General features: G+C 69.9%; 54 protein-coding genes and 1 pseudogene (1 of these 55 cut by a window edge). 35 read left to right on the forward strand and 20 right to left on the reverse strand.

Annotation, left to right across the window (positions count from 1 at the left end):
- Positions 1–438 carry the 5' portion of a phosphotransferase enzyme family protein gene (locus AC6CCG_RS24565; protein WP_496657382.1) on the reverse strand. The gene continues 483 nt to the left of window position 1, outside the view, so only the first 438 of its 921 coding nucleotides appear in the window; it begins with the start codon at positions 436–438; its stop codon lies off the left edge, out of view.
- Between the two features lie 59 nt (positions 439–497).
- Complete coding sequence (msrA, locus tag AC6CCG_RS24570; protein WP_496657384.1) at positions 498–1,130, reverse strand: peptide-methionine (S)-S-oxide reductase MsrA; 633 nt, start codon at positions 1,128–1,130, stop codon at positions 498–500.
- 92 nt (positions 1,131–1,222) lie between these two features.
- Between msrA and AC6CCG_RS24575 the strand changes: the two genes are divergently transcribed.
- Positions 1,223–2,404, forward strand: coding sequence for a cystathionine gamma-synthase (locus AC6CCG_RS24575; RefSeq protein WP_496657385.1), 1,182 nt, complete (start codon positions 1,223–1,225; stop codon positions 2,402–2,404).
- Between the two features lie 138 nt (positions 2,405–2,542).
- On the opposite strand, the gene AC6CCG_RS24580 is transcribed toward AC6CCG_RS24575, so the two are convergent.
- Complete coding sequence (locus AC6CCG_RS24580) at positions 2,543–3,232, reverse strand: uracil-DNA glycosylase (RefSeq protein ID WP_496657386.1); 690 nt, start codon at positions 3,230–3,232, stop codon at positions 2,543–2,545.
- Positions 3,233–3,406: 174 nt separating this feature from the next.
- Between AC6CCG_RS24580 and AC6CCG_RS24585 the strand changes: the two genes are divergently transcribed.
- Positions 3,407–4,708, forward strand: coding sequence for an AI-2E family transporter (locus tag AC6CCG_RS24585; RefSeq protein ID WP_496657387.1), 1,302 nt, complete (start codon positions 3,407–3,409; stop codon positions 4,706–4,708).
- Between the two features lies 1 nt (position 4,709).
- Here AC6CCG_RS24585 and AC6CCG_RS24590 read toward each other — a convergent pair whose 3' ends face one another.
- Positions 4,710–5,993, reverse strand: coding sequence for a L,D-transpeptidase (locus AC6CCG_RS24590; RefSeq protein ID WP_496657388.1), 1,284 nt, complete (start codon positions 5,991–5,993; stop codon positions 4,710–4,712).
- A 200-nt stretch (positions 5,994–6,193) separates the two neighbouring features.
- Between AC6CCG_RS24590 and AC6CCG_RS24595 the strand changes: the two genes are divergently transcribed.
- Together AC6CCG_RS24595 and AC6CCG_RS24600 are read left to right on the forward strand one after the other, a co-directional pair.
- Positions 6,194–7,162 carry a hypothetical protein gene (locus tag AC6CCG_RS24595; protein ID WP_496657389.1) on the forward strand — a complete coding sequence of 323 codons (969 nt, stop codon included), beginning with the start codon at positions 6,194–6,196 and terminating at the stop codon, positions 7,160–7,162.
- Complete coding sequence (locus AC6CCG_RS24600) at positions 7,162–7,584, forward strand: DUF2089 domain-containing protein (protein WP_496657390.1); 423 nt, start codon at positions 7,162–7,164, stop codon at positions 7,582–7,584. Before AC6CCG_RS24595 ends, AC6CCG_RS24600 begins: the two co-directional genes overlap by 1 nt.
- Before the next feature lie 57 nt (positions 7,585–7,641).
- Here AC6CCG_RS24600 and greA read toward each other — a convergent pair whose 3' ends face one another.
- Both greA and AC6CCG_RS24610 read right to left on the reverse strand, forming a co-directional pair.
- Positions 7,642–8,151, reverse strand: coding sequence for a transcription elongation factor GreA (gene greA, locus AC6CCG_RS24605; RefSeq protein ID WP_496657391.1), 510 nt, complete (start codon positions 8,149–8,151; stop codon positions 7,642–7,644).
- Positions 8,152–8,179: 28 nt separating this feature from the next.
- Entirely contained in the window at positions 8,180–8,602 is a 423-nt protein-coding gene (locus AC6CCG_RS24610) for a DUF4307 domain-containing protein (RefSeq protein WP_496657392.1), read from the reverse strand.
- Positions 8,603–8,698: 96 nt separating this feature from the next.
- On the opposite strand from AC6CCG_RS24610, the gene mca reads away from it, so the two are divergent.
- The 5 genes from mca to araA are packed head-to-tail and all read left to right on the forward strand — an operon-like array spanning position 8,699 to position 13,797.
- The gene (gene mca / locus AC6CCG_RS24615; RefSeq protein ID WP_496657393.1) at positions 8,699–9,670 is read left to right on the forward strand and encodes a mycothiol conjugate amidase Mca; all 972 of its coding nucleotides are present in this window, start codon (positions 8,699–8,701) and stop codon (positions 9,668–9,670) included.
- Positions 9,667–9,885 carry a hypothetical protein gene (locus tag AC6CCG_RS24620; RefSeq protein ID WP_496657394.1) on the forward strand — a complete coding sequence of 73 codons (219 nt, stop codon included), beginning with the start codon at positions 9,667–9,669 and terminating at the stop codon, positions 9,883–9,885. The genes mca and AC6CCG_RS24620 overlap by 4 nt, the downstream gene beginning before the upstream one ends.
- Before the next feature lie 41 nt (positions 9,886–9,926).
- A complete protein-coding gene (gene araB / locus AC6CCG_RS24625) occupies positions 9,927–11,609 on the forward strand; it encodes a ribulokinase (RefSeq protein WP_496657395.1) in 1,683 nt (560 codons plus the stop codon).
- Positions 11,610–11,611: 2 nt separating this feature from the next.
- Entirely contained in the window at positions 11,612–12,292 is a 681-nt protein-coding gene (locus tag AC6CCG_RS24630) for an L-ribulose-5-phosphate 4-epimerase (RefSeq protein ID WP_496657396.1), read from the forward strand.
- Between the two features lie 2 nt (positions 12,293–12,294).
- On the forward strand, positions 12,295–13,797 hold the full coding sequence (gene araA / locus AC6CCG_RS24635) for an L-arabinose isomerase (RefSeq protein ID WP_496657397.1): 1,503 nt from the start codon (positions 12,295–12,297) through the stop codon (positions 13,795–13,797).
- A gap of 128 nt (positions 13,798–13,925) precedes the next feature.
- Here araA and AC6CCG_RS24640 read toward each other — a convergent pair whose 3' ends face one another.
- Together AC6CCG_RS24640 and AC6CCG_RS24645 are read right to left on the reverse strand one after the other, a co-directional pair.
- Positions 13,926–14,300 carry a DUF5615 family PIN-like protein gene (locus AC6CCG_RS24640; protein ID WP_496657398.1) on the reverse strand — a complete coding sequence of 125 codons (375 nt, stop codon included), beginning with the start codon at positions 14,298–14,300 and terminating at the stop codon, positions 13,926–13,928.
- Complete coding sequence (locus tag AC6CCG_RS24645) at positions 14,297–14,524, reverse strand: DUF433 domain-containing protein (protein ID WP_496657399.1); 228 nt, start codon at positions 14,522–14,524, stop codon at positions 14,297–14,299. The genes AC6CCG_RS24640 and AC6CCG_RS24645 overlap by 4 nt, the downstream gene beginning before the upstream one ends.
- Before the next feature lie 97 nt (positions 14,525–14,621).
- Here AC6CCG_RS24645 and AC6CCG_RS24650 point away from each other — a divergent pair, with 97 nt between their 5' ends.
- Complete coding sequence (locus AC6CCG_RS24650; RefSeq protein ID WP_496657400.1) at positions 14,622–15,602, forward strand: TIGR03557 family F420-dependent LLM class oxidoreductase; 981 nt, start codon at positions 14,622–14,624, stop codon at positions 15,600–15,602.
- Positions 15,603–15,608: 6 nt separating this feature from the next.
- Here the strand turns inward: AC6CCG_RS24650 and AC6CCG_RS24655 are convergent, their stop codons facing one another.
- Positions 15,609–16,628, reverse strand: coding sequence for a LacI family DNA-binding transcriptional regulator (locus AC6CCG_RS24655; protein WP_496657401.1), 1,020 nt, complete (start codon positions 16,626–16,628; stop codon positions 15,609–15,611).
- 201 nt (positions 16,629–16,829) lie between these two features.
- On the opposite strand from AC6CCG_RS24655, the gene AC6CCG_RS24660 reads away from it, so the two are divergent.
- From AC6CCG_RS24660 to AC6CCG_RS24685, 6 genes are all read left to right on the forward strand, one after another.
- Positions 16,830–17,804 carry an asparaginase gene (locus AC6CCG_RS24660; RefSeq protein ID WP_496657402.1) on the forward strand — a complete coding sequence of 325 codons (975 nt, stop codon included), beginning with the start codon at positions 16,830–16,832 and terminating at the stop codon, positions 17,802–17,804.
- Between the two features lie 26 nt (positions 17,805–17,830).
- The gene (locus AC6CCG_RS24665; RefSeq protein ID WP_496657403.1) at positions 17,831–18,712 is read left to right on the forward strand and encodes a polysaccharide deacetylase family protein; all 882 of its coding nucleotides are present in this window, start codon (positions 17,831–17,833) and stop codon (positions 18,710–18,712) included.
- A 27-nt stretch (positions 18,713–18,739) separates the two neighbouring features.
- Positions 18,740–20,110 carry an MFS transporter gene (locus tag AC6CCG_RS24670; protein WP_496657404.1) on the forward strand — a complete coding sequence of 457 codons (1,371 nt, stop codon included), beginning with the start codon at positions 18,740–18,742 and terminating at the stop codon, positions 20,108–20,110.
- Positions 20,110–20,874 carry an SDR family NAD(P)-dependent oxidoreductase gene (locus AC6CCG_RS24675; RefSeq protein ID WP_496657405.1) on the forward strand — a complete coding sequence of 255 codons (765 nt, stop codon included), beginning with the start codon at positions 20,110–20,112 and terminating at the stop codon, positions 20,872–20,874. The genes AC6CCG_RS24670 and AC6CCG_RS24675 overlap by 1 nt, the downstream gene beginning before the upstream one ends.
- Before the next feature lie 2 nt (positions 20,875–20,876).
- Positions 20,877–21,626 (forward strand): SDR family NAD(P)-dependent oxidoreductase, encoded by a 750-nt coding sequence (locus tag AC6CCG_RS24680; RefSeq protein WP_496657406.1) that lies wholly within the window; start codon positions 20,877–20,879, stop codon positions 21,624–21,626.
- A 130-nt stretch (positions 21,627–21,756) separates the two neighbouring features.
- A complete protein-coding gene (locus tag AC6CCG_RS24685) occupies positions 21,757–22,284 on the forward strand; it encodes a hypothetical protein (RefSeq protein ID WP_496657407.1) in 528 nt (175 codons plus the stop codon).
- Here the strand turns inward: AC6CCG_RS24685 and AC6CCG_RS24690 are convergent.
- The 3 genes from AC6CCG_RS24690 to AC6CCG_RS24700 are packed head-to-tail and all read right to left on the reverse strand — an operon-like array spanning position 22,173 to position 25,029.
- Positions 22,173–23,006: an ABC transporter ATP-binding protein gene (locus AC6CCG_RS24690; protein WP_496657408.1), complete on the reverse strand. Its 834-nt coding sequence runs from the start codon at positions 23,004–23,006 to the stop codon at positions 22,173–22,175. The two genes, AC6CCG_RS24685 and AC6CCG_RS24690, sit on opposite strands and share 112 nt — an antisense overlap.
- The gene (locus tag AC6CCG_RS24695; RefSeq protein WP_496657409.1) at positions 23,003–24,076 is read right to left on the reverse strand and encodes an iron chelate uptake ABC transporter family permease subunit; all 1,074 of its coding nucleotides are present in this window, start codon (positions 24,074–24,076) and stop codon (positions 23,003–23,005) included. Before AC6CCG_RS24695 ends, AC6CCG_RS24690 begins: the two co-directional genes overlap by 4 nt.
- Entirely contained in the window at positions 24,073–25,029 is a 957-nt protein-coding gene (locus AC6CCG_RS24700) for a putative F420-0 ABC transporter substrate-binding protein (protein WP_496657410.1), read from the reverse strand. The genes AC6CCG_RS24695 and AC6CCG_RS24700 overlap by 4 nt, the downstream gene beginning before the upstream one ends.
- Before the next feature lie 229 nt (positions 25,030–25,258).
- Between AC6CCG_RS24700 and AC6CCG_RS24705 the strand changes: the two genes are divergently transcribed.
- From AC6CCG_RS24705 to AC6CCG_RS24750, 10 genes are all read left to right on the forward strand, one after another.
- A complete protein-coding gene (locus tag AC6CCG_RS24705; protein WP_496657411.1) occupies positions 25,259–26,212 on the forward strand; it encodes a nucleoside hydrolase in 954 nt (317 codons plus the stop codon).
- Complete coding sequence (locus AC6CCG_RS24710) at positions 26,212–27,540, forward strand: sugar ABC transporter substrate-binding protein (protein ID WP_496657412.1); 1,329 nt, start codon at positions 26,212–26,214, stop codon at positions 27,538–27,540. The genes AC6CCG_RS24705 and AC6CCG_RS24710 overlap by 1 nt, the downstream gene beginning before the upstream one ends.
- A gap of 4 nt (positions 27,541–27,544) precedes the next feature.
- On the forward strand, positions 27,545–28,417 hold the full coding sequence (locus tag AC6CCG_RS24715) for a carbohydrate ABC transporter permease (protein ID WP_496657413.1): 873 nt from the start codon (positions 27,545–27,547) through the stop codon (positions 28,415–28,417).
- Positions 28,414–29,319, forward strand: coding sequence for a carbohydrate ABC transporter permease (locus AC6CCG_RS24720; RefSeq protein ID WP_496657414.1), 906 nt, complete (start codon positions 28,414–28,416; stop codon positions 29,317–29,319). The genes AC6CCG_RS24715 and AC6CCG_RS24720 overlap by 4 nt, the downstream gene beginning before the upstream one ends.
- Before the next feature lie 42 nt (positions 29,320–29,361).
- Positions 29,362–30,363 (forward strand): LacI family DNA-binding transcriptional regulator, encoded by a 1,002-nt coding sequence (locus AC6CCG_RS24725; protein WP_496657415.1) that lies wholly within the window; start codon positions 29,362–29,364, stop codon positions 30,361–30,363.
- A 9-nt stretch (positions 30,364–30,372) separates the two neighbouring features.
- Complete coding sequence (locus tag AC6CCG_RS24730; RefSeq protein ID WP_496657416.1) at positions 30,373–30,810, forward strand: YybH family protein; 438 nt, start codon at positions 30,373–30,375, stop codon at positions 30,808–30,810.
- Between the two features lie 9 nt (positions 30,811–30,819).
- Positions 30,820–31,800: a prolyl aminopeptidase gene (pip, locus tag AC6CCG_RS24735; protein WP_496657417.1), complete on the forward strand. Its 981-nt coding sequence runs from the start codon at positions 30,820–30,822 to the stop codon at positions 31,798–31,800.
- Between the two features lie 244 nt (positions 31,801–32,044).
- On the forward strand, positions 32,045–33,133 hold the full coding sequence (locus tag AC6CCG_RS24740) for a glycosyltransferase family 2 protein (protein WP_496657418.1): 1,089 nt from the start codon (positions 32,045–32,047) through the stop codon (positions 33,131–33,133).
- A gap of 45 nt (positions 33,134–33,178) precedes the next feature.
- Entirely contained in the window at positions 33,179–33,442 is a 264-nt protein-coding gene (locus AC6CCG_RS24745) for a hypothetical protein (RefSeq protein WP_496657419.1), read from the forward strand.
- 75 nt (positions 33,443–33,517) lie between these two features.
- On the forward strand, positions 33,518–34,273 hold the full coding sequence (locus AC6CCG_RS24750) for a hypothetical protein (protein ID WP_496657420.1): 756 nt from the start codon (positions 33,518–33,520) through the stop codon (positions 34,271–34,273).
- On the opposite strand, the gene AC6CCG_RS24755 is transcribed toward AC6CCG_RS24750, so the two are convergent.
- The 3 genes from AC6CCG_RS24755 to AC6CCG_RS24765 form a co-directional block, all read right to left on the reverse strand.
- Positions 34,249–35,364 carry a hypothetical protein gene (locus AC6CCG_RS24755; RefSeq protein WP_496657421.1) on the reverse strand — a complete coding sequence of 372 codons (1,116 nt, stop codon included), beginning with the start codon at positions 35,362–35,364 and terminating at the stop codon, positions 34,249–34,251. The genes AC6CCG_RS24750 and AC6CCG_RS24755 overlap by 25 nt on opposite strands.
- Positions 35,365–35,366: 2 nt before the next feature.
- The gene (locus AC6CCG_RS24760; protein WP_496657422.1) at positions 35,367–35,867 is read right to left on the reverse strand and encodes a SigE family RNA polymerase sigma factor; all 501 of its coding nucleotides are present in this window, start codon (positions 35,865–35,867) and stop codon (positions 35,367–35,369) included.
- Between the two features lie 87 nt (positions 35,868–35,954).
- Positions 35,955–36,683, reverse strand: a complete 729-nt coding sequence (locus AC6CCG_RS24765; RefSeq protein ID WP_496657423.1) for a GbsR/MarR family transcriptional regulator — start codon at positions 36,681–36,683, stop codon at positions 35,955–35,957.
- Positions 36,684–37,456: 773 nt separating this feature from the next.
- Between AC6CCG_RS24765 and AC6CCG_RS24770 the strand changes: the two are divergent.
- Both AC6CCG_RS24770 and AC6CCG_RS24775 read left to right on the forward strand, forming a co-directional pair.
- A pseudogene (locus tag AC6CCG_RS24770) lies at positions 37,457–37,924 on the forward strand (DUF418 domain-containing protein); the annotation flags it as partial.
- Positions 37,925–38,060: 136 nt separating this feature from the next.
- Positions 38,061–40,064, forward strand: a complete 2,004-nt coding sequence (locus AC6CCG_RS24775; protein ID WP_496657424.1) for a thioredoxin domain-containing protein — start codon at positions 38,061–38,063, stop codon at positions 40,062–40,064.
- Between the two features lie 123 nt (positions 40,065–40,187).
- Here AC6CCG_RS24775 and trhA read toward each other — a convergent pair whose 3' ends face one another.
- The gene (trhA, locus tag AC6CCG_RS24780) at positions 40,188–40,904 is read right to left on the reverse strand and encodes a PAQR family membrane homeostasis protein TrhA (RefSeq protein WP_496657425.1); all 717 of its coding nucleotides are present in this window, start codon (positions 40,902–40,904) and stop codon (positions 40,188–40,190) included.
- 159 nt (positions 40,905–41,063) lie between these two features.
- On the opposite strand from trhA, the gene AC6CCG_RS24785 reads away from it, so the two are divergent.
- The 6 genes from AC6CCG_RS24785 (at position 41,064) to AC6CCG_RS24810 (ending at position 49,581) form a co-directional block, all read left to right on the forward strand.
- The gene (locus tag AC6CCG_RS24785; RefSeq protein WP_496657426.1) at positions 41,064–41,873 is read left to right on the forward strand and encodes an isoprenyl transferase; all 810 of its coding nucleotides are present in this window, start codon (positions 41,064–41,066) and stop codon (positions 41,871–41,873) included.
- A 326-nt stretch (positions 41,874–42,199) separates the two neighbouring features.
- Positions 42,200–43,519 (forward strand): RNA 5'-3' helicase PhoH2, encoded by a 1,320-nt coding sequence (phoH2, locus tag AC6CCG_RS24790; protein WP_496657442.1) that lies wholly within the window; start codon positions 42,200–42,202, stop codon positions 43,517–43,519.
- A 508-nt stretch (positions 43,520–44,027) separates the two neighbouring features.
- The gene (locus tag AC6CCG_RS24795) at positions 44,028–46,043 is read left to right on the forward strand and encodes a choice-of-anchor G family protein (RefSeq protein ID WP_496657427.1); all 2,016 of its coding nucleotides are present in this window, start codon (positions 44,028–44,030) and stop codon (positions 46,041–46,043) included.
- Positions 46,044–46,178: 135 nt separating this feature from the next.
- Positions 46,179–46,946: a DUF5819 family protein gene (locus tag AC6CCG_RS24800; RefSeq protein ID WP_496657428.1), complete on the forward strand. Its 768-nt coding sequence runs from the start codon at positions 46,179–46,181 to the stop codon at positions 46,944–46,946.
- A complete protein-coding gene (locus AC6CCG_RS24805; protein ID WP_496657429.1) occupies positions 46,943–48,124 on the forward strand; it encodes an HTTM domain-containing protein in 1,182 nt (393 codons plus the stop codon). The genes AC6CCG_RS24800 and AC6CCG_RS24805 overlap by 4 nt, the downstream gene beginning before the upstream one ends.
- On the forward strand, positions 48,121–49,581 hold the full coding sequence (locus AC6CCG_RS24810) for a phytoene desaturase family protein (protein ID WP_496657430.1): 1,461 nt from the start codon (positions 48,121–48,123) through the stop codon (positions 49,579–49,581). The genes AC6CCG_RS24805 and AC6CCG_RS24810 overlap by 4 nt, the downstream gene beginning before the upstream one ends.
- Before the next feature lie 42 nt (positions 49,582–49,623).
- Here the strand turns inward: AC6CCG_RS24810 and AC6CCG_RS24815 are convergent, their stop codons facing one another.
- The 3 genes from AC6CCG_RS24815 to AC6CCG_RS24825 form a co-directional block, all read right to left on the reverse strand.
- Entirely contained in the window at positions 49,624–50,508 is an 885-nt protein-coding gene (locus AC6CCG_RS24815) for a phytanoyl-CoA dioxygenase family protein (RefSeq protein WP_496657431.1), read from the reverse strand.
- A gap of 572 nt (positions 50,509–51,080) precedes the next feature.
- Positions 51,081–52,346, reverse strand: coding sequence for an aspartate kinase (locus tag AC6CCG_RS24820; RefSeq protein ID WP_496657432.1), 1,266 nt, complete (start codon positions 52,344–52,346; stop codon positions 51,081–51,083).
- Positions 52,347–52,424: 78 nt separating this feature from the next.
- Complete coding sequence (locus tag AC6CCG_RS24825) at positions 52,425–53,627, reverse strand: ROK family protein (protein ID WP_496657433.1); 1,203 nt, start codon at positions 53,625–53,627, stop codon at positions 52,425–52,427.
- Between the two features lie 64 nt (positions 53,628–53,691).
- Between AC6CCG_RS24825 and AC6CCG_RS24830 the strand changes: the two genes are divergently transcribed.
- Positions 53,692–55,347, forward strand: coding sequence for a glycoside hydrolase family 13 protein (locus AC6CCG_RS24830; RefSeq protein ID WP_496657443.1), 1,656 nt, complete (start codon positions 53,692–53,694; stop codon positions 55,345–55,347).
- A 454-nt stretch (positions 55,348–55,801) separates the two neighbouring features.
- Here the strand turns inward: AC6CCG_RS24830 and AC6CCG_RS24835 are convergent.
- The coding region (locus AC6CCG_RS24835; protein ID WP_496657444.1) for an integrase core domain-containing protein at positions 55,802–55,976 on the reverse strand (175 nt) is incomplete at its 5' end.

The following is a 55,976-nucleotide window of genomic DNA, read 5'->3' on the forward strand; positions in this document are numbered from 1 at the left end:
GTCCGGGCCGACGCGCTCCTCGAGGACCACTTCGTACGAGCCGCTGGGGTAGGGGCACTCGGCGAGCGCCAGCAGCATCCGGGCGATGGCTTCGCCGACTCGGCGATAGATCTCCCGGGCGTCCGGCCGCTGTTCCAGAACGTCGGTGTCGAAGGGAATCCGGGGCAGCAGCAGGTAGAACTCGCCGTCGCGTTCGGTGCAGATGCAGCCGTCGTCGGTGATCACCGGTAGTACGACAGGGACCCGTGCTCCCTGCAGCACGGACAGGATCCGGAACTCGCGGGCCAGCCGCAGCCGGGGCGCCTCGGGATCCCACACCATGGGCCGCTTGAGGACGTACTCGCGGCCGTCCTCGGTCGTGACCTGCCGGACCCGGCCGTCCGGCTCGGCCACGATGGGGTCGGATCCGAGCACACTGGCCCATGCTTCGAGCGGCATGCGGGCACTTTACGGTGGCGAGGCCTTTGCGGATCAGATCCCGCCGGATCAGGCTGCAGTCAGGGGTTGCAGGTGACCCCGGTGGCGTGCACGGGGCAGTAGCCGTTCGGGTTCTTGTCCAGGTACTGCTGGTGGTAGTCCTCGGCGAAGTAGAACTCGCGTGCGGGGACGACGGCGGTGGTGATCTTGCCGTACCCGGCGGCGGTGAAGGCGCCCTGGAACTCGGCCAGCACCCGCTCGGCCACGTCCGCCTGCTCCGGGGTCGCGGTGTAGATCGCGGAGCGGTACTGGGTGCCGATGTCGTTGCCCTGCCGCATGCCCTGGGTCGGGTCGTGGTTCTCGAAGAAGATCTTGAGCAGGTCGGCGTAGCTGATCTTGTTCGGGTCGTACGCGACGCGGACCACCTCGGCGTGGCCGGTGCCGCCGCTGCAGACCTCTTCGTACGTCGGGTTGGGGGTGTAGCCGCCCTGGTAGCCGGCGGCGGTGTTGGTCACGCCGGTGGTCTGCCAGAACAGCTTCTCCGCGCCCCAGAAACAACCCAGCGCCAGGTAGGCCACGTCGGAGCCGGCCGGCGTGCTCTGCACCGGGATACCGAAGATCTCGTGAAAGGTCGGATTCTCCAGCACGGTCCGGTCCCGGCCGGGGAGGGCCGAGGCCTGGTCGATCAGGGCGGTCTTCTGGCGCAGGATCATGGTGACAGTCTGCCTCTCACGGCGCGGGACGAGGAATACGCCGGGGCCAACGCCTCCGCAGGGGGCGCTATTCCGGGCGATAGCCTGCCCGGGTGACCACGGACCGAGCCGCCGGAACACCCGGCTTCGCCACTCGCGCGATCCACGCCGGGCAGGAACCCGACCCGACCACCGGAGCGGTGGTGCCGCCGATCTATGCGACGTCCACCTATGCCCAGGACGGCGTCGGCGGGCTGCGCAACGGCTACGAGTACTCGCGCTCGGCCAACCCGACCCGGACCGCGCTGGAGGAGTGTCTGGCGGCGCTGGAGGGCGGCCGGTACGGGTTCGCGTTCGCCAGCGGGCTGGCCGCGGAGGACACGCTGATCCGGTCGGTCTGCCGGCCGGGGGACCACCTGGTCATCCCGCACGACGCGTACGGCGGCACGTTCCGCCTGTTCGACAAGGTGCACAGCCAGTGGGGCCTCACCGCGACCCCGGTCGACCTGACCGACCTGGCCGCGGTCGAGCGGGCGATCCAGCCGGGCCGGACCAGGCTGCTCTGGATCGAGACCCCGACCAACCCGCTGCTGGCCGTCGCCGACATCGCCGCGCTGGCCGATCTGGCCAGGAGCCACGGGGCGGTGACGGCGGTCGACAACACCTTCGCCTCGCCGTACCTGCAGCAGCCGCTCGCTCTGGGGGCCGACGTCGCGCTGCATTCGACGACCAAGTACTGCGGCGGCCACTCCGATGTCGTCGGCGGGGCGATCGTCGTGGCCGACGAGGTCCTGGCGGACAAGGTGCGGTTCCACCAGAACGCGATGGGTGCGGTCGCCGGGCCGTTCGACTCCTGGCTGGTCCTGCGCGGGCTGAAGACCCTCGCCCTGCGGATGGAGAAGCACAGCGACAACGCACAGGCCGTCGCCGAGTTCCTGAACGGGCATCCGGCCGTGGCCGAGACCATCTACCCGGGGCTGTCCCAGCACCCGGGGCACGAACTGGCGGCTCGTCAGATGCGCCGGTTCGGCGGCATGGTGAGCTTCCGGGTGGCGGCGGGGGAGCAGGCCGCGGTCGACCTGTGCGCCCGGACCAGGGTGTTCACGCTCGGCGAGTCGCTCGGCGGCGTCGAGTCGCTGATCGAGCATCCGGGGCGGATGACGCACGCCTCGGTGGCCGGTACGGCGCTCGAGGTCCCGGCCGACCTGGTCCGGCTGAGCGTAGGCATCGAGGATGTTAACGATTTGCTCGAAGATCTGGATCAGGCGGTGCGCGAAGCGGGGTCCGGACGGTAGCGTTCCGCAGGACGGTTGCGGGCGGGTGACGTCCGATCGGTGGACAGAGTGGTCCGCCGGTCGGCGCTGCGGACTTCTTCGACGGCAGGGCGGATGATCATCCGCCCTGCCGACGCCCCACTGATTCAGTACGAGAGCTCAGGCCGGGACCCGGGCCACGGTCCAGTCGACCGGGCTGCCGCCGGCCGCCACCAGTAGTTCGTTCGCCCGGCTGAACGGCCGCGAACCGAAGAACCCGCTCCGCGCCGACAGCGGCGACGGGTGCGCGCTCGCGACGTACGGCACCGGGCCCAGCATCGGGATCAGCGACTGCGCGTCGCGGCCCCACAGGATCGCGACCAGCGGACCGCCGCGGGCGACCAGCGCCTCGATGGCGACCTGCGTGACCCGTTCCCAGCCCTTGCCGCGGTGCGAGGCGGACCGGCCCGGCTGCACGGTGAGCACGCGGTTCAGCAACAGCACGCCCTGCTCGAACCACGGCGTCAGGTCGCCGGTCTGAGCCGGTTCGATGCCGAGGTCGTCGCGCAGTTCGGTGTAGATGTTGATCAAGCTCTTCGGCAGCGGCCGGACGTCCGGTGCGACCGAGAAGCACAGCCCCACCGGATGTCCCGGCGTCGGGTACGGATCCTGGCCGACGATCAGCACCCGGACGTCGGCGAGCGGCCGGGTGAACGCCCGCAGTACGTGCTCGCCGGCCGGAAGATAACCGCGGCCGGCCGCCAGCTCCTCCCGCAGGAACGTGCCCATCGCCGTGATGTCGGGTTCCACCGGGGCCAGGGCCTCGGCCCAGTCGGCGGCGATCAGGTCGGACAGCGGACGTGCCGGCACGGCGCCTCCTTCTCGGTCGTGATCAGGTCGGTCATGATCAACGGGCGCGGTGCGCTCTGGGAGATGCCTCGTCGCCCAGCGGCTACCGTACTAGGCCCGAAACGCCTGCTCCGCTACGGTTGGACTACCCCTGGGGCGGGGGTACGACTGCGGGGGCCGGCGGTGGAGGGTGGCATGGCAATAGGGAAACGGGTCCGGTCAGGTGCAGAGCCGATCGATCCTCCGGGCAAGCGCGCGGCCGGCGACGAGCCGGGTCCGGACTTCGTCGAAGATCATCCGCGCCGGGCGGACCCGGTCTCGGCGGAGCCCGACCAAGATCAGGAACCGGCCGATGATCAGGCCGCGGACCCCGAACTCGTGATGGAGCAGGCCGAGCTCGAGGAGGCCCAGGTCGAGCCGCTGCCGGCCGACGGCGTGCCGCACGGACTGAAGATCGCCGCCGGCTGGGCCTGGCGCGTGCTGCTGGTCGCAGCCCTGGTGCTCGGCCTCGCCTTCCTGTTCCGATTTCTCTCCGAGGTGACGATTCCGCTGGCGATCGCCACCCTGCTGACCGCGTTGCTGTCGCCGGTCGCCTCACGGCTGCGGAAGTGGCGCGTCCCGCGCGCCCTGGCCGCCGCGATCTCCGTGGTCGGCGGCCTGGCCCTGCTGGCCGGGGTGCTCACCTTCATCGTGCAGCAGATCGTCCGGCAGTCCGGCGAGCTGGCGACGAGCGCGATCCAGGGCTACCAGCAGTTGCTGGCCTGGATCGCCGGGCCGCCGCTGAACCTCGACAGCGGGCAGCTGGCCGAGTACGGCAACCAGGTGCTGGCCTGGATCCAGACGATCGACCTGGCCGCCATCCTGCCCGGCTATGCGGCCGGCGTCGGCTCCGGCGTCGGGCACTTCCTGGCCGGCTTCGCGATCTGCCTGTTCGCCCTCTTCTACTTCCTGTACGACGGCCGCGGGGTGTTCACCGCGCTGCTGAAGTTCGTCCCGCGGGCCGCCCGGCCGAGGGCGGACGCGGCCGCGCGGAACGGCTGGAACTCGCTCGTCGCCTACGTGCGGGCGACCATCGCGGTCGCCTTCGTGGACGCGATCGGGGTGCTGATCATCGCGCTGATCCTGCGGGTCCCGTTGGCCATCCCGCTGGCCGCGCTGGTCTTCCTCGCGGCGTTCATCCCGCTCGTCGGCGCGCTGGTCTCCGGGTTCGTCGCGGTGGCCGTCGCGCTGGTCGCGGTCGGGCCGATCCAGGCGTTGATCATGCTGATCGGGATCATCGTCGTGATGCAGGTCGAGAGCCACGTGCTGCAGCCGTTCCTGCTCGGTCGGGCCGTCGCGCTGCACCCGCTGGCGGTGCTGCTCGCGATCGCGATCGGCGTCATCCTCGGCGGGATCGTCGGCGCCCTGCTCGCCGTACCGCTGCTGGCGTTCGCGAAGACGTACATCGCCTCGCTGGCCGCCGGCAGCGAGTCCGCGCCGCCGGTGGTCAAGCGCTAGCTCAGAGCGCGGAGCCCTGCTGGTACTTCGCCCAGGAGACGTCCCAGTCGGTCCAGCCGTTGCCCCACTCGGTCTCGCGGTTGCTGCCGGTGGTGATCACCGGCGAGCCGACCTCGGCACGCTGGAACAGCCAGTAGGCGTCGTCGGTCTTCATCCCGGTGCAGCCGTGGCTGGCGTTCACCTTGCCCATGTTGCCGGCGTTCCACGGGGCGGCATGGACGAACTCGCCGGACTGGGTGATCCGCATGGCGAACTCGACCATCATGTTGTAACCCTCGCTGGAGTTCTCGTTGATGCCGACGGTCTCCGACGCCATCCGGGTCTTGTCCAGCTTCTCCATGATCAACTTGGCCCCGCTGCGGGTGGTGAAGCCCTTCTTGCCGGCGCTGATCGGAATGGTCTTGGCCTTCTTGCCGTCGATCTCGACGACCGCCTTCTTCGCCTTCAGGTCGACCTTGGTGATCACCGACCGGCCCACCGAGTAGCTCTTGGTCGAGGTGTTCTGGCCGTAGATCCCGTTGCCGGCGTTGATCCCGTTCAGGTTGGCGGTGACGGTGATCTTGGTCCCGGACTTCCAGTACGTCTTCGGCCGGAAGTGGACCTCCTTGTCGGAGAACCAGTTCCAGCTGCCCTCCTGGGCCGGCACCGAGGTCACCTTGAGATGCTTCTCGAACTCAGCCTTGTCCTTCACCGGCACGTCGAAGGTGAGCACCGCCGGCATCCCGACGCCGACCTTCTGGCCGTCCTTGGGGTAGATGTTGACGAACGTCTGCTTCGACCGGTCCACCGCCTTGGTGGTGAAGGTGATCTTCTCGGTCTTCTCCTCGCCGGCGGCGTTGGCGCCGGTGATCTTCAGCGTGTACGTCGCCGCGGGATCCAGCCCCGAGCCAGCGGTCCAGGTGGTCTTCTCGTCGTTCAGGGTGCCGGTCACCTTCGGCACGTCCATCTTCGGCGACCCGGTGCCGCCGTGCTCCAGCGTGACCTCCGACAGCTTGCCGTACTTCGCCGTCGCCTTGATCACCGTGTCGACCTTGACGCCGTCGGCATCGTCCTCGACGTTGGCGCTCAGTTCGACCGGTCCACCGGGCGCCTCGGGCTCCGGCTGCTTCGGCGTCTCCGAGTCGGACGGCTTCGCCCCGGGCGATGTCGGCGCCTCCGAGGCGGGCGGCTGACTGGACTGGGCCGGCCCGGTCGACGACGGCGGTACGGTCCCGCAGGCCGCGACGAGACCGGCCAGCAGGACGAGCGCCAACCAGCGGACTCCGGAAACTGCACGCGTGAACATCGAAAACTTCCCCCTTGACAACGCGCGGACCCGCCCGCGCCCGTCCAGCCTCTCATTCGGTTCAACCACTATGCATGGTGACGCGGGCCAGCAACCAAACCGTGACGTGCCGGGAACCGCTGGGTGGGGAACCCCGAAGCAACCCTGATTCCCCAAGGCTCAACCTTCCATTCTGGTAAGTCCCGCTTTAGATTTTTGGCATGACTTCACCCGAGATCACCGAGATCCTGGAGGAACTGGCCGCCGGGCGGATCGACGCCGCCGAGGCCGCCCGCCGGATCGATGCGCTGAAGACCACGCCGGCCGCCCCCGCCGCCGAGCCGACCAACGAGGAGCTGGCCGCCCGGTCGGGCACCTCGCCGAGCGAGGAAGGTGCCTGGGCCGCTGCGACCGACCGCCCGCAGTACGCCTCGTACACCAAGGAAAGGGTCGGGTCCGCCGGATCCGAGACCGAGGCCGAGCAGCCGGCGGAGGAGCCGGAGCCGCCGAAGCGGTCCAAGCCGGTCAACACCCAGGGCGTCGAGCGGCTCTCCGTGCGCGCGATCGGGCGCCGGGTCCGGATCATCGGCGAGACCTCGGTGGCCACCGTGTCGGCCGACGGCCCGCACGTCCTGCGCCGCAACGGCTCCGTCCTCGAGGTGTCCAGCGACGGCGAGATGGGTTCGTCCCTGGACGGGTTCTCGATCCTGCGGGCCCCGCGCAACCTGGACGACATCCGGTCGCTCGGCCTCGGCAAGGAGCTCTTCCTGCGGGTCAACCCGAACCTGATCGTCGACGTCGAGGTGACCGCGGGCAGCCTGAACACCGAACGGGTGCCGCACCTGGGCAAGATCCGGGTCACCGCCGGCGGCGCCAAGCTGCTCGACGTCGCCGAGATCAACGACGCGCTGATCCAGGCCGGCCAGGCGACCATCAAGGGCGCCATCACGACCGGCCGCTCCCGGGTCCGGGCCGAGTCCGGGTCGCTGTCGCTGCACCTGTCCGACGAGTCGAACGTGACCGTCAAGGGCGATGCTCAGCTCGGCAAGGTGAGCTGGACCGGCGGGCACTCCGGGCCGGGCGACGAGGTCGTCATGGGCAACGGCAGCGCCAAGCTGGACATCGAGGTCGTGATGGGCCACGCGATGGTCCGGGTCGGCTCCGACGGCGACACCTGGACGAAGGACTGATGGCGGAGCGGACGCGGTCGCAGGCCCGGATCCCGGGGAGCCGGGCCCACGATCACCGTGCGCCGGACGCCTGTCCGGTCTGCGGTGTGCACCTCGCGGTGACCCGGCTGGGCTGCGGCTCCTGCGGGACCGAGCTGGCCGGCATCTTCCAGCAGTGCGAGTTCTGTGCGCTGAGCGACTCCGAGATCGAGCTGCTCCGAGTCTTCCTCTCCTCCCGGGGCAACCTGCGCGAGGTGGAGCGGTTCCTCGGCGTCTCGTACCCGACCGCCCGGCTGCGCTACGCCGACCTGCTCCGCAAACTCGGCCTGACCGGCGAGCCGGAGTCGACGGAGACCCTCACCCGGGACCAGGTGCTCGCCGAGGTGGCCAGCGGTGCCCTCACCCCCGACGAGGCCGCGCGGCTGATCGCCGATCTCCCCTGACAAACCACAACGTTCCCTGAGCCACGAGGGCGCAGGGAACGTTGTGCTGTACCGGGATCAGCCGACGTACGGCTCGATCGCGACGATGGTGACGTTGACCGACTTCCCGTTCGGGGTCTGGTAGCTCGCCTCGTCGCCCTTCTGCTTGCCGAGGATCGCCGATCCGAGTGGCGACTGCGGACTGTAGACGTTGAGGTCCGCGCTGTCGTCGAGGCCGAGCAACTCGCGGGAGCCGAGCAGGAACGTGTCGGTGTCCGACTCGTCGCCGTCGAAGGCGATCGTCACCTTGCTGCCGGGCCCGACGGTCCCGTCGCCGGCCGGCGCCTCGCCGACCTCGGCCTTCCGCAGCATGTCCTCCAACTGGCGGATCCGGAGCTCCTGCTGGCCCTGCTCCTCGCGGGCGGCGTGATATCCGCCGTTCTCCTTGAGATCGCCCTCCTCGCGCGCGGCGGCGATCCGCGCCGAGACCTCCTGGCGACCTTCGCCCTTCAGGTACTCCAGCTCCTGGGCCAGCTTGTCGCGGGCCTCCGGGGTCAGCCAGATCACCTGTTCCGTGTTCTCAGACATCGGACAAGCCTAGCAAGCTGTGCGGCGTTCAGCCCTGCAAACGGCATCCGTCCACGGATGCGGAACTGGCCCGGCGCAGCGTCTTGATCCGTACGGTGAGGTCGACCAGCTGGTGCTCGCTCGGCGGCACCGCGACCTGCATCTCGCCGACCCGCTCGAAGTCGATCGCCTGGGCGATGGCCAGGCAGGTCACCGGGACCGACGGGTCCTCCCGCTGCACCGTCAGCGTCACCTCGGTCTCGGTGTCGCTGACCACGCGATAGCCGGCCAGCTGTCCGCTGACCGCCGGCTGGGCGTGGATCGTGGCGACCCAGATCAGCCAGCCGAGCCCGACCAGGGCGACGGCACCGACCAGGGCGACGACCAGCTGCCGGGGAACCCGGGATCGCGGGTAGCGGTTCCGGATCCGCTCGGCGGCAGCGGCGTCGAGGCTCGGTTCCGGCTCGGGCACACGGCCAGTATCCAGCACCCGGTCCGGGCCGCGGATCCGGCCCGGCAGGCGGGCCCGATCCGCGCCCACCCGGCTCCAGGTGGCAGCATGTGCGCCATGACTGATCTCGCTTCTGGAGCCGCGGCGGGCCGGCCGGTCCGAGTGGACGCGGCCGGCGAGCCTCTGCGGCTGTTGCATGTCCACGCCCACCCCGATGACGAGTCGAGCAAGGGTGCCGCGAGCACGGCCCGCTACGTCGCCGAAGGCGTCGAGGTGGTGGTCGCCACCTGTACCGGCGGCGAGCGCGGTTCGATCCTCAACCCGGCCATGGACCGGCCGGACGTGCTGGACAACCTGGCCGAGATCCGCCGCCAGGAGATGGACCGGGCCCGGGAGATCCTCGGCATCCGGCAGGTCTGGCTCGGCTTCGTCGACTCCGGGTTGCCGGAGGGCGACCCGCTGCCGCCACTGCCCGAGGGCTGCTTCGCCCTGGTGCCGCCGGCCGAGGCCGCCGAGCCGCTGGTCCGGCTGATCCGCGAGTTCCGGCCGCACGTGATCACCACGTACGACGAGAACGGCGGCTATCCGCACCCGGACCACATCAAGTGCCACGAGATCAGCGTCGCCGCGTACGAGGCGGCGGGCGATCCGGAGGCGTACCCGGACGCGGGCGAGCCGTGGACCCCGCTCAAGCTCTACTACCAGTTCACCTTCCACCGGGACCGGATCGTCGCGCTGGACCAGGCGATGCGCGACCGCGGCCTGGAGTCGCCGTACGCGGAACGGCTCGCCGAGTGGAAGCCGGACCCGGAGCACCAGGCACGGGTGACCACCCGGGTGCCGTGCGCCGACTACTTCGCGGTACGGGACCAGGCGCTGCTCGCCCACGCGACGCAGATCGACCCGCTCGGCCACTGGTTCAGCGTGCCGCTGGAACTGCATCAGTCGGCCTGGCCGACCGAGGACTTCGAACTGGCCCGCAGCCGGGTGACGTCGACGGTGCCCGAGGACGACCTGTTCGCCGGCATCGCGGTGGAACCGGCGGCCGGCCACGGCAGTGGCAAGCAGGAAACGAGGGTCTCGGCATGATCGCGCTCGAACTGGACCCGAACCTGGTCAAGCCGGGCTGGACGGCGTTGATCATCGTGATCGTGCTGGCGGCGATCATGGTCTTCCTGTTCATCAGCATGATGCGCCAGATGCGCAAGATCAAAGTCCCGCGCCCGGGCGACGACGATCAGCCGGCCGACGGCGAGGCCAAGGCCGATGATCACGAGAACCAAGGGCAGCACAACGGCACCTGACGGTCGCCTAGCAAGATCAACTCGGTGAGGAGCGATTTCAGATGACGGTTGACCCCGCGCAGACGTACACGATCGGCATCGATTTCGGGACGCTGTCCGGCCGGGCCCTGGTGGTCCGCGTCTCGGACGGGGCCGAACTCGGCTCGGCGGTCCACGAGTACCCGCACGGGGTCGTCGACGACACCCTGCCGACGACGGGGGAGAAGCTGCCGCCGGAGTGGGCCCTGCAGGTGCCGGAGGACTACCGCGAGGTGCTCCGGAAGGCGGTGCCCGCAGCGATCGAGGCGGCCGGGATCGACCCGTCCCAGGTGATCGGCATCGGCACCGACTTCACCGCCTGCACGATGGTGCCGACCACCGACGACGGCACGCCGCTGAACGAACTGCCGCAGTTCGCCGACCGTAAGCACGCGTACGTGAAGCTGTGGCGGCACCACGCGGCGCAGGGTCAGGCGGACCGGATCAACCAGGTCGCGGCCGAGCGCGGCGAGCCGTGGCTGGCCCGTTACGGCGGCCTGATCTCCTCGGAGTGGGAGTTCGCCAAGGGCCTGCAGGTGCTGGAGGAGGATCCCGAGGTCTACGCCGCGATCGAGCACTGGGTCGAGGGCGCCGACTGGATCGTCTGGCAGCTGACCGGCCGGTACACCCGGAACGCCTGCACCGCCGGCTACAAGGGGATCCGGCAGGACGGCGCGTACCCCTCGAAGGAGTACCTGGCCGCGCTCAACCCGGACTTCGCCGACTTCGTGGAGACCAAGGTCGACTGGCCGATCATCCAGCTCGGCGAGAACGCGGGTGGGCTGTCGGCGCAGGCCGCGGAGTGGACCGGGCTGCCGGAGGGCATCGCGGTGTCGGCCGGCAACGTCGACGCGCACGTGACGAACCCGGCCGGCCAGGCGATCGCGCCCGGCCAGATGGTCGCGATCATGGGCACCTCGACATGCCACATCATGAACTCCGACGAGCTGCGCGAGGTGCCCGGCATGTGCGGCGTCGTCGAGGGCGGCGTCACCAAGGGACTGTACGGCTACGAGGCCGGCCAGTCCGGCGTCGGCGACATCTTCGGCTGGTACGTCCGCAACGGTGTGCCCGCCTCGTACACGGAGGAGGCCGAGAAGCAGGGCGTCAGCGTGCACGAGATCCTCACGGCGAAGGCGGCCGAGCAGGGTGTCGGCGAGCACGGCCTGATCGCGCTGGACTGGCACAGCGGCAACCGCTCGGTGCTCGTCGATCATGATCTTTCCGGTGTGATCGTCGGGCAGACGCTGGCCACGAAGCCGGAGGAGATCTACCGCGCCCTGATCGAGGCGACCGCGTTCGGTGCCCGGACCATCGTCGACGCGTTCAACAACGCCGGCGTGCCGGTCAAGGAGTTCGTGGCGGCCGGCGGGCTGGTCAAGAACCCGCTGCTGATGCAGATCTACGCCGACATCCTGGACCTGCCGATCACCGTGGTGACGTCCGACCAGGCGCCGGCGCTCGGCTCGGCGATCCACGCCGCGGTGGCCGCCGGTGCGTATCCGGACGTCGCCGCCGCGGCCGAGAAGATGGGCCGGTCGGAGAAGGCGAAGTTCAAGCCGATCGCCGAGAACGTCGAGATCTACGCCAAGCTCTACCAGGAGTACACGCTGCTGCACGACTACTTCGGCCGCGGCGAGAACGAGGTCATGCACCGACTGCGCGAGCTGCGCCGGGACGCGGCCGCGCGGCGGAACGGCAACTGATCATGGCCGAGATCGAACCGGACGAGGCACTGTTCCTGATCCGGCAGGAGGTCTCCGACCTGCACGCCGAGCTGCCGAAGAATGATCTTGTGGTGTGGACGGCCGGCAACGTGTCGGCCCGGGTGCCCGGCCGGGACCTGTTGGTGATCAAGCCCTCCGGCGTCCGGTACGAGGATCTCAGCCCGGCCGCCATGGTGGTCTGCGACCTGGACGGCAACCTGGTCGAGGGTGATCATGCTCCGTCGTCGGACACGGCGGCGCATGCGTACGTCTACAAGCACTGGCCCGAGATCAACGGCGTCGTGCACACCCACTCGACGTACGCGACGGCCTGGGCGGCCCGCGGCGAGCCGATCCCTTGTGTGCTGACGATGATGGGCGACGAGTTCGGCGGCGAGGTGCCGGTCGGCCCGTTCGCGCTGATCGGCGACGACTCGATCGGCCGCGGCATCGTCGAGACGCTGCGTGATCATCGTTCGAAGGCCGTACTGATGCAGAACCACGGCGTCTTCACGGTCGGGGCGTCGGCGAAGGCCGCGGTCAAGGCCGCCGTGCTCTGCGAGGAGGTGGCGCGCACCGTGCACGTCGCGCGGCAGCTCGGCGAGCCGATCCCGATCCCGCAGAGCGACATCGACAGCCTCTACGAGCGTTACCAGAACGTGTACGGACAACGACAAGGGTGATCATGACCGAACGAGTTCAGCAGGTGTGGTTCCTCACCGGAAGCCAGGGCCTGTACGGTCCGGAGACTCTTGATCAGGTCGCGGACCAGTCGCGCGCGATCGTTGATCAACTCAACGCCGCCACCGAGCTGCCGCTGGACGTGGTCTGGCAGCCGGTGCTGACCGATTCCGAGGCGATCCACCGGCAGATCCTGGCCGCGAACTCGGATCCGGACTGTGTCGGCGTGATCGCCTGGATGCACACGTTCTCGCCGGCGAAGATGTGGATCACCGGGCTGGACGCGCTGCAGGTGCCGCTGCTGCACCTGCACACCCAGGCCAATGTCGACCTGCCCTGGGCCGAGATCGACATGGACTTCATGAACCTCAACCAGGCCGCGCACGGCGACCGGGAGTTCGGCTACATCCAGACCAGGCTCGCGGTGCCGCGCAAGACCGTGGCCGGACATGTCTCCGATCCCCGGGTCCGGCAGCGGATCGGTGCCTGGCAGCGCGCCGCCCGGGGTGCTGCGGCGCTGCGCACGCTGCGGCTGGTCCGGTTCGGCGACAACATGCGCGACGTCGCGGTGACCGAGGGCGACAAGGTCGAGGCGCAGCTGCGGTTCGGGGTCTCCGTGAACACGTACGGCGTGAATGATCTGGTCGCCGTCGTCGACCAGATCGCCGACACCGAGATCGATTCCTTGATCACCGAGTACGTCGACACGTACGACCTCGCACCCGAACTGGTGCCGGGCGGCGACCGTCACGACGCGCTGCGGTACGGCGCGCGGATCGAGGCCGGGCTGCGGGCCTTCCTGACCGACGGCGGCTACGGCGCGTTCACCACGAACTTCGAGGACCTCGGCGGACTGCAACAACTGCCCGGGCTGGCCGTACAGCGGCTGATGGCTGCCGGGTACGGGTTCGGCGGCGAGGGCGACTGGAAGACCTCGATGATGCTGCACACGGTGAAGGCGATCGGTGCCGGGCAGCCGGGCGGCACCTCGTTCATGGAGGACTACACGTACCACCTGGCGCCCGGCTCGGAGAAGATCCTCGGCGCGCACATGCTCGAGGTCTGCCCGACCATCGCCGGGGCCCGGCCGAGGATCGAGATCCATCCGCTCGGCATCGGCAACCGGTCCGACCCGGTCCGGCTGGTCTTCGACGCGGCCCAGGGGCCGGCCACCGTGCTCGGCATCTGCGACCTCGGCGACCGGTTCCGCCTCGTGCTCAACGAGGTCGACGTGGTGCCGCCGGACCAGCCGCTGCCGAACCTGCCGGTGGCCCGCGCGGTCTGGCAGCCGAAGCCGGACTTCCAGACCTCGACCGAGTCCTGGCTCGCCGCCGGCGGCCCGCACCACACCGTGCTGTCCACCGCCGTCGGCACCGAGGAACTCGAGGACTTCGCCCGGATCGCCGCCGTCGAACTGGCGATCATCGACGCGGACACCACCCGCCGCGGCTTCGCCAACGAGCTCCGCTGGAACCAGGCCGCCCACCGCCTCGGCGTCGCCCTCTGAGCCCAGCGCATCGCGAGTGGATTTTCGCCGGTCAGTAGCGGCGAAAATCCACTCAAGACTCCGGTTTGAGCAAGGTCCGGGTCCGTCAGCTCGAGGGGGAACCGCTCCTATCTCAGGGCGCGGGAGGATCAGCTGGCGCCGTCGACGGGCAGTCGTCGGATCCGCAGTCGATCGGACAGGATGACGACGACGGCACCAGCCGCGAGGTCGTCGGCGACGGCAGGCAGGTTGGCGATGAGCACCGGAGCCTGCGCCTCCGGTGACTTGGCGACCCGGCGCAGGAGAACGAGGCTGGGCTTGGCAGCGCCGGAATTCGCCAGCAGCTCCCCGAAGTCGGTGTCGGCCGAGAGGAGCACCCGGTCTTGCTCGGCGGCCGCTGCCATGACGTCTGCGTCGGGTGCACCGAGCAGTCCAAGATCACGCGCATGGACGACGTCGTACCCGGCTGGCTCGAGGAGTTCGCAGAGTCGGGCGCTGAGACACTCGTCGACGAGCAGCCTCACGAGGCAAGCAGCGGCATCTCCCGCTGGTCGAGGGTCGCAGCGGCGAAGCGGAGTGCGGCGTCGATGTCCTCAGCAGACAGCTGAGGGTAGTCGTCCAGGACGTCCTCGCGGGCGGCACCCTCAGCGAGCCGTCCGATGATCATCGATACCGGGATGCGGGTGCCGCGGACGCAGGGCACGCCTCCCATGATCCGATGATCGACGGCGATTCGATCGAAAGCCATGCTTCAGCGTACCCCCGCGCGGTCGGTCGCGCTCCGCGCCCGAGCCAGACAGAACGCGTGGTGTCCGGCCTGGACGACCGATGGTTAGGCTTCCGGAGTGGCGATCATCGGGAACGCGATCATGCTGGAGTCGGTTGCGCCGGGGCGCGCCGTGGAGCTGGCCGAGTCGGCGGAGCGGCACGGGTTCGGGGCGGTGATGTTCTCGGACCGGTTCGCGCCGTGGACAGCGGGTCAGGGTGAGGCGTCGTTCGTCTGGAATGTGGCCGCGGCCGCCTCGGCGCGGACGACGATCCCGATCAATCCGGGCGTGATCAGCCCGTCCTACCGGATGCATCCGGCGGTGGTGGCGCAGGCGTCGGCGACCTTGGCGGCGCTGTTCCCGGACCGGCACTGGCTCGGCATCGGCGCCGGCGAGTTGATCAACGAGCATGTCACGGGGCAGTACTGGCCCGAGCCGCCGCGGCGGATCAACCGGATGTTCTCGGCGATCGACATCATCCGGAAGCTGTTCACCGGTCGCGAGGCCCGGCACGCCGATCCGGAGTTGATCATGGAACAGGCCCGGCTCTGGACGCTGCCGGAGCGGCTGCCGAAGATCCTCGTCGCGACCGCCGGGCCGGTCACGGCGCGGCGGGCCGGCGGGATGGCCGACGGCATGATCACCGAGGGCGGCAGGCCGGATCAGGTGGCGGGGTTGTTCGAGCAGTTGCGGACCGGCGCGCTGCGGGCCGGCACCGACCCCCGGCGGCTCTACCGGGTGGTCCGGCTGCACCACGCCTGGGCCGAGACCGAGCCCGAGGCGCTGGCGGCGGCCGTCGATCACTGGCCGGTCCCGGCGGTCCGCTACCCGGTCTCCGAGGTCCGCAACACCCGCGACTTCGAGCAGCTGGCCCGGCGCCTCCGCAAGGAGGACTTCGCCGACCGCATGATCATCTCCAGCGACCTGGACGCGCACCGGCAGCGGATCCAGCAGTTCCTCGATCTCGGTGTCGACGAGGTCCAGCTGCACCTGGCCGGGCCGGATCCGGAGCGGACCCAGAAGATCTTCGGCGCCGAGGTGCTGCCCAAGCTGCGCTGATCCGGCTCAGCCGGAGCCGGTGGAGGCCCGGATGATCAACTCCGGCGCCAGCCGCCGCGACTCCACCTCGGCGCCGCCGAGCTTGCGCAGCAGTGTCTGCAAGGCCAGCCGTCCCATCTCGTGCATGGGGGAGCGGATCGTGGTCAGCGGGATCGGCAGCGACGCGGCGAGCGGGGTGTCGTTGTAGCCGACCAGCGCGACGTCGTCCGGGATCTGCAATCCCTTGTCCCGCAGGGCACCCATGGCCCCGATCGCGGCGAAGTCGTTGGTGGCGAAGATCGCGTCCGGGTACGGGCGCCGGGCCAGGATCTGGTCGGCGGCCTCCCGGCCGGCGGCCGCGTCGAAGCCGTTGAACACGATCCGGTGCTCCGGGATCTCCAGCCCGGCCTCGGCGAACCGGTCGATCAGGCCCTGCGAGCGCTCGCGGGCCGTCGAGGCGAACGGCAGCCCGGCCAGGATCGCCACCTCGCGCCGGTCGGTGGCCAGCAGATGCTCGGCGACCAGCCGGCCCCCGGCCGGGTCGTCGCAGGTGACCGAGACATGATCACCGTGACGGCGCGAGGTCAGCACGAACGAGACCTCCTGCGCGGCCAGGTCGTCCAGGAAGTCGTCGTCGAGGTGCGCGTCGCCGAAGATCAGGCCGTCCACCCGGCGGTCCAGCATCTGCTGGGTCCGGACCCGCTGCAGGTCCGGCTTGTCCAGCGAGTTGGTGACGAAGGTGGACACCCCGGCCTCGGTGGCCGCCTCGTCGATGCCCTCGTAGATCGTGGCCAGCACGAAGTCCTGCAGTCGGGGAACGAGCACCCCGACCACGTTGGAGCGCGCCGTCCGCAGGCTGGTCGCGTGCGGGTTGGGCCGGTAGCCGTTGCGTTCGGCGGACCGGAGGATCGCGGCGACGGTCTCGGCCGAGGCCCACCGCTCCGGATGCGGCTCGGTCGGGTTGAGCACCCGCGACACCGTGGTCACGCTGACGCCGACGTCGCTGGCGATCATCCGTTGGGTGAACGGTCGCCGAGTGCCCGCCATTGCTGCTCCTGTCGTCGGTGCCGCCATTATCGCGGTGCCCGGCCTCGGGTCCGTACGGCCCGCAGCAGTGCCCCGCAGAATCCCAGCGTAATTCCACAATCGGTTGACCCAAACGATTGACTCAATCGATTGTGTAGCTCAGACTGAGCCGAACGGCACCGCCACGACCGGCGAGCCGGCGCTCGGCAGGAAGGGAACAGCGTGGCCCACATCGTCGTCCTCGGCACCGGTGGAACGATCTCGTCCCGCACCGGCTCGGACGGTGCGGCCGTGGCCAGTGACTCGGCGGAACTCCTGGTCGGCGCGGTCGGGGCGGAGCCTGGCCTCACGGTCGAGCCGGTCGACCTGCTCCGGGCCAACTCGTTCAACCTCGACCTGGCGGACCTGCGCACGATCTCGGACGCCGTCCGGGACCAGCTGGCCCGCGCGGCCGTGGACGGGGTCGTGATCACCCACGGCACCGACACGATCGAGGAGACCGCCGCGCTGCTCGACCTGGTCCACGAGGACGACCGCCCGGTGGTGCTCACCGGGGCCCAGATCGCACCGGATCAGGACGGCGCGGACGGCGGCCGCAACCTGCGCCAGGCGATCGCGGTCGCCGCGGCCCCGGCGTCCCGTGGCCTCGGCGTCCTGGTCTCGTTCGCCGGCGAGGTCTTCGCCGCCCGAGGCGTACGGAAGCTGCACACGCTGCGCCCGCAGCCGTACGTCGCCCAGGACGCCGGCCCGATCGGCCGGCTGGTCCAGGGCGAACTCCGCTACGCCGCCCGGCCGGTGCGGGGTGAGCCGCTGCCGAGGCCGACGGCCCGGTTCGACGAGACCCGGGTGGAGACCCTGGTGCTCTACCCGGGCGCCCGGCCCGACCTGCTGGACGAGCTGGTCCGGCAGGGCGTTCCCGGCGTGGTGCTGGCCGGCACCGGCGTCGGGAACCTCAACCGGCCCTACGTCGAGGCGGTCCGTGCGGCCGTCGCGGCCGGGACCGTGGTGGCGCTCACCACCCGGGTGCCGCACGGTCCGATCGCTCCGCTGTACGGCTCCGGCGGGGGCGCCGATGCGCTCCGTGCCGGCGCCGTCGCCGTCCGGGGCCTGCCGTACACCCAGGCCCGCATGCTGCTGGCCCTGCTGCTCAGCCACTACCCGCCCGACGAGGCGGCGGCCCGGTTGCAGTGCTTCTGAATCCGTTCCCAGGAAGGAAAACTTTCATGGCCAAGGACATCTACGTCGCGTTCGGAATCGACGTCGACGCCGTCGGTGGCTGGCTCGGGTCGTACGGCGGGGAGGACTCGCCGGGCGACATCTCGCGGGGCATCTTCGCCGGCGAGGTCGGCGTACCCCGGATCAAGAACCTGCTCGCGAAGTACCAGCTTCCGTCCACCTGGTTCTGGCCGGGGCACTCGATCGAGACGTTCCCGGAGCAGTTCGAGGAGGTCGTCGCGACCGGGGCCGAGATCGGCGTGCACGGCTACAGCCACGAGAACCCGATCGCGATGACCCGCGACCAGGAGTCGGAGATCCTCGACTACTGCATCGAGTTGATCAACCGGAAGACCGGCACCAGGCCGACCGGCTATGTCGCTCCCTGGTGGGAGTTCTCGCCGGTCACCAACGAACTGCTGATCGAGCGGAAGATCAGGTACGACCACTCGCTGATGCACCGCGACTTCACGCCCTACTACGTCCGGGTCGGCGACAACTGGAGCAAGATCGACTACGACCAGCCCGCGGCGACCTGGATGAAGCCCCTGGAGCGCGGCCGGGAGACCGACCTGATCGAGATCCCGGCCAGTTGGTACCTCGACGACCTGCCGCCGATGATGTTCATCAAGTCCAGCCCGAACAGCCACGGCTTCGTCAATCCGCGCCACCTCGAGGAGATGTGGCGGGACCAGTTCGACTGGGTGTACCGGGAGCTGGACTACGCCGTGTTCACCTTCACGATCCACCCGGACGTGTCCGGCCGGCCGCAGGTGCTGCTGATGCTGGAGCGCCTGATCGAGCACATCAACGCCCACGAGGGCGTCCACTGGGCGACGTTCGACCAGATCGCCCAGGACTTCCAAGCCCGCTCGCCGCGGGTCGACTGAGCTGCGGTACGGAAAGGAACAGCGCCCATGAGTACCGCCCCAACGGAAGGCCTGCGGACCGTCGGCAAGAAGGAGACCCGGCGCGCGACCAAGATCGCGTTCTTCGCCTGGACGATCGCCGTCTACGACTTCATCCTGTTCGGCACCCTGCTGCCCCGGATCGAGGACAGCTTCGGCTGGGACACCAGCTTCGCCCTGCTCGTCTCGACCCTGGTCAGCGTCGGCACCTTCGTCGTGGTGCTGTTCGTGGGGCCGCTGGTGGACCGGCTCGGTCGCCGCAAGGGCATGATCATCTCCGTCGGCGGTACGGCGGCGTCGTCGGCGATCACCGCCGCGACCACCGGGGCCGCCTCGCTGGTCGGCGTCCGCAGCATCAGCGGGCTCGGGCTGGCCGAGCAGTCGGTGAACGCGACCTACCTCAACGAGCTGTACGCGCTCACCGAGGACACCAAGATCAAACGCAACCAGGGCTTCGTCTACTCGATGGTGCAGACCGGCTGGCCGCTCGGCGCGCTGCTGGCGGCCGGCTTCGTCGCGATCGTCACCAGCGTCTGGGGTCTGGACAGTTGGCGGATCGCCTTCCTGCTGGCGACCGTGCCGGCGATCATCGTCGCGCTGGTCTGCCTGCGGCTGAAGGAGAGCCCGCAGTTCCTGGCCCAGCAAGCCGTGCAGCGGCTGCGCCGGGCCGGCCAGCCGGCCGAGGCGGACGCGCTCGCCCAGCGCACCGGCATCGAGGTCCGCGTGGGCGCGCCGATCAAGCGGATCTTCCAGGGCAAGCACCTGCGCAACACGGTGGTGCTGTCGCTGGCCTGGCTGGTCAACTGGTTCGGCATCCAGACCTTCTCCGTGCTCGGCACGACGGTGCTGGAGAGCGGCAAGGGGATCGACGCCGGCGATGCGTTGATCTTGGTCGTGGTGTCCAACCTGGTCGGTGCGCTCGGCTACCTGACCCACGGCTGGCTGGGCGACCGGATCGGCCGCAAGCGCGTGATCATCATCGGCTGGATCCTCGGTGGCCTCTTCTTCGCGGCGATGCTGCTCGGCCCGAGCAACCAGGGCTACGTCCTGGTCACCTACATGCTCGGCCTGTTCTTCCTGCTCGGCCCGTACGCGGCGATCATGTTCTTCCAGGCCGAGTGCTACGACACCGACTGCCGGGCGACCGGCAGTACGTTCATCGGCGCGATGAGCCAGCCGGGCGCGATCATCGGCGGGTTCCTGCTCACCGGGCTCGCCGCGGCCGCCGTGCCGTTCTCGACGGCCGCGCTCTGGGTCGGTGCGCTGGGCACTCTGGTCTCCGGGTTGATCATGATCGGGGCACGCTCGATCGCGCCCCGGCGCGACGACGGAACGCCCGTCGCCGAACGGGTCGACGAGCCGTTGGCGGAGGGCGCGTGATGAGGGAGCGAGCTGTCTCGATCATCAGCGGAGCGGCGTCCGGGATCGGCCGCGCGGCGGCGGTCCGGCTGGCGGAGCGCGGCGACCGGGTGGTGATCGGCACCTTCCCGGGCGACCCGCACGACCCGGCGACCACCTTGGAGCAGGTGACCGCGGCCGGCGGCACCGGCATGATCATCGAGCTGGACGTCCGCAGCACCGAGTCGGTCGGCGCGTTCGCGGAGGCCGCCCTTGCCGCGTACGGCCGGATCGATCATGTGATCGCCAACGCCGGGATCCTGCGCCGGGCACCGTTCGCGACGATGACCGACCAGGAGTGGGACGAGGTGCTGCAGGTCGACCTGCACGGCGTCATGCGGCTGGCCCGGGCCGCGGCGCCACAGCTCGGCAAAGGCGGGTCGATCGTGGCGATCTCGTCGATCGCCGGCGGCGTGTACGGCTGGCAGGAACACGCCCACTACGCGACGGCCAAGGCGGGTGTGATCGGCCTGATCCGCAGCCTCGCCGTCGAGTACGGGCCGCGCGGGATCCGGGCCAACGCGATCATCCCCGGACTGATCGAGACCCCGCAGTCGCTGGACCCGGTCAACTCGCTCGGCCCGGACGGGCTGGCCCGGGCCGGGCAGACGATTCCGTGGGGCCGGGTCGGCCGCCCGGAGGAGGTGGCCGGTGTGATCGCGTTCCTCACCTCGGCCGACGCCGGGTACGTCAGCGGACAGGCGATCACGGTCGACGGCGCGCTCACCGTGGCGATGAGGGACTGATCATGAACGACGTTCCGCAGGGCGGCGTACTGGCCGGCCGGACCGCGTTGATCACCGGTGCGGCCAGCGGCATCGGGCTGGCCATCGCCCGGCACTTCCGCGACGCCGGCGCGATGATCATGCTCGCCGACCGGTCCGTCGCGGTGACCGAGCGGGCCGCGGAACTCGGGGCCGACGCTCTGGTGCTGGACGCCACCGACGAGGCGGCCGTCAGCGCGGCCGTCGCCGAGACGGTGCGCCGGCTGGGCCGGATCGACACCCTGGTCACCTCGCACGGCATCCTCACCGAGGCGCCGATCACCGAGCTGAGCCTGGCGACCTGGCAGCAGACCGTCGACGTCGACCTGACCAGCGTCTTCCTGCTCAACCGGGCGGTGCTGCCCGGCATGCTGGAGCACGGCGACGGCCGGATCATCAACGTCGCCTCACAACTCGGCCTCAAGGGCGGCACCGGCCTGGCCCACTACGCGGCCGCGAAGGCCGGCGTGATCGCGCTGACGAAGTCGATTGCGCTCGAGGTGTCCGGCCGCGGCGTGCTGGTGAACGCGATCGCGCCCGGCCCGATCGAGACGCCGCTGGTGGCCGGGATCAGCGAGGAGTGGAAACGGGCCAAGCAGGCGGAGCTGCCGCTGGGCCGGTTCGGCACCGTCGACGAGGTCGCGCCGACCGCGGTGCTGCTGGCCTCCGACCCGGGCGGCAACCTCTATGTCGGCCAGACACTCGGACCGAACAGCGGCGACGTGATGCCTTAGCGTCGAACGCTCCCTGAGCCTGTCGAAGCATGTCCTGAGCCTGTCGAAGGGGGCAGACCCGAACCGGCTTGGCACTTCGACAGGCTCAGCGCGCGTTCGGGCACCTGGGTGCGAACGAAGGGAGGATTCCATGTGCGGGGCATGCGGTCGGGAGCGGTCCGGCTGGCTGGCCGGGCTGCTCTCGGCGAGCTACGTCCGCGAGGTTGTCGCCGCGCGGTTGAGCCGGTTGGCACCGCACTCGGTGATCGTCGCCCAGGCGGCCGGCTGGACCTGGACGGAGCGCGGCCGGGCACGGTTCGTTCCGACCCTGGACGCGCTGGTCAGTGCGCTCGGCCGGCCGGCGGACGTGATCGACTGGGTCGCCGGGCTGCCGCCACACCGTCCTCACCCGGTGGCCCGCGAGTCCGTACCGGAGCGGGTCCGCCGGACACCTTCGGGGGCGATGGATCCGTGGCCCGGGGCGGATCCCCGGACCGCGGTCAACCGGCTGCTCGGACTGCTGCTGCTCGGATCCGGCGAGCCGGTGATCACCGAACTCCGCGACGATCAGGGGACCTGGACACTCGCCGTGGACCCGGTCGGCGTCGGTACCCGGTCGAAGATCAACACCGGCCGGTCCGTCTCCGGATCGGCCAGTGTTCGCGGCCGTACCCCGTAGACCTCCTCGATCAGGTCCGGCGTCAGAACCTCGGCCGGAGTTCCGGCAGCGACCAGATGTCCGCCGGAGAGCAGCACGACCCGATCACAGTAGGTCGCGGCCAGGTTGAGATCGTGCACCGCGGCGATGCCGGTGCGGCCGGCGTCGGCCACCTGGGCCATGATCATCAGCTGGGCGGCCAGGTCGAGATGGTTGGTCGGCTCGTCCAGGATCAGCACCTCGGGCTGCTGGGCCAGCGCCCGGGCCAGTTGGACCCGCTGCTGCTCGCCGCCGGACAGGGTGCTCCAGCGGCGCTCGGCGTACTCGATCATGCCGACCGCGACCAGCGCGTCCAGCACCGCGGCCCGGTCCGCCGGGCCCGGCGACTGCCAGCGACCGAGGTGGGGAATCCGGCCCAGCTCGACCACCTGCCGGACCAGCAGCGGCTGCTCGGTGGTGGACTGCTGTTCCAGGTACGCGACACGCCTGGCCCTGGCCCGCCGCGGCAGCCGGTGCAGATCATGATCACCGAGGAGGACCCGGCCGCCGGCCGGCCGAGTCAGGCCCGCGATCAGCCGGAGCAGGGTGGACTTGCCGGCCCCGTTGGGGCCCAGGACCCCGGTCAGCCGGCCGGCCGCCGCGGTCAGCGAAACCCCGTGCAGCAAGGGGGTCCCGTCGATGGCGTACCGGACGTCGTCGACGCGTACGGCGCTGGAACGCTCAGGACGCGGCGCGTTGGTCATGCCGCCCTCCGCTGGCGCCAGAGCAGCACGCAGAACACCGGGGCGCCGATCAGCGCGGTCAGGATCCCGACCGGCACCTCCTCCGGCGCCAGCACGATCCGCGCCGCCGTGTCGGTCCAGATCAGGAAGATCGCTCCGGCCGGAGCGAGCACGGGCAGCAGCCGCGCGTGCGCCGGGCCGGTGACGAACCGGACCGCGTGCGGGAGGGTGAGTCCGAGGAAGCCGATCGCGCCGCTGACGGCCACCGCGGAACCGGTCAGCAGGGCGACCAGGCCGAGCAGGATCATCCGGGTCGGTCCGGTGGCGACGCCGAGCGAGCCGGCCAGTTGATCACCGAACGCGAACGCGTCCAGCGACCGGGCATAGCCGACCAGCACCAGCCCGGCCGCGACGATGATCGGCCCGGCGACCAGCAGGGACGACCAGTCGGCGCCGCCGAGGGAGCCCATCAGCCACGCCAGCACCTCCCGGTACGAGTCGCCCTCGGCGGCGGAGAAGATCACGAACGAGGTCGCCGCGGAACAGATCTGGGCGACCGCGACGCCGGCCAGCACGATCCTGGTCGAGCCGCGGGTGGCGGCCCGGCCGGTCAGCGCCAGCGCCCCCGCGAGGGCCAGCATCGCGCCGAGGAACGCCGCCAGCGGCAGCACCAGGCCGACCCCGAGCAACAGCACCGAGACCGCGCCGAGGGCGGCGCCGGAGGACAGCCCGAGCAGGTACGGATCCGCCAGCGGGTTCTGGGTCAGCGTCTGCATCACCGCCCCGGACAGGGCCAGCGCCGCGCCGACCAGGGCGGCGGTGATCACCCGCGGCAGCCGCAGCTCGAAGATGATCGCGTCGTCCAGCCGCGGCAGCCCGACCGGCGTCAGTCCCAGGTGATGCCCGATCGACTGGGCCACCTGGGCCGGACCCAGGCCGCTGGCGCCGACCGCCGTCGCGGCCAGGATCGACCCGGCCAGCAAGATCATCAGGAAGCCGCCGATGAGCCAGACCGGCAGCCCGGACCGCCGGCTCGGTCGTTGCCGGGGCCCGGGTGGTGCGGCCGGCGGCCGGGTGATCACCGCGGTCACGGCAGGCTCGCCAACTGCTCGGCGAGATCGGTGATCGCCTCCGCCGTGGCCACGCCGCCCTCGCCGGCCGGGAACCGTACCGTCAGGTAACGCTGCTCCCGTACCGCATCCAGGGCGGCGGCGGGCGACTCGGCCAGGATCTTCTTCTTCGACTCGGCCGTGTTCCAGGTGGCGTCGACCAGCACGATGATGTCCGGGTCCTGCTTCAGCACGCTCTCCCAGGAGACGGTGCTCCAGGTGTCCTGGGTGTCGCCGAAGACGTTCCGGACACCGATCGAGTCCATGATCAACTGCGGCGCGCCGATCCCGGCCCCGACATACGGGGTGTCGGTGCCGGAGCTGTACCAGAGCACGGTGCGCTGCCGGGAGTCCTTCTTCACGGCGGCCAGGGCCTCGCGCTGCTCGGTGATCAACTTCTCGGCCCGGTCCGGCACCCCGAAGATCGCGGCGATCTCGCGCATCTCGCGCTCCAGGACGTCCCGGGTCAGCGGCTTCGGCTGGTAGGCCGGCTCCTTGCAGGCGGCCGGCGCCACGTAGCTGTTCACGCCCAGCTCGGCCAGACCGGCCCGGTCACCGGCACCCTGCGCGGTCAGGTTGCTCTCCCAGCCCGCGTACACGAAGTCGGGCCGGGCCGCCAGCAGGGCCTCCCGGCCGGGCACCTTGTCGGCCAGCACCGGCGGCGGCGTGCCGTACTTCTCCGGCAGCGGCCCGTCGCCGAACGCGGTGCCGACGATCTTGTCGCCGAGCCCGAGGGCCAGTAGCAGTTCGATCGCGGTCGACTTGATGGCCACCACCCGCTCCGGCGGGCGCTCGATCTTCACCTCCGTGCCGCAGTTGTCCAGCGTCACGGTACGGAAGCCGGGGGCGACCGGCTGGGCGGACGGCGCCGGCGTGCTGCAGCCGGCCAGCAGGATCAGGAACAGCAACGAGACCAGGGCGCGCACGGGCAGCATCCTTCGAGGCAGGGGGAGACAACCGCCGTGAGGAACACGGCATCGACGACACCCACCGACCACAGCCCGGCCGGCCGACACGCGCCACAATCCTGACGCGCGGGCCCTGCCATCGTAATCGATCCCGCACCCGGTCCCAGGGCGTGGACCGGAACCGGTTGCGGTCGCGTTCAACACGTGTCAACATGGCGAACCAGTACATCGTCAACACGTGTTGAGGACTCGAATCATGGAACGTGTGATGCTCGACGTCGACCTGGCCATGGGTGCTCCGGGGAGCGACGTCGACGACGGGTTCGCGCTGGCGCTGGCGCTGGCCGACCCCGACATCTCGCTGGAACTCGTCACCACCGTCAACGGCAACACCGACGTCGCCTCGGCCACCACGCTGACCCTCGAACTGCTGCACCGGCTCGGTCACCCCGAGGTCCCGGTGCACCGCGGCGCGCAGGTGCCGCTGCTGCGTCCGCAGGCCAGGGTCGGCTCGGTGCCGGACGACGTCGTGGCACGCGAGCCGCAGGCACAGCCGGCGGCCGCCGCGATGGTCGAGCACGTCCGGGCCAACCCGGGCGAGATCACCCTGGTGGCTGTCGGCCCGCTGACCAACGTCGCGCTGGCGATGCGGCTGGACCACACCTTCGCCGCCTCGCTGAAGCGGCTGGTGATCATGGGCGGCGTCTTCAGCAAGCCCACCAACGAGACGCGGATGCCCGGCGAATTCAACATCTGGAACGATCCGGAGGCGGCCGAGATCGTGCTCGGCTCCGGCATCGTCGCCCAATGGGTCGGGCTGGACGTCACCCTGAAGGTCCGGGTCACCATGGAGGAGGCCCGGGCGATGGCGGCGAGTGATCACGAGTTCGCCGCCTTCGCCGGCCGCTACACGGTGGCCTGGATCGATCACCTGAGCAGCCGCCGGCCGCAGCCGGAGGAGTCCTGCGCCATGCACGACCCGCTCGCCGTCGCCGCGGTGACCCATCCGGAGCTGATCACCTGGCAGGACGCCTACGTCCAGGTGGAGACCGGGGACCGGTTGCGCGGCGCAATGCTGGCGGATCCGCTGACCGGTGGCTGGGCCCCGGACGGCAACGCCCGGAAGCTCGAGCCGAACGCGTCGATCGCGGTCGACGTCGACGCCGCGGGCTTCACCCGATTCTTCATGGACAAGCTGAAGGAGTTGTGATGCGTCTCCGGTCCCTGCTGACCAGCCTCACCGCCGGAGCCGGCGCGCTGGTCCTCCTCGCGGCCTGCGCGAGCGGCCCGGCGGAGAGCCCGGCCGGCGGCCAGCCCTGGTCCATCCCGGCCACCGATCCGACCACGACGATCAAGGTCGTCGGCATCCTCGACCCGAAGGCCGACGGGATGTCCGACGTGGTCGCGGCGTTCGAGAAGGAACACCCGACGATCAAGGTCGACTACCAGTACGTGCCGTTCGACGACCTGAACAGCGTGCTCGACTCGCGGATCACCCAGAAGACCGGCGACCCGGACGTGTTCTGGGTCGACCAGCCGCGGGTGCCGGCGCTGGCCACCCGGGGCTACCTGGAGGATCTGTCCGGTCCGTTCCAGGGGCTGACCGACGCGCTGCAGCCGGTCACCGTCGAGGCGAGCTCGTTCGGCGGCAAGCTCTATTCGCTGCCGGTCGCGAACTCGACCCAGTTGCTCTTCTACAACAAGGATCTGCTCGACGCCGCCGGGGTGAAGCCGCCGTCGACCGAGGACGCCGCCCGGATCACCTGGCAGCAGTTGAAGCAGGACGCCAAGCAGGTCCAGGACCGCGGCAACGCGCAGCACGGGCTGCTGCTCGGCCAGCCGGACCGCTACTACCAGCTGGAGCCACTGCCGTACTCCGCCGGCGGCGGGATCGGCGCGACCGGCGAGGGAAATCTGACGCCGGACGTGACCAACGACGGCTGGGTGCAGTCGATGACCTACTACGGCTCGCTGTACGCGGACAAGATCACGCCGCGCGGCATCCCCGCCGAGCAGATCGACTCGACCTTCCTGGCCGGTAAGACGGCCTATCTGGTGGAGGGCAACTGGATGGTCGGCAAGCTGGCCGACTCCAAGATCAACTGGGGTGCGGCGCTGAACCCGGTCTGGGAGGGTGGCAAGCCGGCCAGCCCGACCGGCTCCTGGTCGGTCGGCATCAACCCGTTCTCGAAGAACAAGGAGGCCTCGGCGATCTTCCTGCGCTGGCTGGCCATCGACGGCGAGAGCGGCTACGCCAAGCACCGGGCCTACGCGGAGCTCCCGGCAAACACGGCCGGTCTGCAGTCATACCTGCAAGGCAAGATGTTCACCGACTCCGAGGGCGGGAAGCAGGCCGCGAAGGTGGTGGAGTACGAGACCGAGCACACCGCCGTCGGCCGGGTCTCGACGGCCGGCTACATCGAGTTCGAGGACATCATGGGCCGAGCATTCTCCGACATCGCCAACGGTGCGGATCCCAAGCAGGCCTTGGAATCCGCGCAAAGCCAGCTGGTGACGGCCTGGAAGCAGTACCAGTAGCGCCATGCTCCGTCGTCGCACCTTGATCACGGCCGCGGTGTTCCTGGCCCCGGCCCTGCTGGCGATCGTGCTGCTCCGGCTGGTGCCGTTCGCGGGCGCGGTCTGGTCGACCCTGTTCGAACGGGTCGGGGTCGGCCTGCTCGCCGAGCAACGGTTCGCCGGGCTGAAGAACTACGCGGTGCTGTTCAGTGATCAACTGTTCCTGGGCACGCTGGCCCGCACCGTGCTGTTCAACCTGGTGATCAATCCGCTGCAGATCGCCCTGGCGATGGCGGTGGCGGTGCTGCTGACCCGGAAGCTGCCGGGCCGCGGAATCTGGCGGACGGCGGTGTTCATCCCGTGCACGATCCCGATCGTCGGGTCGTCGATCGCCTGGGGTGTCGCGCTGCGCAACGACGGCCCGGTCAACGGCCTGCTCGGCGTGTTCGGGATCGGGCCGCAGCCGTTCTTCACCTCGCCGGCCCAGGCGCTGCCGAGCATCGTGCTGGTGGCGTCCTGGGTCGGCATCGGCTACTGGATGCTGTTCCTGATCGGCGGTCTGAACGACATCAACCGTGAGGTGTACGAGGCGGCCTCGATCGACGGCGCCGGGGCCTGGCGGACGTTCTGGTCGATCACGCTGCCGCTGATGAAGCGGCCGCTGCTGTTCGTCCTGGTCGCGGACACGGTGGCCAACTTCGTCCTGTTCGTGCCGGTGCAGATGCTGACCAACGGCGGACCGCAGGAGTCGACCACGCTGTTGATGTTCGACGCCTACCGGCGCACCTACACGTACTCGCAGCCGAATCTGGGCGCCACCTCGACGCTGGTGCTGACCTTGATCATGTTGCTGATCGTGGCGATCCAGTTCCGGCTGCTCCGGGAGCGTGACGCATGACGACCCTGGTGACGGAGCCGTCGACGGACGCTCCGCGTACGGTCCTGGCGCGGCGATCGAAGGGCCGGTTCCAGGCCCGCCTGTTGATCACGCTGCTGACCCTGCTGGCCGTGATCGTGGCGCTGCTGTTCGCGCTGCCGGCACTGTGGATGCTGTTCGGGTCGCTGCGCCCGGGCAGCCAGGTGATCGAAAGCGTCAGCCCGCTGAGCTGGCGGACGCTGATCCCGGACGTCTGGACGCTGGACAACTATCGGGCGCTGTTCGGGGAGCTGCGGTTCGGCCAGAGCATGGCCAACTCGCTGTTCGTGGCGTTCGCGTCGGTGATCATCGGGCTGGCCATCTCGGTGCCGGCGGCGTACGCGCTGACGGTGCTCCGGTTCCGCGGCCGCGAGTTCGTCTTCGCGCTGCTGGTGATCGGCTTCATGATCCCGTTCGAGGCGATCGCGATCCCGCTGGCCCAGTTCTTCACCAGCTGGCACCTGAACAACAGCTACCTCGGCCTGATCCTGCCCGGCATCGGCAACGGGCTGGCGATCTTCAACATGAGGCAGTTCTTCCGCGGCATCCCGACCTCGCTGCGGGAGGCGGCGGTGATCGACGGCGCCTCCGACTTCCGGATCATGACCAGGATCTACGTGCCGCTCAGCGTCACCACCCTGATCAACTCCGGACTGCTGATCTTCCTCGGCCAATGGTCCTCGTACCTGTGGCCGTTGTTGATCATCTCGGAGGAGGCCAAGCAGGTGGCGCCGATCGCGATCGCCCGGACCTTCACCGACACCGAGTTCAACTTCGGCCAGATGTTCGGGGGTGCCCTGCTGATCTCGGTCGTGCCGGCCGTCCTGCTGCTGTTCCTGCAGCGGTTCTTCGCGGCTACGATCGCGAGCAGCGGCGAGAAATGATCACGACTGCGGGGGACGATTGTGGCGATCACGAGAGCTGACGTGGCCAGGGCGGCGGGGGTGTCGCCGGCCCTGGTCAGCTATGTCCTGAACGGCGGCCCGCGGCCGGTGTCGGCCGAGGCGCGGGAACGGGTGCTGGCCGCGGTCGCCGAGCTGAACTACCGGCCGAACCGGATCGCCCGTGCGCTGCGGGAGAACCGGACCCACTCGATCGCGATGCTGATGCCGGACCATCGCAACCCGCACTTCGGGGAGCTGGCCCAGGCGGTCGAGGACGAGGCCTTCCGGAACGACTACATGTTGATCATCGGTACCGCGGACAATCAGACCGAGCGGGAGTCGGCCTACCTCCGGGCCTTCGTCGACCGCCAGGTGGACGGGCTGCTGTTGATCTCCGCCGCCTCGCACCCGGACGTCAGCATGTTGGACGAGGTCCGGCTGCCGGTGGTGCTGCTGGACCGGGCTCCGCAGGGGACCGGCTTCTCGTCGGTCGTGATCGACAACCGGACCGCCGCCGCGGAGGCGGTCGACCACCTGCTGTCCCATGATCGCCGGAACCCGGTCTGCCTGGCCGGGCCGGCCGAGATCGACGCCGTGCAGGAGCGGGTCGCCGGCTGGCAGGACGCGCTGACCCGGGCCGGCATGGCGGCCGCCGCACCCGTCCACACGAGCTTCTCCAGCGAGGGTGGCTACCGGGCGATGCGCGAGTTGATCAACACCGGTCGTGAGGTCGACGCCGTGTTCGCGACCAGTGACGCGCAGGCGATCGGTGCCATCGCCGCTTGTGCCGAGGCCGGGCTGCGTGTGCCCGATGATCTTGCCGTGGTCGGCTTCGACGGCACCGAGGCCGGCCGGTACGGGCAGCCGACGCTGACCTCGGTCGACCAGGACGTCGCCGCCCTGGCCCGGACGGCTCTGGAGACCCTGGTCGGCCTGATCCGGCGCGAGCACACGGAGGCGGTGCACCGGGTGCTGCCGCCGCGGCTGCGGATCGGTCGGTCCTGCGGCTGCGACCCCAGTGGGGATGTCAGCGGCGCCCGCTAGGTTCTCCGCATGACACGCGCAGCCCGGCCCGACGATCTCGGCCCGCTCCTGGTCGAGGCGATCAACGCCGGCGACCTGGACGGTCTGGTCGACCTCTACGAGGCGGAGGCGGTGCTGGAGTTGCCGGACGGATCGGCGGCCCGTGGCACCGCCGCGATTCGTGAGTTCTACGCGGCATTCCTGGCCGGGCGGCCGACAGTCACACCCGGGCAACAGCTGTCGACGCTGGTGGCCGGCGACCTGGCCCTGACCAACACCCGGATCGGCGCCGACACGACCTGTGAGGTGGCCCGCCGGCAGGCTGACGGATCCTGGCGCTGGGTGCTGGACCGGCCGAGCCTGGGGACTACGAGGGCGGTGTCGAAGTGCACTGAGCCTGTCGAAGTGCCGAGCCAGACCGGGCCTCGCCCTTCGACAAGCTCAGGGAACGAGTTCGACACCTCGTAGGATCGGCGGGTGTTCCCCAAGACCCCGATGCGTGATTCCGGCCTGCTCGACGTCGGCTCCGGCCAGACCGTCTACTGGGAGGAGTCCGGGAACCCGGACGGGATCCCGGCGCTCTATCTGCACGGCGGACCGGGCGGCACGCTCGGGCCCGGCGGCTATGTCACGAAGTTCGATCCGGAGCGCTACCGGATCATCGGCCTGGACCAGCGCGGTTGTGGCCGGTCGACGCCGCTGGCGATCGATCCTGATCATGATCTGGCCGGGAACACCACCCAGGCTCTGATCGCGGACTGTGAACGGCTGCGCGAGAAGCTCGGCGTCGACCGGTGGGTGATCAACGGCGTGTCCTGGGGTTCGACGCTCGCGCTGGCGTACGCACTGGAACATCCGGACCGGATCCTCGGCATCGTGATCATGGCCGTGACCTCGACCCGGCGCTGGGAGGTGGACTGGATCACCGAGCAGGTCGGCGCGATCTTCCCCGAGGCCTGGGACCGGTTCGCCGGACACGCCGAGGCGGCCGGGATCGGCTACCGGCGGCACGAGTCGCGGATCGTCGAGGCCTATGCCCGCTTGATCACCGACCCGGACCCGGCGGTACGGGACGCGGCGTCGGTCGCCTGGGCCGAGTGGGAGGACCACCACATCTCGCTGGCCGCCGGGCTGCACCGCGATCCGCGCTGGGAAGATCAACAGTTCCGGCACACGTTCGTCACACTGGCCACCCACTACTGGTCGAACGACGGATTCGCGGATCCCCCGATCCTGGCCCGGGCAGCGGAACTGGCCGGCATCCCCGGCGTGCTGATCCACGGCCGGGCCGACGTCAGCGGTCCGTTGATCACCGCCTGGGAGCTGCACCAGGCTTGGCCGGACTCGGAATTGATCATCGATGAGGGCGAGGGGCACGGTGGCACCCGGATGGTCGACGCCTGGGCCGAGGCGAACTCCCGGTTGGCCGACCGGATCTCCGGGCCGAGTGCCTCGTGATCGGGCCGCTCGCAGTACAGAGTTGATGCGCGAAAGCTGCGGTATTACTTGACGATTCGTGACTGAAATTCGGGGTTGACAAGCTACTTCAGGCCCCACACTGATCGCGGATCGGGCCGTATGGGGCGGCCGTGAGCCGGGGTGCCGGCGAAGAACTCGGGGGAGCTCTTTTCATGTGTGCATTGGCATGCGCCTTTTCGGACTCTTGTCCTCGTTCGAGGATTTTCGTTCGGGAATCTCGGCCATGAGTCTCACCGTTCTGGTGCCGGCCCACAATGAGGGCACCGTTCCCGTCCCGATTCGGCAGGGACGTCGCGGATACACCGCGCAACTCCAGGAGACGCTGGAGAGTCTTGCCGCCCAGACCTGTCGGCCCGATCGGGTCGTGGTGATCGCCGACAACTGCACCGACGACACGGTGTCCTGGGCCCACGCCGCCGGGGTGTCCGTCTTCGAGACGGTGAACAACCGGGACAAGAAGGCCGGGGGTCTGAATCAATGGCTGCACCGGCACCTCGGCTCGCTCGCCGACACGGACCTGATCATGGTGATGGACGCGGACAGCACGCTGGACGACGACTTCATCGAGAAGGCGATGGCCTATCTGGAACGCGGTTATCACGCGGTGGGTGGGGTCTTTCTCGGCAAGGACGGCGGCGGCTTCGTCGGGACCCTGCAACGCAACGAATATGCCCGCTATGCGCGCGACGTCGCACGCAAGAACGGCCGTACCCTCGTGCTCACCGGAACTGCGACGATCTTCACTGCAGCCTGTCTCAAGGACGTCGTGGCGCAGCGCGCCGGCGGGGGACTGCCCGGGACCGGCGAGACCGCCTATGTCTATGACACGAAGGCTCTCACCGAGGACAACGAACTCACCTACGCCCTGCTTCATCTGGGCTATCGGATCATCGCCCCGGCGGAGTGCGCTCTGCGGACCGACGTGATGAAGTCGTGGCGCGATCTCGGGCGGCAGCGCTATCGCTGGAAACGCGGCGCGGTGGAGAACAACCGGCATTACGGCTACACGCGCTACACCGCGAAGTACTGGTTCCTGCAGTGGTGGGGCGTCTTCGGCATCAACGCGACCGTGTTGTATCTGGCGACCCTCGTCATCGGCGCTGCGACCGGAAGCCTGAGTTTCCATCCGGTCTGGATCATGATCACGGCCGTGTACGTGGTCGAGCGGGTGATCACGGTCGCGCGGCGCGGCTGGAAGCAGGCCCTGCTGGCCTCGGTGATCGTGATCGAGATGCCGTACGACCTGTTTCTTCAGGCCGTTCAGATCAAGGCCCTGCTGGGCGCGACCTTCCGGACCAAGACGGCCTGGTAGACGTCTCGGCCCGTGGTGGGCCGAGATCAACAAAGGAGAAAGAGTATGTATCAGAATCCCGCCGGCCCGGGCGTGGCCAGCGCAGGCGTGGGCGGGCTGGCTTTCATGCTGGACAGCCCGTTGCTGTGGGCGCTCTTCGTGGCGCTCGCCCTCTTCACGCTGCTGAACGCCTTCGGGGCCGTCGTGTTCCGGGTGCTGCCCGCCGGGGTCACCGAACGTCCCCGCGCGGCGCTGCTCCGCCTGTTGGGGCGCGATCAGTCGCCGCGTACGCAGGCGAAGCGGTACGACTTCGCGAACCGGAAGCACTGAGCGCATGGCCGGCGGAGGTCGGGGGACGGCCGTCGGCCCGTTCGCATCGCTCGAACATCATCACGGGAGGGTCCGATGACAGGGACGCGGCGGTGGCTGATCGCCGGATCGATCACGGTCGCCTTGATCAGCGCCCTGCTGGTGACGGCCGTCCTGGTGCCGGGGTACGCCGTCGACTCGGCCCCTGCCCCGACGACGCCCTCCGCCACGGGGACGCCGGTCGTGAGCCCGTCGGAAGAAGAGCCCGCCGAGCGGCCCACGCCGTCGCCGTCGACCTCCCGGCCCGCCCGGGAGAACCGTCCCAGCCCGGTCGTTGCCGCCTCCGCGCCGACCACGCTGTACCTGCCCGCCGACGATCCCGCGCACGAGATCCGGACCGAGCTGCTCGCCCTGGCCTGCGGGTACGACATTCCCTATCCGACCAGCGGCCCGGACGTCTGGCGAGGCTTCTACTGCACCGACTACGCGCTGCCGGGCACCGCGATGCCGAACTACGGGATCATCACCGGCCACTCGACGACCTCGGCCGCGACCGACACCGTGATGAACCGACTGCTCGCCCAGGACGATCTGGTCGGCCGGACGATCTACCTGCGTACCGAGAAGTCCGGTGACGCCTGGTTGGCCTACCGGTTCACGGCCGTCACGACGCAGCCGCAGGACAACCTCGGCGAGTCGCCGGTCTGGGGCGCGGACGGCCGCTCCACCGCGGGGCAGTTGATCTTCCTGACCTGCGGCCAACGGCGTTACGGCTTCAGCGACGCCGACAACGTGTTGATCACCGCCACCTTCGCCGGCGTCGTCGATCAGCCGAGCATGCCCCGGAAGTAGTCGCTCAGCCCGAGGCCGGGATCGGGCGGGCCGATGACGTACGCCGGTATCCCGTCGACCGCCCACGGCGAGGTGGTCGCCACGTTCAGTTCGGCCGTGGCCCCTGCCGTGTGGATGCCGACGCAGTCGTTGGTGTCGACGGCGATGACCTGGGTTCTCCCTTCCTTGCCGTGGATCCGGAGGACGACCCACTCGGGCGTGTAGGTGTCGATGCACTGGAGCTTGGGCGCGCCGTTGACGGCGGCCAGGAACCTGCGCGCCGATGCGGCGTCCACCGCGGTGGCGTACTGGAGTCTGAAGTCGTTCGCTCGGTCGCTTCTCCGGTAGGCGCACACGGACATCGAGACGGGCTCTTTCACGGTGAAGTCGCTGACCTTCGCACCGCTGAACTCGGGTTCGCAATCGGTGCCGGGGTTGGCCTTCGCCGTCGCCAGGATCTGCTCCCGCAACAAGGCGTCCCGGGTGGCGACCGTCACCGTACTGCCGCCGACCTCGACCGTCGTCTGCTGCCAACCGCCGCCGAGGTCACGCGTGCCCGGGGCGATCGAGGCGCCCAGCCAGACGTAGGGCGCCGTCGGTTGTGGAAAGGCTTGATCATGGATGACGGAGCACGCGTCGGTCATCATGATCGGCCGCCCGACATAGGGCCGGTCCTTGCGCTCGGCCGGTCGGCCGTCGGCGGTCCGGTAGGCCGCCATCCCGCAGTCGAACAGATCGTCCGAACTCGCGGGCTCGCCGAGGTCCTCCGGCGGGCTGGGCGCACCGCCCCAGCCCCAGTCCGGCGGCACCGAGACCTGGACGCCGTGCCAGGACTCCAGTCGCCAGCCGCTGGGCGCCGGCGGGTCGGCCACTCGCGTACGGTCGTCGGACGGGGGAACGGGACCGTTGTTGCCGGGTACGACCAGCGCACCGACCGCGACGATCACGCCGACGGTTGCGGCGGCCAGCGCCGGAACGACCCACCGGCGGGATCGCGGGCGGTCCACCCGGACCGGCACCCCGGCGTCGACCTGCCCGGCCCGTTCCGCCAGCCCGCTCCGCAACAGTCGCTCGAGCTCCTCGTCGCTCGGGCCGTGGTGCGCGTCGACCATGATCAGTCCTCCGCTCGGGTCAGCTGCACCCGCAGGGCCGCGAGTGCTCGATGGATGTGGGAGCGGACGGTGGTCTCCGTGACGTCGAGGATCCGCGCGATCTCGGCGTAGTCGAGGTCCTCGTAGAACCGCAGCACCACCGCGGCCCGCTGCTGCCGCGGCAGCGCCGAGCAGACCCGCCAGACAGCGTCGCTCGTCGCGATCGCGTCGGCATGATCGCGATCATGCTCCTCGGGCACGGCCGGGACGACCGCGATCCGTTTCCCGAACTTCCGCCACTGCGAGACATGGGCGTTGGCGATCATCCGCCGTACGTAGGCATCCGGGTCGGTGGTCCGCCGCACCCTCGCCCACTTAGCGCAGGCACCGGACAGCGCGGTCTGGACGGCCTCCTCGGCCGCGTCCTGGCTGCCGGTCACCAGGTAGGCGAACCGGAGCAGCTCCGGAACGCGAGTGCTGACCCAACTGTCGAAGGAGAGCTCAGTCCGCGGCGGATCGTTCACTCCCACTTCCATACCCGAACCGACGCCCGAGCGGAACCGGTTGTTGCATGGCGGATCCCGCCGAGTTCAGGGCCGGACCGGTTCCGGTCAGCGCTGCCGACGCGCACGCCGCCGCCGCAGCCTCTCGGCACTACCGGTCATCTCGGTGCCGAGCTCGCGGAAGATGTCGCCGGCCTCGGCGAGGCGGGTCCCGGCGCGCGTCCTCGGGCCGAGCGCGGTCGCGGCCCGATCGAGCGTGCCGGCCAGCACCGTCAGCTGGCGGACGGCCTCGAGCCAGGACTCGTACCAGACATCGGAGTCGATGACGTAGCGATCACGCCGTCCGTCCGGCTCGCGTTCCCGCCGCAGCTGGCCATGTTGTTCCAGTTCGCCGACCGCCTTCGAGATCGAGGCCGGGCTGACCCGGAGCCGGCGGACCAGGTCGGCCGCGGTGAGCGCTCCGCTGTCGGTGGTGTAGAGGCAGGCCAGCACTCGGGCAGGCATCCGGGGCAGGCCGGTCCGGACCAGGGCCTCGGTCAGTTCGGCCTGCACCCCCGCCACGGCGCCGTGATCGCCGCTGCCGGTCCGCTGCTCGTCGTCGGGGCTGATCGGACCGCGACGCCAGGCTCGATCCTGGGTGGACTGCTGGGCCTGGTCGGGGTCGTAGCCCCGCGGCCCGCCGTTCCGCTGCACCTCGCGGCTGATCGTCGAGGTGGGTCGGGAGAGCGTCCTGGCGATCTCCGCATAGCTCGAACCGCCGGTGAGTGCGCTCGCGATCGCGTATCGGTCCTCCTGAGACAGTCGGCCACCGGGCACCTGGATCCCCTTCGTCGGCATTTCATTGCAATGATCACTCTACAGCGTTGCATTCATGGTCAGTGTGATTGCAATGATTTCCTTACATACAACGGGATCACGTTGTGAAATTTGTGAATGCAACGTAGCATTCGAGCGAGCTTGAATTGATCATGACGGTCGAGAAGGAGAATCCGATGACCCGCGATCCCGCCCCGGGCCCGGCACTGCGGGAGCGGTCCCTTGCGCCGGACCTCGGCCGCGGACTGATGCTGCTGCTGATCGCGGTGGCGCACGCTCCGGCGTTCGCGGGCGCGGCACCGCTGCCGGTCGATCACGCCGCACAGTTCGTCAAGGCGCTGGTCGCCGACAACCTGGCTCGGACGCTGTTCGTCTTCCTCTTCGGGTACGGGCTCGGTCAGCTCGCGTACCGGCAGGAAGGCGAGGGAGTCGGCTGGCCGGCCACCCGGAAGCAGTTGCGCCGGCGCGGGTGGTGGCTGATCATGATCGGCTTCCTGCACACCGTGATCTTGGTTCCGCTCGACATCATCGCGTTCTACGGCGTGGCCCTCGTGCTGCTGGTGCCGTTGGTGCAGGCTCGGGATCGCGTCCTGCTCCGCACCGCGGCGATCACGCTGGTCCCGATGTGCGGGCTGCTCGCCTGGCAGACCGCGCTGGCGTACCAGGCGATCATGGCGGGCCGGCCGACCGGTATGGCCGGCTACCTGGAACTGGACCTGCCGACCCACCTGCTCGCGAGCCTGCCCACCTGGCCGTTCGAGACGGCGCTGGGGACCGTCGCCGTCGTCCCGGGCATGCTGGTCGGACTCTGGGCAGCCCGCCGCCGCCTCCTCGACGAGCCTGGCCGGCACTTGCCTCTGCTGCGGCGGGTCGCGGTGATCGGCTTGATCACCGCTTTCGCCGGCAGGATGCCGGGTGCCATGATCGCCGGTGGCCTGTGGTCGCCCGATGCTCCCGCCGCGCGTTGGGCCGCCGCCGTCGCGCACGACCTGACCGGGTTCGCCGGCGGGCTGGCCCTGGCGGCGGCGATCGGGCTGCTGGCCCACGTGCTCGGCTCGGCCCGCAACCGGCTGATCACCGCCGTGGTCGCGCTCGGCCGGCGCTCGCTGACCTTCTACCTGTTCCAGTCGCTGATCTGGCTCCTGCTGTTCTATCCGTTCACCCTGGGGTTGGCCGGCCGCATCGGCGCCGCGGCGTCGATCATGATCGCGGTGGTGGTCTGGCTGGTGTCGCTGGCGCTCGCCGACCTGCTGCGCCGGGCCGGTCACCGGGGGGCCGCTGGAGGTGCTCCTGCGCCGGCTGGTCGCCGGCCGGGCGCGGGTCGGTGGATCGCCCGAGGACCGGCCGACGGTGGCCTCCCGTTCGGGCTGATCTTGCCGGGCGCGTACGGTCGGAGTCATGGCCAACCGACTCGCCGACAGCACCTCTCCGTACCTGCTGCAGCACGCCGACAACCCGGTCGACTGGTGGGAGTGGACCGACGACGCCTTCGCCGAAGCGGCCCGGCGGGACGTGCCGGTGCTGTTGTCGGTCGGCTACGCGGCGTGTCACTGGTGCCATGTGATGGCGCACGAGTCGTTCGAGGACGAGCGGATCGCGGGCTTGATCAACTCCGGGTTCGTGGCGATCAAGGTGGACCGGGAGGAGCGGCCGGATGTCGACGCGGTCTACATGCAGGCGACCCAGGCGCTGACCGGGCAGGGCGGCTGGCCGATGACCGTGTTCCTGACGCCGGACCGGAACCCGTTCTTCGCCGGCACCTACTATCCGCCCGTGCCGCGGGGTGGGCTGCCGTCGTTCCCGCAGGTGCTGCAGGCGATCGGCGAGGCCTGGCGGGACCGCCGGGAGGAACTCGTCACGGCGGCCGGGACGATCAGTGATCAACTCTCCGGCGCTCGACCGGACCTGGCCGGGCAGGCGGGCGCCGGCGAGATCGCCCAGGCGGTCGCGACGTTGCGGCGGGAGTACGACGCGGAGCGGGGCGGCTTCGGCACGGCGCCGAAGTTCCCGCCGTCGCTGGTCCTGGAGGCGTTGCTCCGGTCGGACGACCCGGACGCGATGATCATGGTCGAGGGCACCCTGGAGGCGATGGCCCGCGGCGGCATCCATGATCAACTCGCCGGCGGGTTCGCGCGCTACAGCGTCGACGGCGGCTGGGTGGTGCCGCACTTCGAGAAGATGCTGTACGACAACGCGCTGCTGCTCGGCGCCTACGTCGGCTGGTGGCGCCGGACCGGCTCGGCGCTGGCGGAGCGGGTCGCGACCGACCTGGTGGACTGGCTGCTCGCCGAGCTGCGGACGCCGGAGGGCGGCTTCGCGTCCAGCCTCGACGCCGACTCGCTGGATGCCGCGGGCGTACTCCGCGAGGGCGCCTACTACGCCTGGACGCCGGAGCAGTTGCGGGAGGTGCTCGGGCCCGAGGACGCGGCCTGGGCGGCCGAGGTCTTCGTCGTGACGGCGAACGGCACGTTCGAGGACGGAGCCTCGACGCTGCAGCTGCCGACGGATCAGGATCCGGTCCGGCTGGCCGACGTCCGCCGCCGGCTGGCCGACGCGCGGGCCGAGCGACCCCGGCCCGGTCGCGACGACAAGATCATCACCGCCTGGAACGGCTGGGCGATCGACGCGCTGGTCCAGGCGGCGATGATCATGGACCGGCCGGACTGGCTCGAGGTGGCCCGGCACGCGGCCGACCTGATCTGGCGGCTGCACCGGGTCGACGACGGCCTGCGCCGCAGCTCCCGGGAGGGCCGGGTCGGTACGGCGGACGCGGTGCTGGAGGACTACGCGGCCCTCTGCCAGGCGGCGACCCGGCTCGCGGCCGCCGGGGCCGACGCCGAGTGGCTGACCCGCGCCGAGTGGCTGGCCGACCGGATGATCACCGCGTTCGACGACGGCACCGGCGGCTTCTACGACACGGCCGCCGAGGCCGAGCGGCTCTACCTCCGGCCGCAGGACCCGACCGACAACGCGACCCCGTCCGGGCTCAGCGCAGCCGTCCACGCCCTCACCCTGCTCGCCGAACTCACCGGCCGCGCCGACTACGCCGAGCGGGCCGAACGGGCGGCCGCCTCCGCCGCCGGCTTGATCACCGCCGCGCCCCGGTTCGCCGGCTGGCTGCTCGCCGACGCGATCAGCCGGGCCGCGGCGCCGCCGGTCGAGGTCGCGATCGCCGGTCCTGCGGACCATCCGGACACCCTCGAGCTGCGCCGCACCGCCTGGCGGCTGGCTCCGGCCGGCTCCGTCGTCCTGGCCGGCCCGCCCGACCTCGCCGGCTTCGCCCTGCTGGAGCAGCGGACCATGATCGACAACCGCCCGACCGCGTACGTCTGCCGCGACGTCGTCTGCCGCCTACCGGTCACCACCCCGACCGATCTCACCACCGCCCTGGCCGACGCCTAGATCGTGGAACGTCGATGGCACCGGACGCGGCGGAGGTTTCCACGTTGTCCGATCGCCGGGTCAGCCGGCGCGGGGGATCGCGCTGGTCGACCACGAGCGGTTCCGAGGATGGAGGACGGACGCTCAGCGGGCCGCGTAGGTGATCAACGAGATCGCGATGTAGTGCACCGCGAAGCCGGCGATCGTGAACGAGTGGAAGATCTCGTGGAACCCGAACCAGCGCGGTGACGGGTCAGGCCACTTCCTCCCGTACACCACGGCGCCCAGCGTGTAGAGCAGCCCGCCGGACACCACCAGCACCACCACCGCGAGCCCGCCCGCGGCGTAGAACGCGCCGAGCCAGCCGACGGCGGCCCAGCCCATCAGCACGTACAGGCCGGTGTAGAGCCAGCGCGGTGCGGACAGCCAGAGCAAGCGGAACATCAGGCCGCCCAGCGCGGCACTCCAGATCACGCTCAGCAGCACCACCCGCGACGTGCCGGTCAGCATGATCAACGCCAGCGGTGTGTAGGTCGCGGCGATGAAGACGTAGATGTTGGCATGGTCCATCCGGCGCAGGACGGCGTCGCCGGTCGGCCCCCAGTGGAACCGGTGATAGAGGCCGCTGGTCCCGAACAGCAGCAGCGAGGCGGCCAGGAACACGGCGCCGCCGATCTTCCCTGCCGCGGTCGGCGCCAGGCAGATCAGCACGATCCCGGCGGCCGCGGCGAGCGGCGTCATGCCGGCGTGCAGCCAGCCGCGCAGTTTCGGCTTGACCTGCCGGATCACCTCGGCGACCTGGTCGCCGGCGGTCCGGTCCGGCTGGAGTTCGGGATCGGGATCGATCCTGGTCGTGCTCATCGCTGTCGTCCTCCGAGTGGATACCCGGGCAGCGATCCTGCCCGACCAAAGTTACGGTTCCGTAGGTTACAGGGTAGACGAGACGGCGGGGAAGCAAAATCCGACCGGTCTGCGGGCCGACGCGGGCGCGGCACAGCGACTGCGGATACGCTGCCGAATATGGTGCGTTTCGACCGGCTGCGCGAGTTCGTGGACCGGTTGCATCCCTCGGGGCTGCTCTACTCGACCTACGAGCATCGACTGGTGGCCGAGCTCGATCGCAACCGGCTGCCGCAACACGTCGCCGTCCTCGCGGACGGGAACCGGCGCTGGGCCAGGGCCAATGCCCCCGGCGAGTCGCTGGTGGCCGGCTACCGGGCCGGGGCCGACAAGCTGATGCAGTTCGTCGACTGGTGCGACGAGATCGGGATCCCGCTGGTCACGCTCTGGGTGCTGTCCACCGACAACTTCTCCCGGAACAGCACCGAGCAGCTGAAGCCGCTGCTCGGGGTGATCGAGCAGATGGTGGCCGACATGGCCGCGACCCGGCGCTGGCGGGTGCACCTGGTCGGCGCGCTGGACCTGCTGCCGGCCGAGTCGGCGCAGCGGATGAAGGCGGCCGCCCGGACCACCGACGACGTCTCCGGCCTGCTGGTCAACGTCGCGGTGTCGTACGGCGGGCGGCACGAGCTCCGCGACGCGGTCCGGTCCCTGCTGGCCGAGCACGCCCGGGCCGGTACGCCGATCGAGGAACTGGCCGAGACGCTGGAGATCGAGCACATCGCCGAGCACCTCTACACCCGCGGCCAGCCCGATCCCGACCTGATCATCCGGACCTCCGGCGAGCAGCGGCTGTCCGGCTTCCTGATGTGGCAGTCGGCGCACAGCGAGTTCTACTTCTGCGAGGCCCTCTGGCCCGACTTCCGCAAGGTCGACTTCATCCGCGCCCTGCGCTCGTACGGGCAGCGAGAACGGCGCTTCGGGCGTTAGTTCCCGCCGCCGGATGGTGATCGTGTTACGCCGAGGTGAACACGTCTCACCGATCGCGCCGGAAGCGGCGTGGCTCTAGAGAGTCGCGGTCCCGGCGTCGTACATTTCTGAGTGCGGGACATGTGCCTGTGGCCCGTACGGGAGGCGAGCGATGCGCCGTTCGGCAGACCGACAACCCGGGTCGTTCATCGCGGCCAGGAGAGCCGCGGGATCGGATCCGGAAGTCGATCACTTCCGGCCAACCACCTAGCCAGTGGGGCCGGAGCGGTGATCGTGTTCGGCCCCCGAGGAGAGCGATCGTGTCAGTCAACGACTCACACCAGCAGCTGGCCACCGATCAAGGAGGCTCTGAGGGCACCCGCCGTACCTTTGTCATCGACACGTCCGTCCTGCTCAGTGATCCCCAGGCCATGCGCCGGTTCGCCGAGCACGACGTCGTCCTGCCGGTGGTCGTGATCACCGAACTCGAGGCCAAACGCCAGCACGCCGAACTCGGCTATTTCGCTCGCGCCGCCTTGCGTTATCTGGACGAACTGCGGATCAAGTACGGCCAGCTGGATCGACCGGTGCCGGCCAATGATCATGGCGGCACGATCCACGTGGAGTTGAACCACACGGATCCCGCGGTGCTGCCGGCCGGGTTCCGGCTCGGCGACAACGACTCGCGGATCCTTGCGGTCGCGCTCAACCTGTCCGCGGAGGGGCATCGGGTCACCCTGATCTCCAAGGACCTGCCGATGCGGATCAAGGCCTCCGCGGTCGGTCTGCCCGCCGAGGAGTACGAGGCGGAACTGGCGGTCGAGTCCGGCTGGACCGGAATGGCCGAGGTGGAGGTCGACGGCTCCGTCGTGGACCGGCTGTATGCCGAGGGCACGGTGGACTGCGACGAGGTACGGGAGCTGCCCTGCCACACCGGCGTGGTGCTGGTCGGCGGCTCCGGTACGGCGCTCGGCCGGGTCACCCCGGGCAAGCAGCTGACCTTGATCAAGCCGGACCTGGAGGCGTTCGGGATCCGCGGCCGGTCGGCCGAGCAGCGGGTGGCGCTGGACCTCCTGCTGGACCCGGAGATCGGCATCGTCTCGCTCGGTGGCCGGGCCGGCACCGGCAAGTCCGCGCTCGCCCTGTGTGCCGGGCTGGAGGCCGCGCTGGAGCGCAACCAGCACTCCAAGGTGGTCGTGTTCCGGCCGCTCTACGCGGTCGGCGGCCAGGATCTCGGCTATCTGCCCGGGACCGAGGGAGAGAAGATGGCGCCCTGGGCCCAGGCCACGTTCGACACGCTGGGGGCGCTGACCTCGCGGAACGTGATCGAGGAGGTGCTGGCCCGGAACCTGCTCGAGGTACTGCCGCTGACCCACATCCGGGGCCGGTCGCTGCACGACGCGTTCGTGATCGTCGACGAGGCGCAGTCGCTGGAGCGCAACGTCCTGCTCACGGTGCTGAGCCGGATCGGGCAGAACTCCAAGGTGGTGCTGACCCACGACGTCGCGCAGCGGGACAACCTGCGTGTGGGCAGGCACGACGGGGTGGTCGCGGTGGTCGAGAAGCTGAAGGGCCACCCGCTCTTCGCGCACGTCACGCTGCACCGCTCCGAGCGGTCTCCGATCGCCGCTCTGGTGACCGAGATGCTTGAGGACGTTCAGCTTTGATCGAGGAATGATCATCCGACCGCGCCCCCTCGACGCAGGATCGCCGGGATCTCCGTACCCGTAGCGAAAATCCTCGTCGAGGGGGCTCGTTCTTGATCAAGGTCCGGTCGCCCGAGTTGGGTCGATGATCATGGTTGTGATAAGGCCGCGGACAGATTCCTGAGAAACTTTGATAACGAATTGGTAACGGGGGCGAGACCTCCTTGCTGCCCTGTGTGCGTACCGATAGCTTCGTCCCCGAAGGCTCGCCAGTGGGTTCAAATGCCTGGGGGGGCGGCGGCAAAACTGTGGGCCTTCGAAATCACTGTCTTGGGGGAACTGGCGGAGCCATGTCCTCGCGACTTGCTCCCGTTCCTGAGACAGATCCGTTTGGGGCTCCCGAATGCTGGGCGCTCCTGGTCAACAGGTAGGGAGAAGTATGTCGCGAAATTGGCGCGGTAAAACGCGTCTCGCTGCTGCTGCCGTAGCGGTTGGGGCGGTCCTGACCGCCTGGACCGCTGCACCCGCAGTGGCACTGCCCACGGACACGTCAGAAGCTGAAGGACGTGTTCTCAGCGGTGGCGGCTCCATCAATCTCAACGACATCGCCGAGCTCGAGGCCGCCTACAGCGGCAACCCGAGTGCTCCCGGTGCCGTCCAGAACCCCCTGGATGCGACGGTACTGAAGAGCCTCAACCTCGATCTGGGCAACGGCATTCAGCTCGGAAGTGCGAGCGACGTGCTGGGCGCTGGGATCCTGGGGCAGTACGCCTCCACCCGTGAGGACGGCGCTCCGTTCGCCTCCGCTGGTGCAATCAACGACGACGGCTCCATCGCTGTCGCGCCGAACAACGAAGAGGCTCCGGCCGGCGACGAGAACGCTTACGTCGACCTGTCCGGCACCCTCGGTGAGGCCGGCGTCGAAGAGCTGATCTCGAAGCTGCGTGTCGAGCTGGGCGCTCTGTCCGCTTCGGCGACGTACGACGAGAACGGCGAGATCTCCAGCGACTACCAGGTTGCCGACGGCAAGCTGTGGCTGGAGAGCCCGAAGATCGCCGAGATCTCGAAGAAGCTGTCGGACCAGGCTGACGAGCTCTCGGGCACCGTCAACGGCCTGACCGACTCCCTCGCTCCGGTCATCGAGCAGGCACTGGCTGCGGCCAGCGGCCTGGGCGTTGCCGAGGTCGAGGCCACGGTGAACATCGACGTCGACCTCAAGGCCGCTCTGCAGTCGGTCCTGGAGGAAGAGGTCACGGATCCGGACAGCGCAGCCAGCATCAACCTGGCTGAGGGCACGGTCACCATCGACCTGGCCAAGCTGGTCAAGGACTCGCAGCCGGACGACAAGTTCTACGGCACCCTGAACGGGCTCGACCCGAACACGGAGATCGTGGACGCCCAGCTCGTGCAGGCCGCGCTCGACGGCGCGATCGGCACCCTGCTGGACCAGATCCCGGCCGCGATCTCGGAGGCGCTCGTTGACGCGGTCAACAACGCCGACATCGAGATCACGATCGAGGGCACGTCGAACCTGCCGGTCGTCGGTGGGGACTTCAAGGCCAGCCTCAAGGGCACCATCGGTCAGCTCGTCGGGACCGATGAGCCGGCGCTGAAGTTCGAGGTCTCGGGCGAGGGCACCGCTGGTGCGCTCATCGAGCTGCTGGAGCCGGTGCTGAACAACACGGTGCTGCCGTTGGTTCAGTCCACCGTCAAGGAGGTCACGGACAAGGTTGCCGATCCTGGCGCCCTGGACACGGTCTTCCGTCCGATCGTCGAGGCGATCCGCGACCTGGTGAAGCCGCTGGTTGACGCTATTGCGAACAACCTGCTGTCGATCAAGGTCAACGTGCAGGAAGAGCCGGGCGAGTTCACCCACCCGGGTGCGACCGGCGAAGAGGGCACGGCCCAGCTGAAGCCGGCCGCTGTCACCGAGGGTTCCTTCACCCAGCGCGCGATCAAGATCACCGCGCTGCCGGGCGACGAGCCCCTCGCCACGGTGAGCCTGGCCTCGGCCACGGTTCGCCAGGCTGACGCCACTGGCGAGGTTGACGCCACGGCTGACGACGATGCTGCTGCTGACCCGGACGCTTCGGCTGACGACGACGCTGCTGCTGACCCCGACGCCTCGGCTGACGACGATGCCGCTGCTGACCCGGACGCTTCGGCTGACGACGACGCTGCTGCTGACGACGATGCCGCTGCTGATGATGACGCTGCTGCTGACGACGATGCCGCTGCTGATGATGACGCCGCTGCTGACGACGATGCCGCTGCTGATGATGACGCCGCTGCTGACGCTGACGCTGCTGCCGATGATGACGCCGCTGCTGACGACGATGCCGCTGCTGATGATGACGCCGCTGCCGACGACGACGCTGCCGCCGATTACGCGGCCGCTGCCGACGGCAACGGTGGCGATGGAGAGCTGCCGAACACCGGTTCCAACCTGTCGCTCGGCCTGCTGGCCGGCGCTGGTGCCCTGGTGCTCGCCGGTGCGTCGACCGTTGTGGTCGGCCGGATCCGTCGCAATGGGTCCGCCCTGTGAGGTCTGACCTCAACATGATCATCTCTGGATGATCAACAGATTCGGCCCCTCGCACCTGGTGCGAGGGGCCGAATCCTTGCTCATGATCGCCGGTTCCCACTGGTGCCGGCACCGCCCGGGGAGTAGAACACAACAATGACCGACCGGCCCACAGCCGCCAAGCGTCCCGTACTCCGGCGAGTGACGCTGATCGTGCTGGCGGCGTTCACCGCCTGGCACATCTTCGCGACCTTCCTCTGGATCGCTCCCGCCTCCGGGCTGCGGCAGCTCTTCCCCGGCGACCTGCTGCGCAGCTACATGGTTCCGATGTTCGGGCAGAGTTGGAGCGTCTTCGCCCCGGAGCCGATCAACGGCGACTACCGGCTGCGCGTGCGCGCCGTCGTGGTCCAGGACGGCCAGGAGAAGACCAGCAAGTGGATCGACGCCACCAAAGCCGAGCTGGCGATGTCCACCCATCACCTCTTTCCGCCGCGGGCCGCGATCCTCGCGACCGAGTTGGCGTCGCGCTACAAGGGCGCGTACGACGATCTGGGCAACGGCCACCACCGGATCGCCTCACTGAGCTACTACAAGGGCGCCGACTGGTCGGACCGGCTGCGCGGCGACCTGATCAAGCAGGGCAAGGATCCTGACCTGGACGACTATCTCGAGGTCGAGCGCCGGGCGACCGCCTACGCCACGCAGGTGGCCTATGCGGTCTGGCCGGGCGAGGTGGTCCGGGTCCAGTACGAGGTCAGCCGGCAGAACGTGGTCCCGTTCGACCGGCGGAACGACCCGAACGCGAAACGGCCCAAGCCCAAGGTCATCGAGACCGGCTGGCGCGGCCCGGTCGAGGAGCCCGGCCAGTCCAGGAGCGCCTTCACCGAGACGTTCCGCAAGGCGCTGAGGGAGTCCGGGCAATGAACCTGGCAGGGACACTCGGCCGGTGCGTCCGGTTCGTCGAGAACCTGATCATCGGCGTGCTGCGGGTGCTGCGCCGACTGGCGAACCGCGGCGGCGGGTTCGTCGAGCACTGGCTCACCGACGCCAAGCGCGCCCAGTACGGGATCGCCGTCACCCGGATGCTGCTGGGTGCCACCGGCATCGGCCTGCTGCTGACCAACCTGACCACCTTCCGCTACACGTTCGGCAGTGGTGTCGCCTGGTCGGGTGAGACCGCGGAGCCGTCCAGTCTGCTGCCGCAGGTCTGGCTGTTCAGCCTGTTCCACCGGATCCAGCTCAACGACGCCGCCTTCACGGCCGGGTACGTGATCTTGCTCCTGCTGGCCGTCGCGGTGCTGCTCGGCTGGCGGACCCGGCTGACCCTGCCGATCTTCTTCGTCGGTTGGGTCAGCTTCATCGAGCTGAACGACGCGGCCAGCGACCAGGGCGACAACATGTACCGGATCGCGTTGCTCTCGTTGATCTTCGCCGACTCGGCGTGCCGGTGGTCCCTGGACGCGCGGCGCCGGGCCCGGGTCACCGTTGACCCGACCAAGAACTTCGTGGTGCGGGTCTGGCAGGGGGAGCGGCTGCTGCCGGAGTGGCTGACCAACATCAGCCACAACCTGGTGCTGGTCTCGATGACCCTGCACGTCTGCATGGTGTACGCGTCCGGAGCGCTCTACAAGGCCGGCGGCGAGCCGTGGCAGCAGGGCTACGCGATCTACAACCCGCTGCACGTCGAACGCTTCGGGCCCTGGCCCGAGCTGAGCGATCTACTGACCACCTGGGCGCCGGCAGTGACGGTGATCTCGTGGAGTTCGATCATCATCCAGATGTGCTTCCCGATGATGCTGCTGAACCGGATCAGCCGGGTGATCGGCCTGTTCGGGATCCTGAGCTTCCACATCGGGATCGCCGTCCTGATGGGCCTGCCGTGGTTCTCGCTGGCCATGATCGCGATCGATTCGATCTTCATCCGCGACGTCACCTGGCGCCGGATGGCGGCCTTCGTCAAGCGGGCCTGGCGAAGATCAGAAGTCCGTCGCCCGGCCGAGCAGGTCGAGACGGTCGGGGTTCTCATCGACCAGCCGCGTGAGCTCGCCGACGCCGGGATGGCGAGCCGGCTGGAACACCAGACGCAGCCCGGGGGCGGTTGATCCCGCTGAGTTCGGTAGCGATCGTCGGGGCAGGCCCGAACGGCCTGGCCGCGGCCGTCACGCTGGCTCGGGCCGGCCTGGACGTCACCGTCTACGAGGCCGCCGACCGGCCCGGCGGCGGCACGCGTACCGCGGAGTTGATCGAGCCCGGGAGCTGGCACGACGTCTGCTCCGCGGTCCATCCCGGCGCGCTGGCGTCGCCGTTCTTCCGCCGGTTCGGGTTGGCCGAACGAGTCGAGTTCGTTACGCCGGAGATCGCGTACGGACAGCCGCGAGCCGGGCGTCCGGCGGTGCTGGCGTACGCGGATCTCGCGGCGACCGTGGACCGGCTCGGCCGGGACGGCGCCGGCTGGCGCCGGGTGTTCGGGCCGCTGGCCGACCGGTTCGCGGCGATCACCGAGCTCACCTCCGACAACCCGTTGCTGGCCCCGCGCCGGCCGGGCGCCGCGATCACCTTCGGGTTGCGGGCGGCCGGCCAGTGGCAGCCGGTGGCGGCGGCGCGGCTGCTCGGCGGCGACGCGGCCGACCTCTTCTCCGGGGTGGCCGGGCATGCCAGCCAGCCGCTGTCGGCACTGAGCACCACCCTGACCGGGCTGACCCTGGCCACCTATGCCCATACCGTCGGCTGGCCGATCCCGGTCGGCGGCTCGTACAAGATCACCGAGGCGCTGGTGCATGATCTTGAAGCGCACGGTGGGAAGGTGATCACCGGGCAGCGGGTCCGGTCGGTCAGCGAGCTGCCGCCGGTGGACGCGATGATCTTCGACACCTCGGTGTGGGATCTGATCACCATCGCCGGTCCGTTGCTGCCCGGGACCTATCGCCGGCGGGCGGCGCGGTTCCGGGCCGGGCCGGCGGTCGGCAAGGTCGACTTCCTGCTCTCCGAACCGGTGCCGTGGCGGGATCCCGAGCTGGGGCGGGCCTCGACGGTCCACCTGTCCGGCACCGGCGGCGAGTTGGCCGCCGCCGAGCTCGCCGTACACCGGGGCCGGATCCCCGAGCATCCGATGGTGCTGGCCAGCGAGCCGACCCGCTTCGATCATGGTCGTGCCCCGGGCGGGCGCCACGTCCTCTGGGCGTACGCGCACCTGCCGAACGGCTGCCCGGTCGACCCGACCCCGATCGTCACCGCCGAGCTGGAACGTCACGCGCCCGGCTTCACCGAGACGATCATCGCCTCGACCGCCCGGACCGCCGCCGACGCCGAACGGGAGAACCCGAACTATCTCGGCGGCGACATCTATGCCGGCGCGCTGACCACCGCGCAGACTCTGGCCCGGCCGATGCTCACCGCGAACCCGTGGCGGATCGGCCGGACCGACTTCTACCTCTGTTCGTCCGCGACCGCACCAGGCCCCGGGGTGCACGGCATGGGTGGCTATCGCGCCGCGCTGGCCGCCCTGCGCGGCACCTTCGGCCACCGCGCCGACGTCGACCTCGCTCCCACCGCTCCCTGAGCCTGTCGAAGGGGCGAGCCCGATGATCTTGGTCGGTGAAGATCACCCGGCCGCCAGCCGCTGCTCCTCCTCGGCCTTCATCCGCTCCTGCCGCCGGACCCGTTCCGGGACGACCTGCTCTCGCGGCGCCGTCGCCCGGAACGGGTAGGAGTCGACGCCGAGACCGCGCAGCACCGCCCGCTCGAGCAGCGAGAAGTCGGCCGGATCCTCGCGATCGAACCGCATCGGCTCGGTCAGATGCACCGGCGGATTGGTGATGTAGCGGGGCAGCCGGAGCACGTTCTGCGCCTTGGCGTGGAGGACGTACGGATGCAGCAGGAACACGTCGCCCACCTTGCCGGTGGCCTCGACGAACTCCGTGCACTGGCCGACCAGATCCTTGATCGGGAACTCGGTCGGCAGCACGCCCTCCGGATGGTCGGCGAGATAGCGGGCCACCGGCCCGACCGAGTCGGCGGCGACGAACGTGGCGCCGCCCTGATGCCGTACGTCGGACCAGAGGACGAGCGTCAGCAGCCCCTGCTCCGGCGAGTCGAGGAAGTGCCGGAAGAAGTCGCCGTCCTTGTGCCAGCCGCCGACCTCGGCCGACGCGTCGACCCACGGCCGATCTGCGCCCTCGCCGAGGTTGACGATGAACGCATCGCTCCACTGGTACGGCTTCGCGATCCGGTCCTCGCCGACCAGATCGCAGACCGCGTCCCACGCCTTCGGCGCGAAGTCGCGGACGTCGAACCGGTGGTGGCTCGGCATGTGGATCGACGGCTGCGCCCAGGTCGTCTTGTCGTCGGGGTCGTACCCGAGCCGGGTCCAGATCGACCCGGTCAGCTCCGCCGCCGCCTCTGCGCTGAAGCAGTCGTTGATCACGACGTAGCCATGATCAAGAAAGTGTTCCGCCTGCTCGTCCGTGAGTACCCGGTGATCACCCATGACACGACGCTAAGCGACACCGCCGCGTCCGAACCCGTGATTCCCGCCCACCGGAACCCCTCCCCACAATCCGCCGACCGGTCACGAAAGCAGCGGCTTTGGCGGCGTGTCGCTGCAGTTGTGACCGGTCGCTGTGGCGGCGGAGGTTCGGGTAGGCGACGTGATCCGTGTGTCCGGCCTACGACTCGCGGGCCTGCCCGTGGCTGTGACGAGGAGTTCCGTCCGCTGAGCCGTGGTCGCGATCACTCGACTGATCCGCGGGCCGATGTCGCGATTCCTCTTCACACCGGAAGGTTCAACGTTGTAACGGGCTCGACCTATCCGTACGCAGTGAAATCCCGACAGGCCCGCACACCGCAGACGACGCATCGCGGGGACGGACGCGTCTGCGGTCGGCACCCGGGACCGGCTCCTGCGCGCTGATCGGCCGGCCGACTGGCCCGGGTCCCCAACAGTCGCCCCGCGAGTTGCCGCCGCCGGCGCACCGCCCTCCAGTCCGCCGACCGGTCACAAGTGCGGCGACACGCCGCAAGAACAGCTGCTTTTGTGACCGGTCGGCGGTCCTTCCTGGGTCAGCGGCCGGTGCCGGCGTAGACAGTGGCCTCCTGGTCGGCGTCGAGACCGAAGGCGGTGTGGGCGGCCCGGACGGCCCGGGGTACGTCCTGGTCGTCGATCACCACCGAGATCCGGATGCCCGAGGTGGAGATCATCTCGAGGTTGATCCCGGCTTCGGCGAGGGCGGCGAAGAAGGTTGCCGAGACGCCGGGGTGGGACAGCATGCCGGCGCCGACGACGGAGACCTTGCCGATCTGGTCGTCGTACAGCAGGTCGGCGAAGTCGATCTCCTGCTGGATTCCGGTGAGGGCCTCGATCGCGGCCCGGCTGTCGATCTTGGGCAGGGTGAAGGAGATGTCGGTTCGCTCGGTGTCGACCGCGGAGACGTTCTGCACGATCATGTCGATGCTGACGTCGATCGAGGAGATCTCCTGGAAGATGCGGGCGGCCTCGCCGATCCGGTCCGGTACGCCGACGATGGTGATCTTGGCCTCGCCGACGTCGTGCGCCACCCCGGCGATGACGGGCCGCTCGGTGGTGCCGTCGTCCCGGAGGTCGGTGACCCAGGTGCCGTCCCGGGTGGTGAACGCGGAGCGGACGTGCACCGGGATCCGCTCGCGACGGGCGTACTCGACACATCGCAGGTGCAGGATCTTGGAGCCGCAGGCCGCGAGTTCCAGCATCTCCTCGTAGCTGATCTCGGTGAGATGCCGGGCCTTCGGCACGATCCGCGGGTCGGCGGTGAAGACGCCGTCGACGTCGCTGTAGATCTCGCAGTGATCGGCCGCGAGGGAGGCGGCGAGAGCGACGGCCGTCGTGTCCGAGCCGCCGCGACCGATCGTGGTGACGTCGCGCGTGTCCTGGCTGACACCTTGGAAGCCGGCCACGATCACGACGTCGCCCTCCTCGAGCGCCGACACGATCCGACCGGGTGTGATGTCGATGATCCGCGCGTTGCCGTGGTTCGCGGTGGTGATCACGCCCGCCTGCGAGCCGGTGAACGATCGGGCGGTCATGCCCAGGTCGGCGATCGCCATCGCCAGCAGCGCGGCGCTCATCCGTTCGCCGGCGGTCAGCAGCATGTCGAGTTCGCGTGGGGCGGGCCGGGGGGAGACCTGCAGAGCGAGGTCCATCAGTTCGTCGGTGGTGTCGCCCATGGCCGAGATGACGACCACCACGTCGTGGCCGGCCTGCCGGGTCGCGACGATCCGCTTGGCGACGCGCTTGATGCTGTCCGCATCGGCGACGGACGATCCACCGAACTTCTGAACGATGCGCGACACGCAGGAACTCCTTCTGTCTGACTCCTCGCTACCGGGACGCTACAGGAAATTCTTTCGTACTCCGGTCTGAATTATCGGTCATGAGAACGAAGCGAAATCGAGCGGGCGGGCCCGCACCTCGGTCAGGCCGCGCTCGACGGCGCCGATCAGCACTCCGGCGTCGCCCAGCGGGGAAGCCACCAGGTCGGGGGCCGGCGCCGGCGACAGGGTCCGCAGCGCTTCGGCCGCCCGGTCGATCACCGGCTGCACCGAACCGGCCAGGGCTCCCGTGATGATCACCCGCTCCAGGTCGAGCAGGCTGCCCAGCACCAGGACGACGCGGGCCAGCCGGTCGCCGAGCCGGCGGGTGAGCTCGAGCGCGACCCGGTCGCCGGTGCCGGCCGCGGCGAAGACATCGTCGGCGCTGACCGTTTCCGGGGTACGGCGAGCCAGCGGCGATCCGGCCGGGACCCGGCCGGCAGCGAGCCGTTCGGCCGCGCCCTGCCGGGCCAGCGCGGCGAGCCCGGCCACCGAGCCGACGCCGGTGACCAGGTCGAGCAGTCGCAACTCGCCGGCGCCGCCGTCGCGGCCGCGGATCAGCCGGTCGTCCACGATGAGCCCGGCCCCGAACGCCTCGCCGCAGACCAGGGCGGCGAAGGATGCGCAGTCCCGGCCGGCGCCGCGGGCCCGCTCGGCCAGTGCCGCCAGGTTGGCGTCGTTGTCGACGATGACCTGGCCGTAGCCGTCGAGGCGGTCGGTCAGGCCCGGATTCATGCGGGCCCAGAATTCCTGGCCGGCCGGAGAGGCGCCGGTCTCGTCGACCGGTGCCGGCACACCGACCACTGTGACGAAGACCGCGCCGGGCTGGGCGCCGGCCCGCGGGAGGGCTGCGTCGACGGCGGCCCGGACCGCCGTGCCACGCCGGCGCGAGGAGGTACGGGGGTCGACCGCTCGCTCGGCCCGGGCCAGCTCGGCACCGGTCAGGTCGGCCACGGTGGCGACGATGCGGTGCAGTCCGGCGTCGACCGCGACCAGGTGGCCGTGCCGCGGCTCGAGGCGGTACCGGCGGGCCGGTCGCCCCTTGCGGTACTCGCCCGCGGCGCGCGCGTCGTCCAGTTCGGCAAGCCAGCCGCCGGTCGCCAGCTGGTCGCAGATCTGCAGCGCGGTGGACCGGGTCAGCCCGGTGGCGGCCATCACGTCAGCGGCCGTGAACGGGCCTGAGCCGAGGGCGTGGCGGACCACCAGGCCGGCGTTCAGCCGGCGCAACAGCTGGGGCGATGTTGCCGCCGACGGGCTCGTCACGGGTTCGTCCTCTCTTGTTGCGAGATGTAAATCTAGAATCTACATTTATTCGGTGACCGACTCCATGATCAACACTCAGGACGACCACAGCTGGTGGCGGCAGGCCGTCGTGTACCAGATCTATCCGCGCTCGTTCGCCGACGGGAACGGCGACGGCGTCGGCGATCTTCGCGGGGTGATCAACCGGATCGACCACCTGCGGGCGCTCGGGGTCGACGCCGTCTGGCTCAGCCCGTTCTATCCGTCGGCCTTGGCCGACGGCGGCTACGACGTCGACGACTACCGCGACGTCGACCCGCGGCTCGGCACGCTGGCCGACTTCGACGAGCTGACCGCCCGGCTGCACGAGGCCGGCCTCAAGATGATCATCGATCTGGTGCCCAACCACAGCTCGGACCGGCACGTCTGGTTCCGCGAGGCGCTCGCCGCCGGCAAGGGCTCGCCGGCCCGGGCCCGCTACATCTTCCGGGACGGCCTGGGCCCGGACGGCAGTGAGCCGCCGGCCGACTGGCCGTCGATCTTCGGCGGCCCGGCCTGGGAACCGGTCGGCGACGGCCAGTGGTACCTGCACCTGTTCGCCAAGGAGCAGCCCGATCTGAACTGGGACAACCCCGAGGTCCGAGCGGATTTCCTGCACACGCTGCGGTTCTGGTCGGACCGTGGCGTCGACGGGTTCCGGGTGGACGTCGCCCATGGCCTGGCCAAGCGGCTGCCCGCAGAGCTGCCGCCCTGGTCCGAGCTGCGTACCCGGACGGGCGCCGGCCAACATCCGCTGTGGGACCGCGACGAGGTGCACGACATCTATGCCGAGTGGCGCTCGGTGTTCAACGAGTACACGCCGCCGCGGACCGCGGTCGCCGAAGCCTGGGTGGACACGGACCGGCGGCCGCCGTACGCGAGCGCGGACGGGCTCGGCCAGGCGTTCAACTTCGACCTGCTGCAGTCCGACTACGACGCGGCGTCCTTCCGTGCCGTGATCACCGAGAACCTGGAACTGGCCGGTCGGTCCGGTTCGTCGACGACCTGGGTGCTGTCCAATCACGACGTGGTCCGGCACCCGACCCGCTACGGCCTGCCGCCGCTGGGGGACCGGGACCCGGACGCAGTGATCGCCAAGCATGGCGCGGACTGGCTGCGCAGCGGCGGCACCGAGCCGAAGCTGGAACGCGAGCTCGGCCTGCGCCGGGCCCGGGCCGCGACCCTGATCGAATTGGCCCTCCCGGGCAGCGCCTATCTCTACCAGGGCGAGGAACTCGGCCTGCATGAGGTCGCCGAGATCCCGGCCGACCAGCGGCAGGACCCGTCCTTCTTCCGCAGTGGCGGCGAGCAGATCGGCCGCGACGGCTGCCGAGTTCCGTTGCCCTGGACCGCCACCGGCACTTCGTACGGCTTCGGCAGCGGGACCGCACACCTGCCGCAGCCCGCCTGGTTCGCCGACCTCGCCGTCGACGTGCAGGACCGGGACCCGGGGTCGACGCTGGCGCTCTACCGGAACGCGCTCCGGCTGCGCCGCGACCTGCAGACCGAGGAATCGCTGACCTGGCTGGAGACCGGCCGCGAGGACGTGCTCGCCTTCCGCCGCCCGAACGGCTGGACCTGCGTCAGCAACTTCGGGTCGGATCCGTATCCGCTGACCGGTGGCGAGGTGCTGCTCGCCAGCACTCCGTTCGACGGCAGTGAGTTGCCCGGCGCGACCACGGTCTGGACCAGACAGGCCTGACCCGCACTCCGCGGACCCGGTCCGGCCGGCTGGGCCGCGGTCACCCGTGAGAACGGGTTCGGTTGGCGAGGTCTGGCTCAAGGGTCGCCTGCGCACTCGTCGGCCGTGGCTCCCGTCCGGTCGGCTTGGTCTGGGTTCGACCGCGGCCTGCGCGCTCGCGAGTCCGGGTCCAACTGCAGCCTTCCCGCCCGCGAGAGCGGTCCGGCTTGGGTGACCGAGATCCAGCTGACTTCGCGCACGAAGGGCGCTACTCGGGCCCGGAGAGGCGAAGTCGGCTGGATTTCGGTCACTCAGCCGATCAGGCGGGTGGTCAACGCAGGGATGTACGGCTGGGTGCCCGCGTAGGCGGCGCGCGCGATCACGCCGCCCTGCGATCGCGTCGCCCCGGGGCCCGGATCGCATCCAGCCCGACCGCGGCCGGGAACGGCTCTCGGATTCGGCGGCCCGTGAACCGTCACGGGTTTCGGGCCGGTCGGTTATTGGTGGGCCGGCTCTGGTTGGTGCACGGGTTGGAGCCGATCGAGTGGGCTTGCTCGTGCTCTGCCGGTGGTCGGTAGCCCAGCCGGCTGTGGAGGCGGTCGTGGTTGTACCAGTCGACCCATTCCGCTGTCCGATACTCGGCCTCGGCG

The organism is Microlunatus sp. YIM B11417, assembly GCF_059617205.1.

Excerpts from the sequence above, each read along its gene's own strand:
- msrA (WP_496657384.1), bottom strand. The coding sequence starts at position 1,130 with ATGATCCTGCGCCAGAAGACCGCCCTGATCGACCAGGCCTCGGCCCTC.
- AC6CCG_RS24585 (WP_496657387.1), top strand. The coding sequence starts at position 3,407 with ATGGCAATAGGGAAACGGGTCCGGTCAGGTGCAGAGCCGATCGATCCT.
- AC6CCG_RS24590 (WP_496657388.1), bottom strand. The coding sequence starts at position 5,993 with ATGTTCACGCGTGCAGTTTCCGGAGTCCGCTGGTTGGCGCTCGTCCTG.
- AC6CCG_RS24595 (WP_496657389.1), top strand. The coding sequence starts at position 6,194 with ATGACTTCACCCGAGATCACCGAGATCCTGGAGGAACTGGCCGCCGGG.
- AC6CCG_RS24600 (WP_496657390.1), top strand. The coding sequence starts at position 7,162 with ATGGCGGAGCGGACGCGGTCGCAGGCCCGGATCCCGGGGAGCCGGGCC.
- greA (WP_496657391.1), bottom strand. The coding sequence starts at position 8,151 with ATGTCTGAGAACACGGAACAGGTGATCTGGCTGACCCCGGAGGCCCGC.
- mca (WP_496657393.1), top strand. The coding sequence starts at position 8,699 with ATGACTGATCTCGCTTCTGGAGCCGCGGCGGGCCGGCCGGTCCGAGTG.
- AC6CCG_RS24620 (WP_496657394.1), top strand. The coding sequence starts at position 9,667 with ATGATCGCGCTCGAACTGGACCCGAACCTGGTCAAGCCGGGCTGGACG.
- araB (WP_496657395.1), top strand. The coding sequence starts at position 9,927 with ATGACGGTTGACCCCGCGCAGACGTACACGATCGGCATCGATTTCGGG.
- AC6CCG_RS24630 (WP_496657396.1), top strand. The coding sequence starts at position 11,612 with ATGGCCGAGATCGAACCGGACGAGGCACTGTTCCTGATCCGGCAGGAG.
- araA (WP_496657397.1), top strand. The coding sequence starts at position 12,295 with ATGACCGAACGAGTTCAGCAGGTGTGGTTCCTCACCGGAAGCCAGGGC.
- AC6CCG_RS24645 (WP_496657399.1), bottom strand. The coding sequence starts at position 14,524 with ATGGCTTTCGATCGAATCGCCGTCGATCATCGGATCATGGGAGGCGTG.
- AC6CCG_RS24655 (WP_496657401.1), bottom strand. The coding sequence starts at position 16,628 with ATGGCGGGCACTCGGCGACCGTTCACCCAACGGATGATCGCCAGCGAC.
- AC6CCG_RS24665 (WP_496657403.1), top strand. The coding sequence starts at position 17,831 with ATGGCCAAGGACATCTACGTCGCGTTCGGAATCGACGTCGACGCCGTC.
- AC6CCG_RS24670 (WP_496657404.1), top strand. The coding sequence starts at position 18,740 with ATGAGTACCGCCCCAACGGAAGGCCTGCGGACCGTCGGCAAGAAGGAG.
- AC6CCG_RS24675 (WP_496657405.1), top strand. The coding sequence starts at position 20,110 with ATGAGGGAGCGAGCTGTCTCGATCATCAGCGGAGCGGCGTCCGGGATC.
- AC6CCG_RS24680 (WP_496657406.1), top strand. The coding sequence starts at position 20,877 with ATGAACGACGTTCCGCAGGGCGGCGTACTGGCCGGCCGGACCGCGTTG.
- AC6CCG_RS24685 (WP_496657407.1), top strand. The coding sequence starts at position 21,757 with ATGTGCGGGGCATGCGGTCGGGAGCGGTCCGGCTGGCTGGCCGGGCTG.
- AC6CCG_RS24690 (WP_496657408.1), bottom strand. The coding sequence starts at position 23,006 with ATGACCAACGCGCCGCGTCCTGAGCGTTCCAGCGCCGTACGCGTCGAC.
- AC6CCG_RS24700 (WP_496657410.1), bottom strand. The coding sequence starts at position 25,029 with ATGCTGCCCGTGCGCGCCCTGGTCTCGTTGCTGTTCCTGATCCTGCTG.
- AC6CCG_RS24705 (WP_496657411.1), top strand. The coding sequence starts at position 25,259 with ATGGAACGTGTGATGCTCGACGTCGACCTGGCCATGGGTGCTCCGGGG.
- AC6CCG_RS24710 (WP_496657412.1), top strand. The coding sequence starts at position 26,212 with ATGCGTCTCCGGTCCCTGCTGACCAGCCTCACCGCCGGAGCCGGCGCG.
- AC6CCG_RS24715 (WP_496657413.1), top strand. The coding sequence starts at position 27,545 with ATGCTCCGTCGTCGCACCTTGATCACGGCCGCGGTGTTCCTGGCCCCG.
- AC6CCG_RS24720 (WP_496657414.1), top strand. The coding sequence starts at position 28,414 with ATGACGACCCTGGTGACGGAGCCGTCGACGGACGCTCCGCGTACGGTC.
- AC6CCG_RS24730 (WP_496657416.1), top strand. The coding sequence starts at position 30,373 with ATGACACGCGCAGCCCGGCCCGACGATCTCGGCCCGCTCCTGGTCGAG.
- AC6CCG_RS24740 (WP_496657418.1), top strand. The coding sequence starts at position 32,045 with ATGAGTCTCACCGTTCTGGTGCCGGCCCACAATGAGGGCACCGTTCCC.
- AC6CCG_RS24745 (WP_496657419.1), top strand. The coding sequence starts at position 33,179 with ATGTATCAGAATCCCGCCGGCCCGGGCGTGGCCAGCGCAGGCGTGGGC.
- AC6CCG_RS24750 (WP_496657420.1), top strand. The coding sequence starts at position 33,518 with ATGACAGGGACGCGGCGGTGGCTGATCGCCGGATCGATCACGGTCGCC.
- AC6CCG_RS24755 (WP_496657421.1), bottom strand. The coding sequence starts at position 35,364 with ATGGTCGACGCGCACCACGGCCCGAGCGACGAGGAGCTCGAGCGACTG.
- AC6CCG_RS24765 (WP_496657423.1), bottom strand. The coding sequence starts at position 36,683 with ATGCCGACGAAGGGGATCCAGGTGCCCGGTGGCCGACTGTCTCAGGAG.
- AC6CCG_RS24775 (WP_496657424.1), top strand. The coding sequence starts at position 38,061 with ATGGCCAACCGACTCGCCGACAGCACCTCTCCGTACCTGCTGCAGCAC.
- trhA (WP_496657425.1), bottom strand. The coding sequence starts at position 40,904 with ATGAGCACGACCAGGATCGATCCCGATCCCGAACTCCAGCCGGACCGG.
- AC6CCG_RS24785 (WP_496657426.1), top strand. The coding sequence starts at position 41,064 with ATGGTGCGTTTCGACCGGCTGCGCGAGTTCGTGGACCGGTTGCATCCC.
- AC6CCG_RS24800 (WP_496657428.1), top strand. The coding sequence starts at position 46,179 with ATGACCGACCGGCCCACAGCCGCCAAGCGTCCCGTACTCCGGCGAGTG.
- AC6CCG_RS24805 (WP_496657429.1), top strand. The coding sequence starts at position 46,943 with ATGAACCTGGCAGGGACACTCGGCCGGTGCGTCCGGTTCGTCGAGAAC.
- AC6CCG_RS24815 (WP_496657431.1), bottom strand. The coding sequence starts at position 50,508 with ATGGGTGATCACCGGGTACTCACGGACGAGCAGGCGGAACACTTTCTT.
- AC6CCG_RS24830 (WP_496657443.1), top strand. The coding sequence starts at position 53,692 with ATGATCAACACTCAGGACGACCACAGCTGGTGGCGGCAGGCCGTCGTG.